At 70.3% G+C, this 55,942-nt stretch carries 53 protein-coding genes and 1 pseudogene (2 of these 54 cut by a window edge); 26 read left to right on the top strand and 28 right to left on the bottom strand.

The genetic code is table 11. From position 1 onward, the window contains the following. On the top strand, positions 1–1,895 hold the 3' portion of the coding sequence (locus QWI33_RS18565) for an ATP-binding cassette domain-containing protein (RefSeq protein WP_289958640.1). It extends 340 nt beyond the left edge of the window; only the last 1,895 of its 2,235 coding nucleotides appear in the window; its start codon lies off the left edge, out of view; the stop codon is at positions 1,893–1,895. Positions 1,896–1,943: 48 nt separating this feature from the next. Here the strand turns inward: QWI33_RS18565 and QWI33_RS18560 are convergent, their stop codons facing one another. Further along, the gene (locus tag QWI33_RS18560) at positions 1,944–2,945 is read right to left on the bottom strand and encodes an MsnO8 family LLM class oxidoreductase (protein WP_289958639.1); all 1,002 of its coding nucleotides are present in this window, start codon (positions 2,943–2,945) and stop codon (positions 1,944–1,946) included. Positions 2,946–3,113: 168 nt separating this feature from the next. On the opposite strand from QWI33_RS18560, the gene QWI33_RS18555 reads away from it, so the two are divergent. Then, positions 3,114–3,734 carry a hypothetical protein gene (locus QWI33_RS18555; RefSeq protein WP_289958638.1) on the top strand — a complete coding sequence of 207 codons (621 nt, stop codon included), beginning with the start codon at positions 3,114–3,116 and terminating at the stop codon, positions 3,732–3,734. Positions 3,735–3,820: 86 nt separating this feature from the next. Here the strand turns inward: QWI33_RS18555 and QWI33_RS18550 are convergent, their stop codons facing one another. Further along, positions 3,821–5,257 (bottom strand): class II fumarate hydratase, encoded by a 1,437-nt coding sequence (locus QWI33_RS18550; protein WP_289958637.1) that lies wholly within the window; start codon positions 5,255–5,257, stop codon positions 3,821–3,823. A 155-nt stretch (positions 5,258–5,412) separates the two neighbouring features. Between QWI33_RS18550 and QWI33_RS18545 the strand changes: the two genes are divergently transcribed. Beyond that, a complete protein-coding gene (locus QWI33_RS18545) occupies positions 5,413–5,709 on the top strand; it encodes a GNAT family N-acetyltransferase (protein WP_289958636.1) in 297 nt (98 codons plus the stop codon). On the opposite strand, the gene QWI33_RS18540 is transcribed toward QWI33_RS18545, so the two are convergent. After that, positions 5,706–6,677: a pirin family protein gene (locus QWI33_RS18540; RefSeq protein WP_353895516.1), complete on the bottom strand. Its 972-nt coding sequence runs from the start codon at positions 6,675–6,677 to the stop codon at positions 5,706–5,708. The two genes, QWI33_RS18545 and QWI33_RS18540, sit on opposite strands and share 4 nt — an antisense overlap. A 135-nt stretch (positions 6,678–6,812) precedes the next feature. On the opposite strand from QWI33_RS18540, the gene QWI33_RS18535 reads away from it, so the two are divergent. Beyond that, on the top strand, positions 6,813–7,280 hold the full coding sequence (locus tag QWI33_RS18535; protein ID WP_289958634.1) for a MarR family winged helix-turn-helix transcriptional regulator: 468 nt from the start codon (positions 6,813–6,815) through the stop codon (positions 7,278–7,280). 42 nt (positions 7,281–7,322) lie between these two features. Here the strand turns inward: QWI33_RS18535 and QWI33_RS18530 are convergent, their stop codons facing one another. Continuing rightward, entirely contained in the window at positions 7,323–8,255 is a 933-nt protein-coding gene (locus tag QWI33_RS18530; protein ID WP_289958633.1) for an oxidoreductase, read from the bottom strand. A gap of 164 nt (positions 8,256–8,419) precedes the next feature. Between QWI33_RS18530 and QWI33_RS18525 the strand changes: the two genes are divergently transcribed. Next, entirely contained in the window at positions 8,420–9,004 is a 585-nt protein-coding gene (locus QWI33_RS18525) for a TetR/AcrR family transcriptional regulator (RefSeq protein WP_289958632.1), read from the top strand. A 96-nt stretch (positions 9,005–9,100) separates the two neighbouring features. Continuing rightward, positions 9,101–10,054 (top strand): pirin family protein, encoded by a 954-nt coding sequence (locus QWI33_RS18520; RefSeq protein WP_435367594.1) that lies wholly within the window; start codon positions 9,101–9,103, stop codon positions 10,052–10,054. Positions 10,055–10,199: 145 nt separating this feature from the next. On the opposite strand, the gene QWI33_RS18515 is transcribed toward QWI33_RS18520, so the two are convergent. Next, positions 10,200–11,129 carry a fructosamine kinase family protein gene (locus tag QWI33_RS18515; protein WP_289958630.1) on the bottom strand — a complete coding sequence of 310 codons (930 nt, stop codon included), beginning with the start codon at positions 11,127–11,129 and terminating at the stop codon, positions 10,200–10,202. 40 nt (positions 11,130–11,169) lie between these two features. Beyond that, positions 11,170–11,784: a LysE/ArgO family amino acid transporter gene (locus tag QWI33_RS18510; RefSeq protein WP_289958629.1), complete on the bottom strand. Its 615-nt coding sequence runs from the start codon at positions 11,782–11,784 to the stop codon at positions 11,170–11,172. 123 nt (positions 11,785–11,907) lie between these two features. Between QWI33_RS18510 and QWI33_RS18505 the strand changes: the two genes are divergently transcribed. Beyond that, positions 11,908–12,528, top strand: coding sequence for a pyridoxamine 5'-phosphate oxidase family protein (locus QWI33_RS18505; protein WP_289958628.1), 621 nt, complete (start codon positions 11,908–11,910; stop codon positions 12,526–12,528). A gap of 23 nt (positions 12,529–12,551) precedes the next feature. Here QWI33_RS18505 and QWI33_RS18500 read toward each other — a convergent pair whose 3' ends face one another. Further along, positions 12,552–13,139, bottom strand: coding sequence for a TetR/AcrR family transcriptional regulator (locus QWI33_RS18500; RefSeq protein ID WP_289958627.1), 588 nt, complete (start codon positions 13,137–13,139; stop codon positions 12,552–12,554). 113 nt (positions 13,140–13,252) lie between these two features. Here QWI33_RS18500 and QWI33_RS18495 point away from each other — a divergent pair, with 113 nt between their 5' ends. After that, positions 13,253–13,834: a hypothetical protein gene (locus tag QWI33_RS18495; RefSeq protein WP_289958626.1), complete on the top strand. Its 582-nt coding sequence runs from the start codon at positions 13,253–13,255 to the stop codon at positions 13,832–13,834. A 40-nt stretch (positions 13,835–13,874) separates the two neighbouring features. Here the strand turns inward: QWI33_RS18495 and QWI33_RS18490 are convergent, their stop codons facing one another. Beyond that, complete coding sequence (locus QWI33_RS18490; protein WP_289958625.1) at positions 13,875–14,753, bottom strand: alpha/beta fold hydrolase; 879 nt, start codon at positions 14,751–14,753, stop codon at positions 13,875–13,877. Positions 14,754–14,847: 94 nt separating this feature from the next. Between QWI33_RS18490 and QWI33_RS18485 the strand changes: the two genes are divergently transcribed. Both QWI33_RS18485 and QWI33_RS18480 read left to right on the top strand, forming a co-directional pair. After that, positions 14,848–16,779, top strand: coding sequence for an AfsR/SARP family transcriptional regulator (locus QWI33_RS18485; protein ID WP_353895504.1), 1,932 nt, complete (start codon positions 14,848–14,850; stop codon positions 16,777–16,779). Between the two features lie 164 nt (positions 16,780–16,943). Then, a complete protein-coding gene (locus tag QWI33_RS18480; RefSeq protein ID WP_289958623.1) occupies positions 16,944–17,849 on the top strand; it encodes an alpha/beta fold hydrolase in 906 nt (301 codons plus the stop codon). Between the two features lie 14 nt (positions 17,850–17,863). On the opposite strand, the gene QWI33_RS18475 is transcribed toward QWI33_RS18480, so the two are convergent. From QWI33_RS18475 to QWI33_RS29595, 3 genes and pseudogenes are all read right to left on the bottom strand, one after another. Next, a complete protein-coding gene (locus tag QWI33_RS18475; RefSeq protein ID WP_289958622.1) occupies positions 17,864–18,655 on the bottom strand; it encodes a TIGR02569 family protein in 792 nt (263 codons plus the stop codon). Between the two features lie 167 nt (positions 18,656–18,822). After that, complete coding sequence (locus QWI33_RS18470) at positions 18,823–19,875, bottom strand: NADP-dependent oxidoreductase (RefSeq protein WP_289958621.1); 1,053 nt, start codon at positions 19,873–19,875, stop codon at positions 18,823–18,825. A gap of 212 nt (positions 19,876–20,087) precedes the next feature. Beyond that, a pseudogene (locus QWI33_RS29595) lies at positions 20,088–20,636 on the bottom strand (TetR/AcrR family transcriptional regulator); the annotation flags it as partial. Positions 20,637–20,824: 188 nt separating this feature from the next. Here QWI33_RS29595 and QWI33_RS18460 point away from each other — a divergent pair. Both QWI33_RS18460 and QWI33_RS18455 read left to right on the top strand, forming a co-directional pair. Continuing rightward, positions 20,825–21,430 carry a DUF2238 domain-containing protein gene (locus QWI33_RS18460; RefSeq protein WP_289958619.1) on the top strand — a complete coding sequence of 202 codons (606 nt, stop codon included), beginning with the start codon at positions 20,825–20,827 and terminating at the stop codon, positions 21,428–21,430. Between the two features lie 96 nt (positions 21,431–21,526). Beyond that, positions 21,527–21,943, top strand: coding sequence for a PRC-barrel domain-containing protein (locus tag QWI33_RS18455; protein ID WP_289958618.1), 417 nt, complete (start codon positions 21,527–21,529; stop codon positions 21,941–21,943). 280 nt (positions 21,944–22,223) lie between these two features. Here the strand turns inward: QWI33_RS18455 and QWI33_RS18450 are convergent, their stop codons facing one another. Beyond that, positions 22,224–22,517: a hypothetical protein gene (locus QWI33_RS18450; protein ID WP_289958617.1), complete on the bottom strand. Its 294-nt coding sequence runs from the start codon at positions 22,515–22,517 to the stop codon at positions 22,224–22,226. Between the two features lie 359 nt (positions 22,518–22,876). On the opposite strand from QWI33_RS18450, the gene QWI33_RS18445 reads away from it, so the two are divergent. The 3 genes from QWI33_RS18445 (at position 22,877) to QWI33_RS18435 (ending at position 25,373) form a co-directional block, all read left to right on the top strand. Then, the gene (locus tag QWI33_RS18445; protein WP_289958616.1) at positions 22,877–23,713 is read left to right on the top strand and encodes a Scr1 family TA system antitoxin-like transcriptional regulator; all 837 of its coding nucleotides are present in this window, start codon (positions 22,877–22,879) and stop codon (positions 23,711–23,713) included. Beyond that, positions 23,685–23,939 carry a DUF397 domain-containing protein gene (locus tag QWI33_RS18440; RefSeq protein ID WP_289958615.1) on the top strand — a complete coding sequence of 85 codons (255 nt, stop codon included), beginning with the start codon at positions 23,685–23,687 and terminating at the stop codon, positions 23,937–23,939. The genes QWI33_RS18445 and QWI33_RS18440 overlap by 29 nt, the downstream gene beginning before the upstream one ends. A gap of 231 nt (positions 23,940–24,170) precedes the next feature. Then, the gene (locus QWI33_RS18435) at positions 24,171–25,373 is read left to right on the top strand and encodes a sulfotransferase family protein (protein ID WP_289958614.1); all 1,203 of its coding nucleotides are present in this window, start codon (positions 24,171–24,173) and stop codon (positions 25,371–25,373) included. 125 nt (positions 25,374–25,498) lie between these two features. On the opposite strand, the gene QWI33_RS18430 is transcribed toward QWI33_RS18435, so the two are convergent. After that, positions 25,499–26,710: a chymotrypsin family serine protease gene (locus tag QWI33_RS18430; protein WP_289958613.1), complete on the bottom strand. Its 1,212-nt coding sequence runs from the start codon at positions 26,708–26,710 to the stop codon at positions 25,499–25,501. 473 nt (positions 26,711–27,183) lie between these two features. Here QWI33_RS18430 and QWI33_RS18425 point away from each other — a divergent pair, with 473 nt between their 5' ends. Further along, a complete protein-coding gene (locus QWI33_RS18425) occupies positions 27,184–27,939 on the top strand; it encodes a glycoside hydrolase family 12 protein (protein WP_289958612.1) in 756 nt (251 codons plus the stop codon). Positions 27,940–28,251: 312 nt separating this feature from the next. Here the strand turns inward: QWI33_RS18425 and QWI33_RS18420 are convergent, their stop codons facing one another. From QWI33_RS18420 to QWI33_RS18375, 10 genes are all read right to left on the bottom strand, one after another. Continuing rightward, the gene (locus QWI33_RS18420; RefSeq protein ID WP_289958611.1) at positions 28,252–28,839 is read right to left on the bottom strand and encodes a TIGR03086 family metal-binding protein; all 588 of its coding nucleotides are present in this window, start codon (positions 28,837–28,839) and stop codon (positions 28,252–28,254) included. 3 nt (positions 28,840–28,842) lie between these two features. Then, entirely contained in the window at positions 28,843–29,334 is a 492-nt protein-coding gene (locus QWI33_RS18415) for an SRPBCC family protein (RefSeq protein WP_289958610.1), read from the bottom strand. After that, entirely contained in the window at positions 29,331–29,699 is a 369-nt protein-coding gene (locus QWI33_RS18410; RefSeq protein ID WP_289958609.1) for an ArsR/SmtB family transcription factor, read from the bottom strand. The genes QWI33_RS18415 and QWI33_RS18410 overlap by 4 nt, the downstream gene beginning before the upstream one ends. A gap of 144 nt (positions 29,700–29,843) precedes the next feature. After that, complete coding sequence (locus QWI33_RS18405; protein ID WP_289958608.1) at positions 29,844–30,026, bottom strand: hypothetical protein; 183 nt, start codon at positions 30,024–30,026, stop codon at positions 29,844–29,846. Continuing rightward, positions 30,020–30,580, bottom strand: coding sequence for a BUD32 family EKC/KEOPS complex subunit (locus tag QWI33_RS18400; RefSeq protein WP_289958607.1), 561 nt, complete (start codon positions 30,578–30,580; stop codon positions 30,020–30,022). Before QWI33_RS18400 ends, QWI33_RS18405 begins: the two co-directional genes overlap by 7 nt. 2 nt (positions 30,581–30,582) lie before the next feature. Next, positions 30,583–31,596, bottom strand: a complete 1,014-nt coding sequence (locus QWI33_RS18395) for a LacI family DNA-binding transcriptional regulator (RefSeq protein WP_289958606.1) — start codon at positions 31,594–31,596, stop codon at positions 30,583–30,585. A 31-nt stretch (positions 31,597–31,627) separates the two neighbouring features. Continuing rightward, positions 31,628–32,419, bottom strand: coding sequence for a carbohydrate ABC transporter permease (locus tag QWI33_RS18390; RefSeq protein ID WP_353895515.1), 792 nt, complete (start codon positions 32,417–32,419; stop codon positions 31,628–31,630). A gap of 74 nt (positions 32,420–32,493) precedes the next feature. Then, positions 32,494–33,384, bottom strand: coding sequence for a carbohydrate ABC transporter permease (locus QWI33_RS18385; RefSeq protein ID WP_289958710.1), 891 nt, complete (start codon positions 33,382–33,384; stop codon positions 32,494–32,496). 105 nt (positions 33,385–33,489) lie between these two features. Next, positions 33,490–34,803: an ABC transporter substrate-binding protein gene (locus QWI33_RS18380; RefSeq protein ID WP_289958604.1), complete on the bottom strand. Its 1,314-nt coding sequence runs from the start codon at positions 34,801–34,803 to the stop codon at positions 33,490–33,492. Positions 34,804–34,827: 24 nt separating this feature from the next. Continuing rightward, a complete protein-coding gene (locus tag QWI33_RS18375; protein ID WP_289958603.1) occupies positions 34,828–36,918 on the bottom strand; it encodes a glycoside hydrolase family 36 protein in 2,091 nt (696 codons plus the stop codon). A 219-nt stretch (positions 36,919–37,137) separates the two neighbouring features. Here QWI33_RS18375 and QWI33_RS18370 point away from each other — a divergent pair, with 219 nt between their 5' ends. Further along, positions 37,138–39,816 carry a carbohydrate-binding protein gene (locus tag QWI33_RS18370; RefSeq protein WP_289958602.1) on the top strand — a complete coding sequence of 893 codons (2,679 nt, stop codon included), beginning with the start codon at positions 37,138–37,140 and terminating at the stop codon, positions 39,814–39,816. Between the two features lie 123 nt (positions 39,817–39,939). Here QWI33_RS18370 and QWI33_RS18365 read toward each other — a convergent pair whose 3' ends face one another. Continuing rightward, positions 39,940–40,197 carry a GlsB/YeaQ/YmgE family stress response membrane protein gene (locus QWI33_RS18365; protein WP_289958601.1) on the bottom strand — a complete coding sequence of 86 codons (258 nt, stop codon included), beginning with the start codon at positions 40,195–40,197 and terminating at the stop codon, positions 39,940–39,942. A gap of 67 nt (positions 40,198–40,264) precedes the next feature. Next, complete coding sequence (locus tag QWI33_RS18360) at positions 40,265–41,170, bottom strand: ribokinase (RefSeq protein ID WP_289958600.1); 906 nt, start codon at positions 41,168–41,170, stop codon at positions 40,265–40,267. A 222-nt stretch (positions 41,171–41,392) separates the two neighbouring features. Here QWI33_RS18360 and QWI33_RS18355 point away from each other — a divergent pair, with 222 nt between their 5' ends. The 3 genes from QWI33_RS18355 (at position 41,393) to QWI33_RS18345 (ending at position 45,542) form a co-directional block, all read left to right on the top strand. After that, entirely contained in the window at positions 41,393–42,388 is a 996-nt protein-coding gene (locus QWI33_RS18355; protein ID WP_289958599.1) for a phosphotransferase enzyme family protein, read from the top strand. 155 nt (positions 42,389–42,543) lie between these two features. After that, positions 42,544–43,245 (top strand): alpha/beta fold hydrolase, encoded by a 702-nt coding sequence (locus QWI33_RS18350; protein ID WP_289958598.1) that lies wholly within the window; start codon positions 42,544–42,546, stop codon positions 43,243–43,245. A gap of 287 nt (positions 43,246–43,532) precedes the next feature. Then, the gene (locus QWI33_RS18345) at positions 43,533–45,542 is read left to right on the top strand and encodes a glycosyl hydrolase (protein WP_289958597.1); all 2,010 of its coding nucleotides are present in this window, start codon (positions 43,533–43,535) and stop codon (positions 45,540–45,542) included. A 50-nt stretch (positions 45,543–45,592) separates the two neighbouring features. Here QWI33_RS18345 and QWI33_RS18340 read toward each other — a convergent pair whose 3' ends face one another. Then, complete coding sequence (locus QWI33_RS18340) at positions 45,593–46,081, bottom strand: VOC family protein (protein WP_289958596.1); 489 nt, start codon at positions 46,079–46,081, stop codon at positions 45,593–45,595. 43 nt (positions 46,082–46,124) lie between these two features. Next, complete coding sequence (locus QWI33_RS18335) at positions 46,125–47,357, bottom strand: ROK family protein (protein ID WP_289958595.1); 1,233 nt, start codon at positions 47,355–47,357, stop codon at positions 46,125–46,127. Positions 47,358–47,458: 101 nt separating this feature from the next. Here QWI33_RS18335 and QWI33_RS18330 point away from each other — a divergent pair, with 101 nt between their 5' ends. From QWI33_RS18330 to QWI33_RS18315, 4 genes are all read left to right on the top strand, one after another. Then, positions 47,459–49,132, top strand: a complete 1,674-nt coding sequence (locus tag QWI33_RS18330) for a glycoside hydrolase family 13 protein (protein WP_289958594.1) — start codon at positions 47,459–47,461, stop codon at positions 49,130–49,132. Between the two features lie 189 nt (positions 49,133–49,321). Beyond that, positions 49,322–50,554 carry an alpha-hydroxy acid oxidase gene (locus QWI33_RS18325; RefSeq protein ID WP_289958593.1) on the top strand — a complete coding sequence of 411 codons (1,233 nt, stop codon included), beginning with the start codon at positions 49,322–49,324 and terminating at the stop codon, positions 50,552–50,554. A gap of 75 nt (positions 50,555–50,629) precedes the next feature. Further along, positions 50,630–51,424, top strand: coding sequence for an SDR family NAD(P)-dependent oxidoreductase (locus tag QWI33_RS18320; RefSeq protein ID WP_353895514.1), 795 nt, complete (start codon positions 50,630–50,632; stop codon positions 51,422–51,424). A 244-nt stretch (positions 51,425–51,668) separates the two neighbouring features. Next, entirely contained in the window at positions 51,669–52,694 is a 1,026-nt protein-coding gene (locus QWI33_RS18315) for a LacI family DNA-binding transcriptional regulator (RefSeq protein WP_289958591.1), read from the top strand. Positions 52,695–52,701: 7 nt separating this feature from the next. On the opposite strand, the gene QWI33_RS18310 is transcribed toward QWI33_RS18315, so the two are convergent. After that, positions 52,702–53,595, bottom strand: a complete 894-nt coding sequence (locus tag QWI33_RS18310) for a LysR family transcriptional regulator (RefSeq protein WP_289958590.1) — start codon at positions 53,593–53,595, stop codon at positions 52,702–52,704. Between the two features lie 100 nt (positions 53,596–53,695). Between QWI33_RS18310 and kdgD the strand changes: the two genes are divergently transcribed. Continuing rightward, complete coding sequence (gene kdgD / locus QWI33_RS18305; protein WP_289958589.1) at positions 53,696–54,613, top strand: 5-dehydro-4-deoxyglucarate dehydratase; 918 nt, start codon at positions 53,696–53,698, stop codon at positions 54,611–54,613. Then, a protein-coding gene (locus tag QWI33_RS18300; RefSeq protein ID WP_289958588.1) for an enolase C-terminal domain-like protein crosses the window boundary here: on the top strand, positions 54,610–55,942 show its 5' portion. It continues 29 nt past the right edge of the window; 1,333 of the gene's 1,362 nt are visible here — the first part of the coding sequence; its start codon is at positions 54,610–54,612; its stop codon lies beyond the right edge, outside the window. The genes kdgD and QWI33_RS18300 overlap by 4 nt, the downstream gene beginning before the upstream one ends.

Here is a 55,942-nt window from a genome sequence, read left to right as displayed (position 1 = left end):
ACTCGCGGATCGGCGAACCGCATCTCGACGGCGAGTCGAACCGCTTCTCCTTCAACGACCCCGCGGGCATGTGCCCGACGTGCTCGGGCCTCGGCGAGGCCGTCGAGATCGACACCGCGTCCTTCCTGGACCTCGGCAGAACGCTGAAAGAGGGCGCGATCCTCCTGCCCGGCTTCGTGGACGGCGGCTACTGGCATTCCAAATTCACCGACATCGGATCGTTCCCGGTCGACGCGCCGCTGCGGGACTGGACCGAAGGCGAGCGCCTCGCGCTGCTGTACGGCGGCGAGCACGCCGCCCGGCTCGACCCGAAGCCGCCGGCCGACTTCGAGGGCCTGGTGGCGTGGTTCGAGCGGATCTACCTGCGCACCTCCGACCACCTGTCCGACCGCAAGCAGGAGGCCATCGACCGGTTCACGCGCTCCGGCACCTGCCCGGAGTGCGGCGGCGACCGGTTGAACGCCGAGGCCAGGGCCGTCACCGTGCTCGGACGCACTATCGGCGAGATGGCGCTCATGGAGGTCGCCGAACTGGCGGACCTCGTTGCGGGCGTGAAGGAAACGGCCGTGGCGCCGGTGGTGTCGGCGCTGGTGGAACGGCTGCGCGCGATGGACGCGATCGGCCTCGGCTACCTGCACCTGGGGCGGGCCACGACGAGCCTGTCCGGTGGCGAGTCGCAGCGGGTGAAGACCGTGAAGCACTTGGGCAGCAGCCTGATCGAGATGCTGTACATCTTCGACGAGCCGACCGTGGGCCTGCACCCGCACGATGTCGATGCCATGACCGAGTTGCTGAAGCGGCTGCGGGACAAGGGGAACACCGTACTCGTCGTCGAGCACGACCCGGCCGTGATGGCGGTAGCGGACCAGATCGTCGAGATCGGCCCCGACGCGGGCGCCGACGGCGGGAGCGTGGTGTTCCAGGGGACGTTCGACGAGCTGCGCAGTGCCGGCACGCCGACGGCGCTCGCCCTCGCGAATCGGGCCCCGGCCGGCGCGGCGCCGCGCGAGGCCGCCGCATCGATCACGATCGAGCAAGCCGGGCGGAACAACCTCCAGGACGTCACCGTCGACGTCCCTGTCGGGGTCTTGACCGTGCTCACCGGCGTCGCCGGGTCCGGAAAGTCGAGCCTGGCGGCCGAGCTCGTCGAGCAGCACGGCGCGATCGTCGTCGACCAGCGCCCCGTCGGCGCGAACCGCCGGTCCACGCCGATCACCTATACCGGGATCGCCGCACCTGTCCGGCGGCTGTTCGCGAAGGCGAGCGGCCTGCCGGCCAAGTACTTCAGCGCGAACTCCGAGGGGGGCTGCCCCGACTGCAAGGGCCTCGGCATCGTCTACACCGACCTGGCGTTCATGGACGGGCAGGAGGCCGTGTGCGAGACGTGCGGCGGACGCCGGTTCACCGGGGAGGCGCTGCGGCACCGCGTCGACGGGCTCACCATCGCGGAGGTGGACGACCTGACCATTTCGGATGCGCTGCACCGGCTCGCGGACCCGGCGATCCGGAAGGCGCTGCGCGAGCTCGACCGGGTCGGCCTCGGCTACCTGCGCCTCGGGCAGCCGCTCAACACGCTGTCGGGCGGGGAGTGCCAGCGCGTCAAGATCGCGAGGGAGCTGCGGGACGCCGCCGAGCCGTCGCTGTACGTGCTCGACGAGCCGACGACCGGGCTGCACCTGCGCGACATCGGCACGCTCATGGAGGTGCTGTCGCAGCTCGTCGAGGGCGGGCACACCGTGGTGGTCATCGAACACAACCTCGACGTGATCCGCCGCGCCGACTGGATCGTGGACCTCGGTCCGGGCGCGGGCCGCCACGGCGGGCGGGTCTTGTACGAGGGACCGGTGGCGGACATGCGCGGCACGGCGACCGCGGAGGCGCTCGGTCAGGGTTAGCGCAGGCGAGGCCGTTCCGTCCTCGCGGGAGCGAGGGCGGAACGCCGGCTAGGCGCCGGCGAGTCCGGCGAGGCGGCGGTGGGAGTCGAAGAGGGCCTTGCGGTCGTAGGACGAGGTGCCGATGAGGAGTTCGTCCGCGCCGGTGGCCTCGGCGAGGTCGGTCAGGCGCGGGGCCACCTCGTCCGCGGTGCCGTGGATCGCGCCCGTCAGGGCCTGTTCGAGGTACTTGGATTCGCGGCTGGTCTTGTCGACCGCCCGGATCTCGGCGGCGGGCCGCAGCGGCGGGAACTCGCCTCTGGTGCGGGACAACGCGGTCGACCAGTGCTCGGGGAGCAGCAGGTCCTCGGCGGCCTCGCGGGTCTCGGCCACGGCGACGGTCTGCGCGACGACGACGTACGGCTCGGACCGCCACGCTGAGGGCTGGAAGCTGCGGCGGTACTCGTCGATCTTGGCGCGCGTCGCCGCGAGGCCTTTGGACGGGGCGATGACCAGGCCTACGCCGTGCCTGGCGGCGTACTCGCCGCCGGAGCCGACCGCCAGGACGAAGGGCTCGGGGCGCAGCCCTTCGCCGGGCCGCGCGTGCACGCCCGGATGGGTTCGCTGCTCGCCGGTGAAGTAGCCGAGGAGTTCGGTCAGGAGCTCGTCGAAGTGGTCGGCCTCGTCCAGGTCGTGGCCGAGCGCGGCCCGGACGGCCGGGACGAACCCGAGGGTGCGCCCCAAGCCCATGTCGATGCGGCCTTCGAACAGCGACTCCAGGACCCCGAACTGCTCGGCGACCACGAGCGGCCGGTGGTTGGGCAGCATGACGCCGCCGGTGCCGACCCGGATCCGCGAAGTCGCCGCCGCGACGGCCGCCGCCAGCACGGTGGGCGCCGAACCGGCGATTCCGGGCACGCTGTGGTGCTCGGCCACCCAGTAGCGGTGGAAGCCCAGGTCCTCGGCCTGCCTGGCGTTGCCGACGACGTCGCGCAGAGTCTCGGCGGGCGTCTCGCCCTCGGCGATGACGGCGCGGTCGAGCAGCGAGAGCCGGAGGGGCTGCGGAGTCTTCATATGCCGCGCAACGCCCGCGCGGGCGCGAATGTTTCACGGCCCGCGCTGAGCGTGCCCGAGTTCACCGGCCTCGGGGTCTCCACGGGTCGGGCGGCTTCGAGACGGCGATCGCGGTGTGCGCAGACATCTCGGGACCGGTCCCATGCGGTTCCCGCTAACTTGGCCGCTATGGGGTTCTTCAAGAGGCGTTCGGGCAGGGCGCGCGGTGGTGTCGCAGCCGACTGCGACTTCTGCGGCAGGTCGCGGCCAGAGGCGACGGTTCGGGTGCTCCGGGGGGCCGGCTACGGCAAGCCGCCGGAGCACGCGTGCACCGCCTGCGAGGCCGAGTACGACCGTCTCGCGTCCCGGTTCGCTCGTGCCGTTCCACCCCATGGCCTCTGGCTCATGCCGGACACTGGAACCGAGCGGGTTATGGCACCGGTCCCTGATGCCTTCGAGTCCGTGCACTCGCGGGTGCGAGAGCTGATGCGGACCGCCGATGACGTCTCGCCGGCCGCGGCGAGGATCACCGTGCTGAGGAACAGCGTGTTCGGGGCACCCGACCCCTCGCAGCACAGCACCTATGACGAAGCGGTCGAGGCGATCAGTCGGGGGATCGCACGCGGCCTCGAACAAGGCTTTGAGCTGAACCGGGAGTTTCTGGGCCTCAGCAGGTTCAGCCTGGCACTCCATGGAGGCGGTGTGCTCTCGTTCCAGGAGGTCCTCCGCGGCGGGCACCTGCAATCACAGCACTGCCACCTGATCGACACGAGAACCACGCTGCATACGTACCACTCCTATCACCGGTGACCAATGCCGGTCGCAGCCCGACGGCGATCCGTGGTCGGTTGCGCTGCAACGAAGAGGGCGTCGGACACGCTTGCGCGGAGGGGCTTCTAGGCGAGGCCGAGGTCCCTGCGCGGGTCGCCGACCATGGTCGCCGGGTCGACGATGCGGTCGAAGTCCTCGGCGCTCACGCCCAGCGCGAGCGCGGCCTCCCGCAGCGTCGTGCGCTCCTCGTCGGCCTTGTGGGCGATCTCGGTGGCCTTGTCGTAGCCGATGTGCGGGCTCAGTGCGGTCACGAGCATCAGCGAGCGGTCGACGTGCTCGGCGATCTTCTCCCGGTCGAGTTGCGTCCCTTCGACACTGAACTCCTTCAGCTTCTCGGCGGCGTCGCCGAGGATGCGGGCGGAGTGGAGCACGTTCGCGATCACGACCGGCCGCATCGTGTTGAGTTCGAAGTGCCCCTGCGCGCCGGCGGCGGCGACGATCGAGTCCTCGCCGATCACCTGCAGGCACACCATCAGCGTGGCCTCCTGCTGCGTGGGGTTCACCTTGCCCGGCATGATCGAGGAGCCCGGCTCGTTCGCCGGGAGCCGCAGCTCGGCGAACCCGGCGCGCGGCCCCGAGGCGAGCCAGCGCATGTCGTTGGCCACCTTCATGAGTGCGACCGCGACCCCGCGCAGGCCCGCGCTGACCGCCACCATGCCGTCGAGGGACGCCTGCGCCGCGAACTTGTTCGGGGCGGTCACCAGCGGGAGCCCGGTCAGCTCGGCGAGTTTCGCGGCGATGGCCTCGCCGAAGCCCTCGGGGGCGTTGATGCCCGTGCCGACCGCGGTGCCCCCGGCGGCGAGGCCGCAGATGCTGGTGAGCGAGTCCTCAAGGCGCACACGGGCATCGCGCAGCTGCGCGGCCCACCCGGACCACTCCTGGCCCACCGTCAGGGGGGTCGCGTCCTGGAGGTGGGTGCGGCCGATCTTGACGACGTCGACCCACTCCTCGGCCTTGAACCGGATCGCCTCGGTGAGCGCGTCGAGCTGCGGCAGGGTGCGGTCGCGCAGCGCGAGGAGGGTCGCGAGGTGCATGGCCGTGGGGAAGCTGTCGTTCGAGGACTGGCTCAGGTTGACGTGGTCGTTGGGGTGGACGGGGGTCTTGGTGCCGAGTTCGCCGCCGAGGAGCTGGTTGGCGCGGTTGGCGATGACCTCGTTGACGTTCATGTTCGTCTGCGTGCCGGAGCCGGTCTGCCACACCGAGAGCGGGAACTCCGCGTCGAGGTCTCCGGCGACGACTTCGCCGGCCGCGACGACGACGGCCTCGGCCAGCTGGGGGTCGAGCAGGCCTTCGGCGGCGTTCACGAGCGCCGCGGCCTGCTTGACGCGGCCGAAGGCGCGGTAGACCGCGGTGGGCATCCGGTCCTCGCCGATGGCGAAGTGGTGGAGGGAGCGCTGGGTCTGGGCGCCCCAGTAGTGCTCGGCGGGGACCTCGACGGGCCCCATCGAATCGGTCTCGGTCCGGGTTCCGGTCGCGCCGGTGCCCACGGGAAGGGCGCGCATCCGGTACTCCTCGTTCACCATCGTGGGGTCTCCGCTCTCGATGCCGTTTCGCCCCAGGATTCCACGATTCGGCCGCGATCGCTAAGACTCCGGGTTCGGTGGACGCTGCGGCCCGGGGGGACCATGCTTGGCGGGAGGCCGAAGGAGGCAGGAACGTGGACGTGACCGATGCGCCGGACCGGAGCCGCTACGAGGTGCACCAGGACGGGGAGCTGCTGGGCTACGCCGAGTACGTGCGCCGCGAAGGGATCGTCACGTTCACCCACACCGTGGTGTTCCCCGAGGCCCAGGGCAAGGGCGCGGCGTCGGAGATGGTGCGGGTCTCGCTGGACGAGGTGCGCGCGAAGGGCGAGCGGGTGCGCCCGCTCTGCCCCTACTACGCGAGCTGGATCGAGCGGCACCCCGACTACCGGGACCTGGTCGTCGAGGGCCGCTCGCTCAAGCACCCCTAATCGGTGTGCGGGAGGCGCTTCGCGGGGATCACGCCGAGGCGTCCGGCCTGGTAGTCCTCGAAGGCCTGCACCAGTTCGGCGCGCGTGTTCATGACGAACGGCCCGTAGTGCGCCACCGGTTCGCGGATCGGCTGCCCGCCGAGCACGTAGAGGTCGAGCTGGGGCGTGCGCGAGTCCTGGTGCGGCGAGGCCGCCACGCGGATCGCGTCGCCGGGGCCGAACACGGCCGTCTGCCCCATCTGGAACGGGCGCCGGTCGGTGCCGACGGTGCCCGCGCCGGCGAGGGCGTAGACGATCGCGTTGTACTCCGGGTGCCACGGCAGGTCAACTTGCGCGCCGGGCTCGACGGTGATGTGCGCCAAGGTGATCGGCGTGTACGTGGAGCCGGGTCCGGCGTGTCCGGCGATGTCCCCCGCGATGATGCGGATCAGGGAGCCGCCGTCGGGCGTGGTGACGAGCGCGGATTCGCGGCCCCGGATGTCCTGGTAGCGCGGGGCGACGAACTTCTGGGCGCGCGGCAGGTTGACCCACAGCTGGGTGGCGTGCACGACGCCGCCGCTCATGACGAAGCTCTCGGGCGGCATCTCGTTGTGGAGGATGCCGGCCCCGGCGGTCATCCACTGGGTGTCGCCGTCGCTGATCCGGCCGCCGCCGCCGTTGGAGTCCTCGTGCTCGATGACGCCGTCCATGACGTAGCTGACGGTCTCGAAGCCGCGGTGCGGGTGCCAGGGCGCGCCGGTGGGCTCGCCCGGGGCGAGGTCGACTTCGCCCATGTGGTCGAAGTGGACGAACGGGTCGAGTTCGTGCATCGGGATGCCCGCGAAGCCGCGGCGGACCTGGAATCCTTCGCCTTCCATGCCGAGCGGCGCGGTGACCAGGCGCTTGACCTCGCGGAAGCGGGTCTGAGCGGGGTCGGGGAGCGGCAGGCGGGGCAGGACGAGGACGTCTTCGACGGTGACGGCGGGCATGGCGATGCCTCTGCTTTCCTTCATGCCGCACCCGGCGCGGTGGTCCCGCCGCCGTACATGATGCGTCATGTTCTTCATGGCGAACTGTAGCTCGTGATAGATGATGTGTCAAGAACCGGGTAGGATAAGGGCATCATGAACGACGACACCCAGTGGCTGAGCCCGCGCGAGCAGCACGCCTGGCGCGCCTTCATCCGGTTGAACCAGAAGCTCACCGCCCGCCTCGGCAGCGAGCTCCAGACGCAGTCGAAGCTCTCCGGCCCCGACTTCGCGATCCTCGTGGCCCTCACCGACGACTCGGCCGGGCGCCTGCGGTTCCAAGAGCTCGCCAAGGCCATCGACTTCGAGCAGAGCCGCCTCTCGCACCAGATCGCCCGCATGATCAAGCGCGGCCTCGTCGCCCGCGAGGAGTGCGCCGAGGACGGCCGCGGCGCCTTCGTCACCATCACCGACCAGGGCCGGGAGGCGATCGAAGCCGCCGCGCCCAAGCATGTGGCCGCCGTCCGCCGCCTCGTGCTCGACGCCATCGCCCCCGAGGACCTCGACGCCCTCGGAGCGATCTCCGCGCGCATCATCAAGCACCTGGACGAGACCGCGCCCTAGGTGCCGTACCCCGGCGAGGCGGGCGCCTCGGCCGGGCCGCCCTCAGGCGGCGGCCAACGCGAACCGCACGCCCGTGAGCGCTTCCGAGATCGTCCACAGTCGAGCGGCCGTCTCCGGGTCCTTCGCCTCGGCAGTGGTGTCGACCAGGACCGGCGGCCCCTTGCGCTCGCTCTTGCCCTGAGGGCCGTAGTACTGCCCGCCCTGCGCCGCCGGATCGGTGGCCGCGCGCAGCTGCGGCAGCGCCCCGGCCGCCTGCGACTGGGTCACGAACGGCATGAGGAGGCCGATGAACAGCCGCGCCGGCGCGTTCATCAGGCCGTTGGAGACGAGCCGGGTCGCGGAGAACCCCGGGTGCGCCAGCAGGCTGCGGACCGGACTCCCGGCCGCCCGCAGGCGCCGGTCCAGTTCGAGGCCGAACAGGGCGTTGGCCAGCTTCGACTGCCCGTAGAAGTCGACCGGACTGTAGCGCTGCGCGCCGGTGAGGTCGTCGAAGTGCATCGTCCCGTGTCGATGCGCCAGCGAGGAGACGGTGACCACCCGCGGGTCCCGGCCCGCTTCGAGCAGGCCCAGGAGCCGCCCGGTGAGCGCGAAGTGGCCCAGGTGGTTCGTGGCGAACTGCCGCTCGTGGCCCTGCGGGCTCAGGCTTCGCGGCACCGCCATCACGCCGGCGTTGTTGACGAGGAGGTCGAGGCGGCTCCGGTCGGCGATGAGGCCTTTCGCGAACGCCGCTACCGAGTCCAGGTCCTCGAGGTCGAGCGTGCGCACCTCCAGGTTCGCGCGCGGGTGGTCGGCGCGGATCTCCTCGGCCGCCTTGCGGCCCTTCGCCTCGGAACGCGCGGTCATGATCACGTGCGCACCCCGCCCGGCCAGCGCGCGGGCGGTCTCGATGCCGAGGCCGCTGTTGGCGCCGGTGACGACGACGGTGCGGCCGGTCTGGTCGGGGATGTCGGCGACGGTCCACTGCCTGCTGCTCATCGGTGTCTCCTGTCGGTTTCGCGGCGGGCCCGGAGCCTACCGCGAGATAAGATGAACTTCGATTCATCTTCATCATGAACCATGATTCAGGTTATTGCAAGCTTCGCGTCGCGCGCCTCATGACGCGATGCCATACGATGCGGGTCCGACCGAGAGGAGACGGGATGACCACGGGACGCCCGCTTCGCGCCGACGCCGCGCGCAACCGCTCCAAGATCCTGGAGGCCGCCGACCGGCAGATCGTCGCCCACGGACCCGAGGTCCGCATGGAGGCCATCGCCGAGGAGGCGGGGGTCGCGGTCGGCACCCTCTACCGCCACTTCCCCACCAAGGACGCGCTGGTCGCGGCCGTCGTCGAAGACCACGTCGACCGGATCATGAACGAGGTCGAGGCCACCGCCGACCGCATCGAGGCCGGGGCCGACGTCCTCGCCGAGTTCCGCCAGTTCCTCTTGAGCGTCGTGGAACTCGCCGCCAGCGACAAGGCCGCCAAAGCGGCGGCGCAAGCGCTCGGCGCGCAGTTCGAGATCGCCCGACCCATCGAACGCGGCATCGCCGCCATCGAACGGATCATCAACGCGGGCAAGCAGTCCGGGCGGCTGCGGGCCGACCTGGCGGTGGACGACTTCTACCTGCTGTTCGCCGCCGTCCCGGTCGACCAGCCGCCGAAGGCCCGCGAGCGCTGGATGGAGCTGGTGCTGCACGGCGTCGCCGCGGTTCCGACCGTGGAGCGGAGCAACGCCGGCTGACTGAGGCAAAATGCCTCGATGTCGATATATATTCTTTCAACACTCGCGATGGTGCGGATCAGGTCCGATGCCGTGCACCCGCGCTAAAGTGACCGCGTGAGCAATCTCGAGGTTCGCCCCGTGGAAGAACCCTGCCGGCCCTCCGGCCACGCCGGGCCCGAGTCGGTCCTGCTGGAAGCCCGGGACGTGCCGCTCGGCGGCGTGCGCGCCATGCACGTCAGCCGCACCCTGCCGCAGCGGGAGGTCCCCACCGTGGGAGCTTGGTGCTTCCTCGACCGGTTCGGGCCCGAGCGCACGGACATGGCGGTGCTTCCCCACCCGCACTCCGGGCTCCAGACGGTGACCTGGCCCCTGGCGGGCGAGATCCGGCACCGCGACAGCCTCGGCTCGGACGTGGTGCTGCGCCCCGGGCAGCTGAACCTCATGACCAGCGGCCCCGGCATCGCGCACTCGGAGTTCTCGCTGGGCGAGGCCCCGCTCATCGAGGGCCTGCAGCTGTGGGTCGCGCTGCCCGACGGCGGCCACGGGATCGCCCCGGCCTTCGAGCGGCACACCACTCTTCCAAGGTTCGAACTCGAAGGCGCGCAAGGCATCGTGGCCCTCGGCGAACTCGCCGGAGCGGCCTCGCCCGCGACCGTGTTCACACCGATCGTGGGCGCGCAGGTCACGATCGAGCCCGGCGCGTCGCCCGTGGTGCCGCTGCGGCCGGAGTTCGAGCACGCGGTCCTCGTCGTCTCCGGTGCGCTGCAAGTGGACGGCACACCCCTCGAACGCGGACCGCTGCTCTACCTCGGCACCGGCCGCGACGCGCTGCCGCTCGCCTCGGACGAGGGCGCCACGGTGTTCCTGCTCGGCGGCGAGCCGTTCGAGGAGGAGCTGGTCATGTGGTGGAACTTCGTCGCACGGTCCCATGAGGACATCGTCGCCGCCCGGACCGCCTGGGAGGACCCGGATCAGACCCGGTTCGGCCACGTGGACGGGCATGGGGGCCAGCGCATCCCCGCTCCCCCGCTCCCGGGCGGGCGGCTGCGCCCCCGAGGCCGCCGGTAGACAGGGGCCACCGGAACCCGTTCGCACCGCCGCGATGCCGGCTTGCACCGCGCGTACGCAACGAGAGCGCCGCGCTCATTCGCGGCGTTGCGTGCGCGCTGCGCGGGCCTCGCCCGGCATCGAGACGGTCCTTCGAACCGCTCGGTCACTCCGGTGTCCCACCCGCCGCCTCGGTCGCTCCACTCGTCCCGCTTCGCCGCAGGAACGGCTTGATCACTGCTCGGACGCCATGCGCCGCGCCCCCGTCCTGGTCGTCGTCGTGGGCGATGACGCTGAGGAGTTCCCGCAGGTGCAGGATCGCCATCCGCTCCTCCCAGCCGTCGTCGAGCCCGGCGATCTCGCGGTACACGGCGAAGAACCGCTCCGAGACCGGCGGGCGGGTCGCGCACCACAGCATGCTGAGCTCGGACTCGGGCCAGCCGTAGTGCACGGCCGGGTCGATGAGCACCGGCTCGCCCTCGCTGGTGGCGAGGATGTTCTCCTGCCACAGGTCGCCGTGGTTCAGGCACGGCGGCTGCGCCGGGATCAGCTCCGGCAGGGCGGCGCACAGCCGCTCCAGGGCCCGGCGCTCCTGGCGGTCGAACTCCGCGTCGACCAGCGGTTCGGCGAGCCAGCGCAGGAGGCGCCGCTCGGCGAAGAAGACGTGCCCGTCCTGCTCCCAGGTGTTGTCCTGGCGCAGTCGGCCGAGCCAGCCGTCGCGGTGCCAGCCGAACCGGTCGGCGGTGGTGGTGTGCAGCGCGGCGACCGTGTGGGCGAGCCGCTCCCAGAACGCCTCGTCGTCGGTGCGCGGCTCCATCTTCTCGAGCACGAGCAGCCGCTGCGTGGCGAGCAGTACGTCGGGGGTGTGCACGCCGGCGAGTTCGCGGAGCGCGGCGAGGCCGGCGGATTCGACCTCGAACACGTCGAGGTCGTGGTCGTGGGCGTGGTCGAGGAGGGTCTTGGCGAAGAGCTGGGACCCGTCTTCGAGCGTGACGAGTCCGGCGACGGCGATCACTCCGCCGACGGCCCGCTCCACGTGCTGCGCGACGTACCCGGCCTCGCGGAGCCGGTCCGTCAGGACGTTTTCGTGTGACACGTTCACCTTCAAACATGCCCCCGGTGGAGGCGGTCGGCCCTCAGGCGAGGGTGTGGACGAATTCGACCGCGAGCCAGCCCGCGAAGACGAGCAGGATCAGGCCGGAGATGCGGTCGAACCAGATGCGGCGCTCCTTGGTCATGAAGCGGCGCAAGGCGTGTGCGGCGGTGGCGAGGACGAGGAACCAGGTCCAGGAGGCGAACACCGCGCCTGCCGCGAAGGGCAGGCGCGTGGCCGCGGCCTGGGCGGTGATGGCGGCGCCGAGCACGCCCACGGTGTCGAGGATGGCGTGCGGGTTGAGCAGCGAGACGGCCGCGGTCCGGCGCAGCACTTGGCCCCTCGACCAGACGCCGGTCTCGTCATCGAGTTCGGTCGGCTTGGTGCGCAGGGATTTCACGCCGAGGTAGGTGAGGAACAGCGCGCCCGCTACGAGCATCGCGGGGCGCAGGCCGGGCACCGAGTTGAGCAGGGCGGAGGTGCCGGCCGCGCCGAGCACGATCAGGATCGTGTCGCATACGGCGGCGGCGACGACCGCCAGCAGCGCCCGCGGCATGCCCAGCAAGACGCCTTGGCCGAAGACGAACACGTTCTGGGCCCCGATGGGCACGATCAAGGCCAGTCCGAGGGCGAGCCCGGTGAAGAACGCGGCGGTCACCGCGCCATGGTATCCGGGGGCCTCCTATATGCTCGCCAGGCTAGTATTTTCGTTCGACCAAGCGCCGCAGGTCAAGCGCCACCTGGTCGTCGAGCACCCGGGGACCCGGACTTGGAGGAGACCGTGGACTACATCGGTTCGCACGAGGAACTGCGCGCGATCTACAAGACGCCGGGCGCGGCGGACGTCGCGGTCCGCAAGGAGCTGGGGCGGCTCGACGGACACTGCCGGTCCTTCATCGCGCGGAGCCCGTTCGTGCTGATCGGCTCGTCCGACCTCGAGGGCAACGCGGACGTGACGCCGAAGGGCGACCGGCCGGGCTTCGCCGAGGTGCTGGACGACCGCACCATCGCCATTCCCGACCGCCCCGGCAACAACCGGCTCGACACCCTCGAGAACGTCGTGCTCAACCCGGCGGTCGGCCTGCTGTTCGTCATCCCGGGCATGAACGAGACGCTGCGCGTGAGCGGTCACGCGCGGGTCACCGTCGACACTGGACTGCGCGAGCGCATGGCCGTGGAGGGGAAGCCGGCGATCAGCGTCCTCGTCGTCTCCGTGAAGACCGCGTACATGCACTGCGCCAAGGCCTTCATGCGCTCCAAGCTGTGGAAGGCCGATGCCTGGCCCGACCGCGCCTCGCTGCCGACGCTTGGTCAGATCTTCCGGGACCAGCTCGCCGTGGACGGCACCGCGGAGCAGACCGACCAGCGACTCGACAAGGCGTACAAGGAAACCCTCTGGTAGGCGCCCCGGCTCGATACGACGACTTATGCGGGGCCTTTGAGGGCCGCTGCGGTGTCGAAGCGGTCGGGCTGGCCTGCGAGGCGCTGCACGGTGTCGAGCCAGACCGCGGCGTGGACGCGGAGCCACCAGGCCAGCGCCGCGTCCTTCGAGGCCTTGCCCTGGGGGCCTTCGCCTTTCGCGGTGCCGGACTTCGCGGCTTCGGGGACGCTACCGTCGGACGCGCCGCCTGAAGAGTCGAGACGGGCCGCTGCGAGGTCGAGGACTGACGCGATGAGGTCGAGCCGCAGGGACTGGTCGAGGCCGAAGCCGTCGAGGTCCGCGGCGAAGAGGTACTGGAAGTGCCGGGGTTCGCTGCGCGCGTAGGCGGCGTAGTCGCGTTCGAGGCCGTTCGCCGTGCGCGCGTTGGCGAGTGCGGCGAGGAGGTCGTCACCGCAGGAGCGGTAGACCTCGGCGAGGAGCCGCTTGCGGTTGCCGAAGTGGCTGTAGACGCACATCGTGGAGCGGCCCGCGGCTTCGACGAGGCGGCGCACGGAGAGGTCGCCCGTGCCTTCGCGGCCGATCAGCGCGCGTCCACCGAGGACCAGCTGCTCGGCGACCGTTGGTGAGGACATCGGCGGCTCCACTTTCGATAGCGGTTCGGCACGGTCGGGAACCGTGCTTGACAGAACGCCTCCCTCAGCATAACAATCGTTATTGATATAACAAGCGTTATTTGGAGGCTTCCATGCCAGTACCCCTCGCCCGCCTCGAACTGCGGCTCGCCGCCCTCGCGGGGTGGCTCAGCGCCGCGATCATCCTCGTCAACACCGCCAAACGGGCCGAGATCCTGCCGACCACCGCGGTCACGCAGCTCCTCGCCCCGCTGGCGCAGATCTTCGCGATCGGTTTCATGCTCGGGCTCTACATCTCCTGCCGCGGCAGGCGAAGCGGCCTGCTCACCGCGGGGCTGATCGCCAGCCTCGCCTCGGTCTCGGCGCTCGTGGGCGTCGAGTTCGTGATCAACCTGGTGTTCGCGTACCTCGAACCCTCCCAAGTGGAGGCACTGCGAGCCGGGCCGCTCGGCACCGCGCTCACGGTCGCCTCGATCCTGTTCATCCTCGCCGCGGTCGTGTACGCGGCCGGGCTCTGGCGCAGCGGCGCGCCGCGCGTCCCGCTCGCGCTCTACGCCGCGGCGACGTTCCCGATCGGCCTGCGGGCACTCGTCCCCGAGATGGCGCTCCAGCTCGCGCTCGTGGTCCTCGCCGCGGCGGTCGTCTGGCTCTCGGTGACCCTGTGGCAGCGGGCGGTCGAACCCGCGACCGCCTGAGAACGGGAAGGCGTGCCCCTGGTCGGGGGCACGCCTTTCACTAGCGCGCCAGCAGCTCCCGCAGCATCCGGGCGACCATCGCCGGGTCCTCCTCGGCCATGAAGTGGCCCGCATCCGTGAGCCGGTGGTCGAGGTCGGGCGCCCAGGCCCGCCACACGGCCGCGGCGTCGTAGCCGAGGGCCGCGCCCCAGTCCTGCTGGACCACGGTCACCGGCATCCGCAGCAGGTCGCCGTCGGCGCGGGACGCCCGGTCGTGCTCGATGTCGACGCCCGCCGAAGCGCGGTAGTCGGCCACGATGGAGTCGACGGCCTCGCGGGAGGCCCGCAGGTACTCCGCCCGCACCGGGCCCGGAATCGCCGCCGGGTCCTTCGTCCAGGCGTCGAGGAAGAAGCCGAAGAACTCGTCGGCGCTCGCGGCGATCATCCGCTCGGGCAGACCGGGCGGCTGGGCCATCAGGTAGAGGTGGAACGCGACCGCCGCGTCCGCTCCGTGCAGGACCTCCCACATGTCCAGCGTCGGGAGCACGTCGAGGATCGCCAGGTGCGAGACCGCCTCAGGGTGGTCCAAGCCCGCCCGGACCGCGACGAGCGCGCCCCGGTCGTGCCCGGCCAGCGCGAACCGCCGGTGGCCGAGCCGTTCGGCGAGGTTCACGATGTCGGCGGCCATGGTGCGCTTCGCGTACGTGTCGGGGCCGTCCTCGGCGGGCTTGTCGCTCGCGCCGTACCCGCGCAGGTCCGGGACGATCACGGTGTGGTCGGCGGCGAGGTCGGCGGCGACGTGCCGCCACATGAGGCGGGTCTGCGGGAAGCCGTGGAGCAGCACGATCGGGCTGCCCTCGCCGCCCACGGCCGCAGTGAGGGAGACGCCCTCGTCGACGGCGATCCGGTGGTGGGCGAAGCCCGGTATCGAAAGGCTCATGGTCGCTCCTTCTGGTTCGGTGGGTCTCTCGAGTCTGCGAGTCGCCGATGAGCGTTCGATGAGCGCGATAGTTTGACGGCGGACGGAGGTGCCCTTGCGCGTGCGAATCGGTGTGCTCGGCCCGGTCCTGGCCTGGGACGGGGCCGGTCGGGAGCTGGATCTCAGGGGTCCCCGGCACCGCGCGGTGCTGGCGCGGCTGGTGGCCGCGCACGGCAGGGTCGTGCCGGTGGACCGGATCGTGGACGACCTCTGGGTCGAGCCGCCCGCGGGCGCGGTGGGGGCGGTGCGGACGTTCGTGGCGGCGCTCAGGCGCGCACTGGAACCGGAACGGCCTCCGCGCACGCCCGCGCGACTGCTGGTGACCGAGGGGCCGGGATACGCGCTGCGGGCGGAGCCGGCGGCCGTGGACGCCTGGCGGTTCGAGGCGGCCGTCGCCGAGGCGGCCGGTGCGCCGCCGCACCGGGCACTCGAGCTTCTCGATGGGGCCCTTGGCGATTGGCGGGGAGCGCCGTACGCGGACTTCGACGAGGCCTGGGCCGGGACCGAACGCGCCCGGCTCGAGCAGCTGCGGTCGGCGGCGGTCGAGCGGCGGTCCGGGGCGCTCCTGGAGCTGGGGCGGCCGGGCGAGGCGGTGCCGGAACTGGACGCGCTGGTGGCCGAGCACCCGTGGCGTGAGGAGGCCTGGCGGCTGCTGGCGCTCGCGCTGTACCGGGCCGGGCGGCAGGCGGATGCGCTCGCGGTCCTGCGGCGGGCCCGGTCACTGCTCGACGAGCGGCACGGGGTGGAGCCGAACGTGCGCCTGCGGCGGCTCGAGACCGACCTGCTGCGCCAAGCCGATCCCGGTGCCGAAGGCGCCGAACAGGTCTGGGCCGCCACAGCGGCGGCGTACGACCAGACGGTCGACCCGCAGTCGCCGGCGCGGCTGGAGTCCACGGTCGGCCTGCTCCGGAGTCTCGCCCTCACGGGCGGCGCGGGGCTGGGGACGGCGCAGGAGCAGCGGGCCGCCACGGTGGCCGCCGCCGAGCGGCTGGCCGACCCGGAGCTCGCGGCGCGGGTGATCGGCGGGTACGACGTGCCCGCGATCTGGACGCGCGCGGACGATCCCGCGCGCTCCGCCCGGATCGTTGCCGCCGCCGAACATGCCTTGGCGCGCTTGGGCGCTGACGCGCATGAGGTCGACCGGGCCCGCCTGCTCGCCGTCGTCGCGGTCGAGTCCCGCGGCGTGCCGGGACCGCGCCCAGCCGAAGCCGCCGCCGAAGCCGAGCGGCTGGCCCGCGGACTGGGCGATCCCGCGCTGCTGGCGTTCGCGCTCAACGGCGTGTTCATGCAGGCCTTCCACCGCACGGGGCTGGCTCCGGAACGAGACCGTATCGGGGCTGAGCTCATCGCACTCGGGGCCCGGCACCGCCTGCCCGCGTACGCGATCCTCGGACATCTGATCCGGCTCCAGGCGCGGAGCGCCCTGGCGGACTTCACCGGCGCGGACGAGCACGCCGAGGCGGCCGATCGACTCGCCGAACGGCATGAGCGGCCGCTCACCGGGGTCTTCACCGACTGGTACCGGGCGATGCGGCTGGCGGCCGATGACGCCCCCTTCGAGGCGGCCGAGGCCGCCTACCGGGCGGCTGCGGCGCGGCTCGACGGCGCGGGCATGCCCGGAGTGCAGCGGGGCCTGCTGCCGCTCGCACTGCTGTGCCTGCGGTTGCAGCGCGGAAGGCCGTTGGCGTTCGAGGACGGCACCGATTGGGGCCCTTACGAACCCTGGGCGCGGCCTCTGCTCCTGCTGGAGGCCGGCCAGCGCGACGCGGCGGCGGCGGGCTTGCGGGGCACGCCGGTGCCGCCGGGCGACTTGATGACCGAGGCGATGTGGGCCCTCACCGCTCGGGCGGCGATCGAATTGGGAGACGAGACGGTGCAGTCGAGTGCGGCGGCGGCGCTCGCTCCGGCGGCGGGCGAACTGGCCGGGGCAGGCAGCGGGATGGTGACGGTCGGACCGGTGTCCGCACTGATCGAGGCGCTTCGCTGAACGCGACCGGGCGCGCGGGCCGCACTGCGGCGCGGCTCCTCGCACTGGGCGAGGGAACCCGTCTTCTCGAGTCGCGGCACGCCGCGGCGTTTAGGCCCGCGCAGGGCGGAAAGCCACCAACCGCGCCCTTATCGGCGAACCGGACGATCACGAAGGAGACGGACATGGACACCGGACGAACCACTCAGACCGGCCCCGCGACGCCGGACCGTACCGTCCGGCACCACCGCTTCGAACTGGACGGCACCGAGATCTTCTACCGGGAGGCCGGACCGGCGTTCGCGCCGGTGGTCCTCCTGCCGCACGGCTACCCGTGCTCCTCGTACCAGTTCCGGAACCTCATGCCCGCCTTGGCCGACAAGTGGCGCACGATCGCACCCGACTTCCCCGGCTTCGGCCACAGCGGCACGCCCGCGCCCGACCAATGCACCTTCGACGGCTACGCCGAGTTCCTGCGGCGGTTCACCGACCGCCTCGGCCTCGACCGGTACGCGCTCTACCTGCACGACTACGGGTCCCAGATCGGGCTGCGCCACGCGATCGCCGAACCGCGCCGGATCGCCGCGCTCATCATCCAGAACGGCGACATCTACGAAGACGAGTTCGGGCCCAAATACCAAGGGCTGCAGGAATACTGGGAGCACCCCACCCCGGAGGGCCGCGCCGCGCTCGAAGCGGCGGTGAGCAAGGCCGGTTTCCGGGAGGAGTTCCTGAACGACGTGCGGAAGGACCTCGCGAGCCTGATCCCCCCGGACCTGTGGACCCTGGCCTGGGCGCAACTGCGGACGCCCGAGCGCCGCGAGATCATGACCGGCCTCATGGAGGGGCTGCGCGACAACCTCGAATGGTTCCCGCGCTACCAGGCCTACCTGCGCGAGCACCAGCCGCCGACCCTGATCGCGTGGGGGCCGCAGGACGGCTACATGCCCGAGGCCTCCGCCCGGGCGTACCTGCGCGATCTCCCGAAAGCGGAACTGCACCTCCTCGACGGCGGGCACTGGGCGCTGGAGACCAACCTGGACGAGATCGCGGCACTGGCCCGCGACTTCCTCGCCCGCGTGTACGTCTAGGAGCGCTTACTCGCTCAGAGGGTGCCGAGGACGAGCGTCACGACCGGCCCGTAGGCCGGATGCGGCTGCCACTCCCCGCCGTGTCCCTCGGAGGCCTCCAAGTCGGTGATCATGCGGAACAGCAAGGCCCGCAACAGCATCTGCGGCCAGTTCGCGAGATGGCCCCAGCGTTCGACCAGGTCGGGACCGGCACCGTTCCAGCACAGTGCGTCGACCACCGCCACCGCCGCGGACCAAGCGGTCGGACGCCAGTAGGGCGCCCAGTCGATGATCGCCGGGGGCAGACCCGGTTCATAGAGGACGTTGCCGAGCAGGTCGCCTTGCACCGGCTGCTGCTCAATGGACACCGGCTCCCGAGCCTCCATCAGTCGCCTCAGGAGCGGATCGTCCGCGACCGCCGACAGGTCCCAAGAGACCCGGTCGGCCCGGCTCCACCAGTTGTCCCGCTCGTCGAGGAAGTCCGGGCGCGGCACGGCGGCGAGCAGTTCGTGGAACGCCGCACCGGCCTCGATCGCGGCGTCCCAGCGCTTCTGGTCGGTGCGCCCGGCTACGTGGTAGGCGGCCTCCCAGCCCTCGTGCAGCCAGTCGCCGGAGACCGCGCGCACGGGACGGGCGATCCGCACCCGGTCGGTGTCGGGTAGCGCATCGAGAACCGAAGCCCGCCACCGGGACTCCGCTGCCAGGCCCGCCGGTTTCAGCACCACGGCACCGACCTGCCAGGTCTCGCCCTGCCCGCCTTCGAGCAAGCGCGGCGCTCCGGTGACGGCGAAGGCTTCGAGGACGCTCTGAGGCGGGACCGTTCGCATCGGCCGAACCTTGCCACGGCCCCGCCGGGTCGTCAATCGCATTCCCGCGCTTCCTGCCAGGCCCGGTCGGCACCGGTCGGTCAGCTGCCGAGGGCTCGCATGAAGCGCCGCAGCGCAGCCGGGCGCTCGCGTCCTCCCGCAGGTACGGCCGGTTGCGTGGCTCGAAATCAGCGGCTCGCCGTGAGGGTCTCGGGATCGGCGATGCGGATGAGCTGCTTGCCGAGGTTGCGCCCTTCGAAGAGGCCGCGGAGCACCGCGGGTGCCTGCTCGAGGCCTTCGCTGATGTCCTCGGCGTAGACGAGTTCACCACCGCCGAGCCATTGCGCGAGCCGGCCGAACGCCTCGGGGAACCGCTCGAGGTAGTCGAGGAAGATGAAGCCTTCCATGCGGGCGCGCTTGATGCCGAGCTGCAGGTAGTTCCGCGGCCCCGGCGGCGGCTCGCCCGGCCCGTAGCCCGAGGAGATCCCGCCGACCACGACCACGCGGGCGCGTTCGGCCAGGTTCGCCAGCGCGGCGTCCAGCACCGTCCCGCCCACGCCGTCGAACACGACGTCGAGACCGTCAGGCGCGAGCTCGCGCAGGCGCGATTCGAGGTCTTCGGAGCGGTAGTCGATGCACGCGTCGAACCCGGCCGTCTCGGTGACCCACTCGCACTTCTCCGGCCCGCCCGCCGAGCCGATCACGCGGCATCCCAGGAGCCGGGCGATCTGGCCCGCGATCGATCCGGTCGCCCCGGCGGCACCCGAGACGAAGACGGTCTCACCCTCCTTGGCCTGCCCGATGTCGACCATGCCGAAGTACGCGGTCAGCCCGGTCGAGCCGAAGATGCCGAGCATGGCCTTGGGGTCGATGCCGTCCGGGACGCGGTTGAGGCCGAACAGGCCGCCCGCCTCCGCGATCACGTAGTCCTGCCAGCCGACGAGCCCGGCGACCCAGTCGCCTACGGCCAGTTGGGCATGGTTCGACGCGACGACCTGACCGACCCCGCCCGAGCGCATGACCTCGCCCAGGCCGACGGGGTTCATGTAGTTGGGTCCGTCGTTGAGCCAGCCGCGCTGGGTCGGTTCGGCGGCGAGCCACACGACGCGGACGAGCGCTTCGCCCGGCCCGGGTTCGGGCACGGGCGAGGTGCGCAGTTCGAAGCAGGTCTCGTCGACCAGGCCCTCGGGCCGGGAGGTCAAGATCCACTGCCGGTTGACCTGCGGATCGGGGTCGGTCATGACTTCTCCGTCTTCTTCGCGGTGGCGGTCCAGGAGTCGATGAGCAGTTCGAAGGCGTCGACCACGACTTCATCGCCGATGCGTTCGGAGGCTCGGATTTTGGAGGCGAGGACTTCGGGGGCGGTGCCTTCAGCGGCAGGGCCTTCGGAGGCGATGTCCTGGAAGGCGATGCCTTGGGGGGCACCGTCTTCGGGGGCAATGTCTTGTAGGGCAACGCCTTCGGGAGCGATGAGGCGTTGGATGAGCAGGCCGTCTTCGAGGGCGTGGACGATCAGGCCGAGGAAGTCCGGATCGGCCGGCGGCGCGACCCCGTACCGGGAGAGGATCTCGGCGATGCCTCCGGCCATGGCGCGCCGCGCCATGTATTCGCGCCGGGCCAGCAGGGGACGCACCTCGGGGTTGCGCAGGGCGTAGAGAAGCAGTTCGATGCGCAGCGCGAACCACTGCTCAAGGTGCTCGGCGCGGCGCCGGTTGAACTCTCGCAGCCGCTCGATGACCTCGGCGAACGACGCGGCGTTCTCGCCGAGCGCCGCGACCTCGCGGAGTTCGCGCTCGGTCCGGCGCTCCAGGAGCGCGAGCACCAGTTCGTGCCTGCCCTCGAAGTTGCTGTAGAACGCGCCCCGGCTGAAGCCCGCAAGTTCGGCGATCTGCTCCACGGAGGTGCCGTTCACGCCGCGCGAGACGAACAGCTCTTCGGCCGCATCGAGCAGACGCTCCTTGGTCTGCGCGCGGCTTTCCTCGCGACTCAACCGCCTCGCCACCGGGCCTCCTTGCGTTGAGATACAGTTTTGAATCTGGATGCAGAACTGTATCACGGTCTTCCCGGCCGCCGCCGTCGTCGCATAACCGGTGCTCGTCGCCCCGGGCAGTGACCTTTGTCTACACCGCCGCGCGCGCCGTGCGATCACGTATTCGATTGCGATTGGCGCTCTCCGGGTAAACGATCTCCGTGAATACGAACTCCAGCATCGCCCTCAGAATCGCGGGCCTCCTCGCAGACCTCGCTCGCCTGATCGTTCTCATCGGCACGATCGCCGCCGCGGTCACGGGCAACGTCGCCGCCGCCGGGCTCTTCGCGTTGGTGTTCGCCCTGCTGCTGCTTCCCAAGCTCTCCCCCATTCCGAGCCCCTTCGACCTGGCCGTCTGCGTGCTCCTGCCGCTCGCAACCCTCTTCACGACCACCTACTGGTATCAGCGGTTCGCCTGGACCGACTGGGTGATGCACTGCCTGGCGACCGGAGCCGTAGCAGCCGCGACATGCCTGATGATCGCCGCCGACACCAAGCTCCTGCCCGCACTGCGCAACGATCGCCGCGCCACGACAGTGCTGCTCACCGTGATGGTCGGCCTCACCCTCGGTGTGGTGTGGGAGTTCATCGAATGGTTCTTCCTGGTCATCCTGTCCGTCAAGGTAGGCGTCGGCTACGGCGACACGATCGCCGACCTGGCAATGGACATCCTCGGCTCCCTCATCGCCGGCACCGCGCTCGTGGCGTGGACCGCCCAAGCGGCCACCGATCAGACCCCGGAACCGGCACCGGCTCCGGCCTCGTGAGAGCGGGCCGGAATACCACCCCCCACCAGCGCCCGGATTCGGCCTAGCCGCAACGGGTAACCCGAACCCATCAGTGGAAGAGAGGAATGAGCCACCATGGACGACAAGACGACCACCCTCATCCGCCTCGGCGACAGCGAACTCACCGTCGCCAACGAAGCAGAAGACGTGCGCGGCCGCAAAGTGATCGACAAGGACGGCGACGAGACCGGATCGGTCGACGGCCTGCTCATCGACGAGCACGAACGCAAGGTCCGGTTCCTCGAAGTCGGCTCCGGCGGCTTCCTCGGCATCGGGAAGAAGCAGGTGCTCGTTCCGGTCGACGCGGTCACGCGCATCGACGACGACCACGTGTACATAGACCGCGGCCGCGAAGAGGTCGCCTCGGGCCCCGGCTACGACCCCGAACTCACCCCCGAGCCGGACCGCCCGTACGAAGACGTGTACGTCCACTACGGCTACCTGCCCTACTGGGGAGCGGTGAACGGGAACCGGGGCACCCCGCACCGCTGAGGGTTAGCGACAAGCAATAGCCGAGGGGGCTCGGACGCCGCAATGGCGTCCGAGCCCCCTCGTTTCATGCCCGCATCGAGACGGGCCGGCCGATCCCCCACCAGGATCGACCGGCCCTTCGGGCGTCCTCGGCTGCGACCCTGGGGGCTACCGCGCCAAGAGCACCGGGATGAAGTTCAAAGGCAGGAAAGAAGGCCAGAAATAGGCCAGTGGAGAGCCAGAGGAACGTCAGACGGAGGTCGACGGACAGTTCAGGGCTGACCCAGTGCCGCCTCAGCCTTCACAGACCCTCCAGGATTCTGGGGGCCACCGCGACCGGCTGGCGCTGGCTGTAGAACGCGCGGAAGGCCGACTCCTCCACCCAGATCTTCCAGTTGGGCTTGAAGGAACGCCAGAACGGACCCCAAGTTCCTTTCAGCTCACCGGAATTGAGGCCAGACACGATGAGCACGATGTCATCGCCCTCCCCCGTCAGGACTTGGAACGAGTCGGGTGCATCGGCGCTCGACACGCGAACCCGATAGGTCCGGTAGTCATCGCTGAACGAACCTCGTTCAAGCCCTTCGGCATTCATAGGACCATCTGGCCTCGGCGAATTCATCATCCCTTGTCCCCCTTTTGGGTATCGGATTTCCGACACTGGAGCGCCCGGAACCGCCAGCAGCGGGAGGAGCAAAGCGGCCCCGGACATCCCCACCTTGCCGCGAACCGATCAGACCGGTTCCCGACCTCCATGAATCTAGGCGACAAAACCGCAGGTCACAAGATGAGACTCACTGCGGCACAACGGGACCGTGACGATCGGACCGTATGCATTCGACCGCGTATTTTTCACGGTTGTCCACTCACACAGCGATTCTCACAGCATCGGATTTGATGTGGACTGTGCGATAGTGAGGGTTCGCATGCAGGACCGAACGCCTGGGGGCAGGTATGGCGCAGACGGAACTCGGCTCGTGGTTCACACGAATGATGCTCCGAAAAGGTCGTCTCGCACTCGACAAGACTCAACGAGAAATCGCGGAGGAGGTCTGCTACTCCACGGACACCTACCGCGCCTATGAAGCGGGCCGCGCTACCCCGCCCGCCAAGACGATCAAGGGGCTCGCAGGAGCCTGCGGGCTGAGCGCGGAGACGGCCCAGTACATGGTGCAGGTCGCGCTCAGCCGCAAGGCAGGTGAAGCCCTGGAGGCCGACATGCGTTTCAATGCGTTGTTCATCGCACTGGCAGAGGAGTACTACGGCGACATCTTCAAGTTCGACGCCACCCTCATCCCAGGTCCGCTGCAACTCCAGGAGTACCACTACATCGTGGTCCGCCAGACCGAGCCGCTCGCAACCGAACAGTGGATCGACGGAGGTTGGGAGTTCAAGGAGCAGCGGCAGCGGGCCATCGAAGCCCGCATCGACCGCCCTGCGATTCGGTTCCTCATCGGGGAGGCCGCTCTGATCCAACTTCGGCAGACTTCAGAAGACCTCTATCAGGAGCAGATGCGAAACCTTCGCCGCTGGGGCCGAAAGTCCGGTGTCTCCATACGAGTCCTGCGAGAGCTGGTACCCGCTCGCATGTGCGGGTTTGACATCTACCAGGAGGGCGAGAGTGAGCTGGCCGGGCCTTCTGTCGTCTACACCGAGATCACTGACTCAAGCTGGCTCATCGATGATCCCTCCCGCATCGCAAGTTACGATGAGATTCACAAGAAGCTGTGGAAAAAGGCGATCCGGATCGAGGTCTATCAGGATGACGACTGGCGTTACCGCTTGGCGTAAAGGCACCCGCAGCGGCGGCGGCAACAACACCAACTGCGTCGAGGTTCGCCGCGCCTGGCGCAAGGGCACCCGCAGCGGCGGCGGCAACAACACTGACTGCGTCGAGGTCGCCTTCTGCACTGACGACGCTGGGTTCCACCTGCGGGACTCGAAGCTCGACACGGACTCCCCGGTGTTCGACCTGTCCCCCAAGGACTTCGGCGCCCTGATGAGCGCCACGGGCTGAAAACAAGACTGACGAGGGAGGGGTGCCGCTGCGCGGCACCCCTCCCTTGCTTGACCGGCAATTGGGGTCGGCGGCGCTGGCACCTCTCGCACGGGCGAAAACGACAAGCGGCACAAGGCGTCCGGAGCCAGGCTCGGTACCGGGTTCGACTCTCCGCCCGAAGCCGTGTCCTAACACAACTGTGAGAGACTGGCTCGCATTCGTTCCACCGCCCGAGGAGAGGACGTCCCCATGCGCCGCGTCGCCGGTTGGGTCAAGCCCCTGAACACCGCCATGGCCCCCGCCCTCGCACGAGCCGTTCGGGACCCGGACGCGACCTTCGAGAAGGCGCTGGGGAAGGCCGAGGTCGGTGCGGGCGCCGGCGCCGACATCGATCGCGACTTCATCGAGGACTACCGGGCGCTGCTGCACCGGTTCGCGGACGTGCGCGACCTTTCCTATCTGGGATGGGCCGGGACGGTCTCGGAGCTCCAGATGCGCATGGAGAACCGGCTGCGCATCAGGCGGCTCCATGCCGAGAACCCCGCGATCAAATCCGAGCCTATCGATCGGCCGATCGTGGTGGTGGGCCTCCCTCGCACCGCGACCACACTGGCGCACAAGGTCATTGCCGCGCCAGAGGGAAACCGCGCGCCCATGATGTGGGAGTTCCACCACGCCGACCGGTTCGACATCGACCCGAAGGTTCGCGGGAAGCGTCTCGCCAAGGCCCGGCGGATCTCCGCCGCGGTCAACGCCATCACTCCGATCTGGGAGACCATTCACCCGAGCACCGCGGAGACTCCCGAAGAGTGCGTCCTCGCACTCCCGCACGGCCTCCACTGGGGTACCCGCTTCAAGCTCCCCGGCTACCGCGAGTGGCTGGAGCAGCGCGATTTCGTGCCGGACTACCAGTACCTCAAGGAGTTCCTCCAAGTCCTCCAACACGGCGACCGGCCGCGGCGCTGGGTGTTGAAGTCCCCGTTCCACCTGTACAACCTGGACCCGCTCCTCAAGGTCTTCCCCGACGCGCAGATCCTGTGGACGCACCGCGACCCGCAGACCGTCATGGGCTCATGGTGCTCGCTCGTCGAGACCGGGACGGCCCTGTGCAACCGCCGCTACGACACCCGCCAGATCGGCCGCGAGTGGCTCGATTCGCTGTCGTGGATGGTCGAGCAGGGCCGCCGGGCGCGTCTCGGGATTCCGCCCGAGCGCATGGTCGACGTGTCATACCACCAGCTCACGGCCGACCCGTACGGCCAACTCCCCCGCATCTTCAAGCGGCTCGGCCTCGACTGGAGCTTCCGCGAGGAGGGCAACCTCGAAGCCGTGCTCGCGCGGCCCGGCATGCGCCGCAACCACGAGTACACGCTCGGCCGCTACGGCCTCGACTCCGACATGGTCGACGAGGCGTTCGGCGACTACACGAAACTCGTCAACGCGATCCGCTAGAGCCGACGCCCTCGCCGACACCGGCGCCCTGCTCGGCATCGGCCAACGGCGAGCCCTCGGGAAGTGAGCGGGCCGGCGCAAGGCCGCGGCCCTGCGGGGTCGCAGGGCCGCGGCTCGGTTCGAAGCTACTGCGTGAGGACGCTCACGCCGATCGCCTCGTTCATATCGTCCACTCTGGAGAAGACGTTCTGCCAGCTGCAGTCGCCCACGTGCGAACCGTAGGCGCGGTTGTTCCAGGACCAGCCGCCGCCGGAGTCGCCGCCGATGGTGACATCGCCGTCCATGCGGACCAGGCTCTCCGTCAGGAAGCCGTCGAGCGTGCAGGACCACCAGGGGTTCTGGACGTCGAGGCCGCACTGGCGGCTGTTGGTCGAGCGCCCGTACATGCAGATCGACTCGCCCACGGTGAAGCCCCACCAGGGCTCGACCGACAGGGTGTCGCGCCGCGTGTTCGGGTAGGCGTAGAACTCGGCCACGTCGACATGCCCGGGGGTGGTGTGCCATTCCATGTCGCCCCAGTAGCCGCGGTGCTGCTGCTGGAAGCTCAGGGAAATGAACCCGTGGCCGGGCTGCCAGGCCTGGTTGATGCCGGTGCAGTGGCCTGCGGTGCTCACGCCGGTGGTGCCGTTGGGGCTGACCACGGTCCAACCGGTGGTGCAGTTGAAGGTGCCGCCGACGTAAGCGCCCATGCCGCCGTAGCCGTGCTCGGCACTGTTGCCCAGCTTCTCGGAGACGGTGAGCCGGACGCCCTTCTGGAACTCCTCGGGGAGCTTCTTGAGGATCTCCTCGGGGTCGGAGGGCAGGTCGCGACCGGCGCCCACTTCGACGGTGATCGTGCCTTCGGCGGTGATGTCGAAGCCGCTGGAGAGGTTGCGGAAGCCGATCTCGGTGAGGGCCGCGTTGAGCCGCGTGTTGCGTTCCTGGAGTTCGAGGAAGGAGTACGGCTGCCGGTCCGCGATGTTCACGTCGAGGCCGCTCTCCTTGATCACCTCGTGCACGAAGGAGTCGGCTTCGCCCTTGATGTAGAGCGTCGGCGCGCCGCCGGGCTTCTCGGAGAGAGCGGTGCCGACGAACACGTCCAGGCGCTCGGGGGCGATCTTGGCGGCGATCTCGCCGATGGTCTCGGCGACGCGGTACTGGGCCTCGGCTTCCTCGAAGGTCCAGTCGTGGGTCCGGGCGGTGTTGGTGAGGTCGTCCTTGAGGCTTTCCTCGGGGTTCTGGTAGCCGTCCTTGGGGTCGGGGTCGTTCTCTTGGGCGGTGGCGGCGGCCGGCGGGGCCAGCAGCACGAGGGGCGCCACGAGCGCGATGAGCACGCGCTTCGCGATGGGGTTCTTCATGGGGAAAATCCGATCTGCACTTCATCGAGAAGATGGGGATTGGGAGAGTCGGGCCCGATGCCAGGCGTGGTGACCTGACAAGAAGTCACGCTACCAACACGCACAGGTCCGGTGGGTCCCTTGTAGGCGAGCACGGGGCGATCAGACCCCCGACTGGTGGACGTTTTCCGAGGTGGCGGGTACGTTTACGGTTCAATCTGTGTCGACAATGGTCGGTTAAGCGACACAAGGCGTTCTGGTTCCGCGGCGGGTCCGCGCCCCGGGACCGATCGATCGAGTCCCCTCATTCGCGCGAGCGGACTTTCCCATGCCTCGCAGGCGTATTCATCAGATCTTTATTTGTTTATTTGCCTGTTCAAACATTGACATCCATGTATGCGACGTAGCAGGATGTCCATATATAGGGCCAGATACCACTCCTGGCCCGTTCCGACACGATCTGCACACCGGCAGTACAGGAGAGGAAACATCAGATGACCCTCGTCAAACGCAGGTCGGCCGCTCTCGGCCGGCTCGTCCTGGCGGCACTCGTGATCGCCGGGTTCGTCAGCTTCGCGTCTCCGGCTCAGGCCCAGGCCTTCTACTCGTGCGACCGCTGGGGGGAGCATCACCAGAACGACTGGACCGTCTACAACAACATCTGGGGCGACAACCACGGCACCCAGTGCCTGACCGTCAACAGCGCCAACTCGTGGTACGTCGACGCGACGCACACCGGCGGCGGCATCAAGTCCTACCCGAACACCTCGGTCAGCCCCCAGACCCCCTTGTCGCAGATGGCGAACGCAGGGTTCACGTACAACACGTCGTCGGCCCCCGCCGCCAGCGGGGACTGGTGGAACTGGACGGCGGACCTCTGGTCCACCGGCAACGCGGACGAGATCATGATCTTCACCAGCTGGCACCCGCAGGGTCCGGCGGGCGGCTGGGGCAGGCAGATCGCGTCCAACGTGACGGTCGGCGGCATCCTCTACGCGTCGGTCTGGCAGGCCGACCCGGGCTGGAACGTCCTGCAGTTCATCCCCGCCCAGCAGAGCAATGAAGGCTATGTGGACGCCCTCGCGACCTGGAAGTGGGCCGCGGACCAGGGCCTCCTGCGCAACACCGATTTCAACACGATGCAGTTCGGCCTTGAGATCACCTCGACCAGCAACGAGTCGAAGCGGTACTCGCTGAACGAGTACCACGCCTGGTGGACCAACACCTCCGGCGGCGGCTCAGGCATCTGACCGCAAGTCGCGCAATACGAGCGAGCTCCGAAGTCCGCCGCGAGCGGACGCGGAACGCGCGAGGCAGGGCGCGCAAGGAGGCGGCGAGGGCCGGGACCACTGTGGTCCCGGCCCTCGCCGTCGCATTCGAACACCTCGCCGCCTTCTGGCAGCGGGTGGGATTTCGGGCCGCCGGGCCGGGCCGGGCCGCCGCCGCCTCGCAGCGGTCAGCTTCCTGGCCCGCCGGGCCAGGTCGCCGCCGACTCACGACGGTCACCTCTCGGGCCGCCGGGCCGAGTTCCGGCCGACCCCTTCGCCGTCGCCTCGCAGCGGTCAGCGCTCGGGCCGCCAGGCCGGGTCTCGGCCGACGAAGGCCGCCAGCTTGTCCTGCGGGGACGCGTCGTCGGCCACGGGCACGGCGGGACCGAACTGGCCGCTGTCGCGCAGCATCTGGTCGATCGGCTGCATGCCCGCCAGCGCGGTGCGGCAGCGCTCCTCCCCCAGTTCGGGTTCGCGGCCGAGTGCCTTGGCGAGGTCCCAGGAGTGCATCCAGATGTCTGCCGTATAGAACTGGTCGATCGCCTCTTCGACCGGCTTGTCGCCGGTGTTCGGGTTGCTGAGGACCCGCCCGGCGGGCTCGTCGACGATGGCCTGCACCTGTGCGACGTGGCGCTTCCAGGCGGCGACCGGGTCGGCGTCGATGTCCAAGGGCCCCAGCTCGATCCCCGCTCCCTTGAGGAAGTCGCGCGGCCATTCGATCAGGTGCTTCACGACGTCCAGGGCCGTCCATTCCGGGACGGGGCTGGGGCGCGACCAGTCGTCGGCGCTCGCCGACTCGACGAGGGCGGTGAAGTACGCGGCGTCGTGCGCGAGCCGCCCGGAGGGGTCGGCGGGCGGCTCGTGCGTTCCGTTCTGCGCCATGGGCTACGCCTCTTCCTTCGACTGAGCCTCGAGCATTTCGTCGAGCTTCTCGTAGCCCTCGTTGACCCCGATGTCCATGCCGCTGGCGAGCATGCCGTCGCGGGTCTCGAAGTCCTGGGTCACGCTCAGCACCCGCAGCCGCGTACGGCCGCCTTCGAGCCGTTCGAAGGTCAGCGTCTCGAGGAAGACCCCGTCGGGATCGCCCTCGTAGGTGAAGGTCCAGACGATCCGCTCGTTCGGGCGGACCTCGTGAAAGCTGCCGAAGAACGAGTACGTCTCGCCCCCGCCTTCACCGCTGAACGCCCACTCGCCGCCCGTGCGGACGTCCCAGCGGGTGATCTTGGTGTTCGACGCGCGGGGCCCGGTCCACTGGGCGTAGAGCTCGGGGTCGACGTGGGCGTTGAACACGCGTTCGGGCGTCGCGTCGAATTCCCTGGTGATCTCGATCGTCGGGACCTTGGGGTCCGCGGTGATCTCGGTTTCGTGCTTGGTCATGATGCTTCCTCCTTGTCGGGTCGCCGGTCCTCGTCGTCCTGGGCCGTGCGGGCCAGTAGGGCGTCGAGGCGGCGGTAGCGTTCCTCCGCTTCGCGGCGATAGCGCTCGATCCACTGCGACATCAGGTCGAATGCCTCCGTGTTCAGGTGGACGGGCCGTCGCTGGGCGTCCTTGCTGCGGGTCACCAGGCCGGCCTCTTCGAGCACCTTCACGTGCTTGGAGATGGCCTGGAAGCTCACGTCGTACGGCTCGGCCAGCTCGCCGACCGTGGCGTCGGAGACGGAGAGCCGGGCGACCAGGTCGCGCCGGGTCGGGTCGGCCAGTGCCGCGAAGGCCCGGTCGAGCAGCTGCGTTCTGTCACCCACGATTCGTCCTCAACTGATTGGTTGAATACAACGCTAGACCATGGCCCGGTCGTTGTCAACTAATTGGTTGAATAAGTGCTCACCTGGAGCGATGCCGGGCGAGACGCAGGCCAGGGCCGGTCGAAGACCTCGCAGCGTGAGCACTCAGGTCAACGCGCGGTCGAAGACCTCGCGGTGCGTGGCGACGAAGGCGTGCTCGCGGCGGCTCCACTCGATCCGGTCGGCCAGCTGCTCCGGTGTGGCCGGGACCGTGGCCGCCTCGGCCCGGAACTCGGCCCAGAAGCGCGCATTGCGGGCCTGGCGTTCGAGGATGCAGTCGATCAGCACATGCCGCCGAGCGGCTTCCAGGCCGTACGCGTCGGCGATGAGCCGCACCTGATCGGCTTGGCGTGCAACGGGAAGGGTCTGCTTCGAGGCGATGGACCAGGTCCACGCCAGGTAGGCCACGTCCTCGAGCGGGCTGCCCGGGGCGGCTCGGCGAAGTCGATGAAAGCGACCGGCAGGCCGCCTTGGAAGACGGCGTTGTTCGGGCCGGGGTCGTGATGGCACACCACGTCGCACCGGCCCGCGAGGTCGCTGCCGCGGGTCGCGTCGTGCATCCGGCGCAGCAGCGCCGCCGCGGCCCGAACCTGCTCGTCAGACCAGACCCCGAAGCGGGCCGGGACCTCGCCGGGGAGGAACGAGAGGACGTCCGCCTCGTCGGACCTGCCCAGGTGCCTCGGGGCGCCGTCGAAGCCCTGCCGCTCCAGCAGCCCGAGCAGCGCGGCCATGAAATCAGAGGAGCCCGAGCGCGGGCGGTGCACTGTGTCGCCGATGCGGACGACCCCGGCGGCCATGCGTCCGCCCTCCAGCGGCACGGCGTCCGGTGCGGATTCGGGCAAGGTCAGGCGCCGTGCTTCGGGGCGGCGGTGCTGCCGCGCAGGACCAGGGCCGGGCGCTCGCTGGAGTAGCGGCGGACGGTCGTACCGTCGATGGCCTGCTTCAGCAGCTGGAAGCCACGCGTGCCCAGGCCCGCGAAATCCTGGTCCACTGTGGTCAGCGGCGGGCTCCAGAGTTCGGCGAGCGGGTGGTCGTCGAAGCCGGCCACCGAGATGTCCTCGGGGACGCGGCGGCCCGCCTCGGTGATGCCGCGCATGACGCCCATGGCGATCTCGTCGTTGCCGCAGAAGACCGCCGTCACCTCGGGGTCGGCGGCTAGTTCACGGCCGACCGCTATGCCGCTCTTGGGATCCCAGGTCGCGTCGCGCACCGCGGGGACCGCGGCGCCCGCCTTCGTCAGCGCCCGCTTCCAACCGCTCGTGCGGCCGTCCACCCGGCGCGACGGCGGGACCCGGACATGGTGCACGGTGCGGTGCCCCAGGCCCAGCAAATACTCCGTGAGCTCCTCCGCCGCGGCGGCCTCGTCCAGGACCGCTTGCGGCACACCGGCTTCCCGTGTGCCGGAGAGCGCCACGACCGGCAGGTCCCCGCCCAGCTGGTGCAGCGCGGCGACACCGGGCGGGTCGAACTTGAGGACCACGACCCCGGCCAAGGTCTGCATCTGGACCGCCGCCACCGCGCGGTCCACCTCTTCGGCGTCCGCGCTCTCCACGACGGTGATCATCACCGTGTAGCCCTCCGCGCGGGCCGCGATCTCGATGCCGCGGATCGTCTCCGCGTAGCCGTAGCGGGAGGTGTTGCCGGCGATGACGGCGATGGTCTGCGATTTGCGGGAGACGAGCACGCGGGCGGCGGCGCTGGGCCGGAAGTTGAGCTCCGCGATGGCGGCCTCGACCAGCTCGCGCTTGGCGGGGCTCACCTTCGCGGCCCCGGTGAGCACGCGGGAGACCGTCGGGACCGAGACGCCCGCCAGTTCGGCGACGTCCGAGATCGTCGGGTTCCTGCCCGTCCTCGCCACAGCTCTCCTCACTTCACTGCACCGGTGGCGCTCATTTCACCGCACCACTGGTGATGCCGGAGATGATCCTGCGCTGGGCGACCACGAACGTGATCAGGAGCGGCAGGCTCATCAGGATGATATAGGCGAAGATGAGGTGCCAGTTCTGCAGATACAGACCCGCGCTCGCCACCTGGTAGAGGTTCAGGGGCAGCGTGTCGAGCCGGCCGCCGACCACGAACAGGGCGTAGAACACGTCGTTCCAGATGTACAGGCAGATCAGGATGGTCGCGGTGGCCAGCACCGGCCGCAGCAGCGGCAGGATCACCCGGATGAAGGTGCGCACCGGCCCGGCCCCGTCCACGCGGGCGGCCTCCTCCAGCTCGTGCGGGATCGTGCGCACGAAGCCGGTGACGAAGAAGATCACTGTGGACAGGTACATGCCCATGTACACGCCGATCATGCCGAGCGGGGTCCCAGCCAGGCCCAGCTGGCGCAGCAGGAGCACGATCGTCACCACCGCAGGCGGCAGCACGATCCCCGAGATGCCCAGCGCGTAGATCGCCGCCGTCAGCCGCCCGCCGCGGCGGCCGAGGATCCAGGCGGCCATCGAGCCGAGGATGAGCACGCCGACCACGGCCGGGACCATCACGAGGAGGCTCCCGAGGAAGCCCGCGACCATACGGCCGTCCTCGAACACGGTGGCGAAGTTGTCGAACAGCTGCCACTCGCTCGGCGGCGACAGATCCGGGTTCAGCGCCCCCGCCTGGTCCTTCGCGGCGGTCGCGATGACGAGCCAGAACGGGACGCCGAGCACGAGGGCCGCGACGAGGATCGCAGCGATCGGCTGGACGGGGAAGCGGCGCTTCTGCCTGCGGCGCGCGGGTGCGGTCGTGCGCGGCCTTTCAGCGGTCAGTGTCACAGCACGTCCTCTCGCTTGCGCAGGAACCGGATCACGGGGAACGCGAGGATCGCGACCAGCAGGAACAGCACCAGGCTCATGGTCGTGGCCTGGGCGAACAGGCCCTGCCCGAAGGTCCGGAAGATGTAGATGTTCAGCAGCTCGGTGGTCCCGCCGGGGCCGCCCTCGGTGGTGGCCTGGACGATGTCGAAGCCGTTCATGGAGCCGAGCAGCGCGGTCGCCACGTTGAAGGTGACGGCGGGGGCGAGCAGCGGGAACCGGATGGAGCGGAACATGGTCCAGCGCCCGGCCCCGTCGAGGCGGCCCGCTTCGAGCACGTCCTCGCTGATGGTCTTGAGGCCGGCCAGGTAGATGAGCATGGAGAGGCCCATCCACTTCCAGGCGTGGACGACCGCGACGACCACGATGGTCCACGTCGTGCTCCCCAGCCACGGGATCGCGACCTCCGCGCCGGTGAACCAGCCGATGATGCCGTTCAGCGCCCCGTCGGGCTTCAGCAGCGCCTGGAAGATGTAGCCGACCGCCAGCGCGGACATGATGACCGGCACGAAGAACGCGACGCGCACGGCGCGGTTGACCCGCGTGTCCTTCTCGAGCAGGAGCGCGAGGCCGAGGCCGAAGGCGTTCTGGAACACCGCCACGAGCACGGCGTAGACGAGGGTGACCTTGAGGGAGTTGAGGAGGGTGCCGTTGGTGAACAGGGAGGCGAAGTTGTCCAGGCCGGTGAAGTTGATGGCGCTCTTGAAGCTCGACCAGTCGGTGAAGGCGTAGACGAAGTTGAAGACGGTGGGGACGAGGAAGAACACGACCAGGACCGCGAGCGCCGGAATGAGGAACCACAGTGGATGGTCTTGGCGGCGGGGTCCTGCCTTGCCCTTGGCGAGCATGGTGGTCACGGAGTTCGGCCTTCCTGGTAGCGGCGTTGCTTCGGAGGTGAGGGGCGCCGGGGTCTCGACCCATGCCCGGCGCCCCTCGGTGGAGCGGCTGATTTGTTAGAAGCCTTCGGCGCCTTGGGCTTTGGCGAGTTCTTCGAACTGGGCCTGGGTGGCCTCCGCGACCTCGGCGGGCGTCTTGGTGCCCTGGATCATGTCCGCGAGGTAGATGTACAGGTCCGGGTTCGCGATGGCCTGGGCCTGCATCGAGCCGACCGAGGTGCCGACCGAGTCGCTGACGGCGAGCAGGGCCTCGGGGACGTCGGCGGGGGTCTCGACGCCGGTCTGGAGCGAGACGGTCGACTGGGCGTTCACGAAGTCCTCGTAGCCGTCGCCCATCCAGTAGGAGAGGAGCTGGCGGGCGGCGGCCTCGCGCTTTTCGTCCCCGGTCTTGAAGGCCACCAGGGCGTTCGACTGGTCGGGGATGAAGGTGCCGGTGTTGCCGGACGGCGAGATCGGGAAGAAGCCGATCTTCTGGTTCAGCTCCTCGGTGTCGGCGAGCGACTGGAGCTGGCCGAAGTAGGAGTTGACCTGCATGACCATCGCGGCGTCGCCCGCGAGGAGGGCGGCGCCCTGGTCCTCGAAGGTGGCGGTCTTGATGTCCTCGTTGAACAGGCCTTCGTCGATGAGCCCCTGGTAAGTGTCGATGGCGCCCTGGATGGTCGGGTCGGTGAACTTCTCCTCGTTCGCGTTCACGCGGTCCCAGAGGCCGTCCGCGGCGGCGTCGGCGAGCAGCACCTGCACCCACCACTGGGTGCCCCACTTGTCCGCGGCCATCTCATGGAAGGGGGTGACGCCGGCGCCCTTGAGGTCGCGGGCGGTCTGCAGGAAGGAGTCCCAGTCGGTGGGGGTCGCGGTGATGCCGTTGGCCGCGAACACCTCCTTGTTGTAGTAGACGCCTTCGACGGCGGGGGTGGTGATGAGCGCGGCGTAGCGGGTGTCGTCGAGGATGCCGGTGATGTCGCGCAGCTCGGGCTTGTACGCGTCGAGCCACGGGGCGTCGTCGAGCGGCTGGAGGTTCTGCGAGGCGTTGATCGCCGTCAGCTGCGAGGCCGTGGGCTGCCAGAACGCGAGGTCGGGCTTGTCGCCGGTGGCGACCTTGGTCTGGACGCCCTGCTCGTACGGGTCGGGGATCGTGACGACCTCGACCTCGGCGCCGGTGAGCTCCTCGAAGCCCGCGATCACGCTGTCGGGCACGGTGTTCGAGTTCTGGGCGGCCCAGATGGTCAGGGTGGTGCCGGAGAGGTCGGCGTCCTGCGCGGGCCAGGAGACCGGGCCGTCCGACCCGGTGTCGGCGCCGGGGTCGGAGCACCCGGCGAGCGTGATCGCGCCTGCGGCGGCGAGCGCCAGCGCGTTGCGGAACCTGTTCTTCATTGAATCGCTCCTTACAGTGAGGGACTAGTAGTGCAGGCGCAGGGTGCGGGCGGCGATGTCGGCGTCCCCTCCCTGCACGGTCAAGGTGCCGGTGTCGCGGTCCCAGTCGGTCTTCCACTCGGGAAGGTCGAGGGGGAACACGGTGGCGACCCGGAGGTCGCGGTCGGCGAGGTGCGGCAGGTGCAGTCTGGTCGCGGCGTCGCCGCCCCGGCGCCAGACGGAGACGAGGTCTTCGCCGTCGCCGCGCAGGCCGAGGGCGACCCACGGTTCGGTCCAGTCCGGGAGTCCGGCGGGCCAGTACGCGTGGCCCGCGGCGATGGACTCGCGCAGCCGCTTCGCGGTCGCGACGGCGGCGGCGACGGTGGCGCGCTGGGCTTCGGTCATCTCGTTGAGGTGGCCGGAGACGTAGAAGCGGCCGAGGAGGCCGGTGACGAGGCAGAACGCGACTTCCTCGTCGTTCATCTCGGGTTGGGGGTAGGCCCAGCTGGCGGCCTGCTCGGGCAGGAGCGAGATCGGGGCCGCGGCGGCGATCGGCGGGTACTTCGCGAAGTCCTGCTGGTCCGAAGTGGACTGCATGGCGAGGCGGGAGAGGACCGCGAAGTCCTGGCGCATCGCGCCGGAGGAGCAGTTCTCGATGACCAGGCCGGGGTGGCGGTCGAGGACGCCGTCGAGCCAGGCGAGGTGGGCCCGGTTGTGGCCGAGGAGGCCGTCGCCGACGCTGTCGGCGTCGAGGTCGGTGCCGGGGCCGGGGTTGATGTTGTAGTCGAACTTGAAGAAGCCGATGCCGAAGTCGTTCACGAGGCGGTCCACGACGCCGTCGAGGTGCGCGACGGCCGCCGGGTGGCGCAGGTCCAGGTGGTAGCGGTGGTGCTCGGTGATGCGCTGGCCGTGGCGCTGGAGGAACGCCGCGTCGGGGAGCTTGCGGGCCATGGGGCTGCGGACGCCGATGACCTCGGGTTCGAGCCAGAGGCCGGGGACCATGCCGGCGTCGCGGATCGCGTCGATGACCTCGCCGAGGCCGCCGGGGAAGCGGGTGGTGGAGGGCTGCCACTCCCCCACGCTGGGCCACCAGTCGCCGCCGTCGTCGTACCAGCCGGCGTCGATGCAGAAGATCTCGGCGCCGACTTCGGCGGCGGCCGTGATGAGCGGGAGGAGCTTCTCGGTGGTGGGGTCGCCGAGGAGGGTGTTCATGTAGTCGTTGAAGACCACGGGCATGGCGGCGTTGTCGGGGTGGGGGCGGCGGGCGGCGCGGCGGAAGTCCGTCAGGGCCGCAACGGCTTCGGTGAAGTCCTCTCCCACGGTGACCGTGGCCGGGACGGTGGTGAAGGCCTCGCCGGGGCGCACGACGCGGGTCCAGGCCGAGTCGGCGTCGGTGGGGCCGGAGAGGGTGAAGTAGCCGCCTTGGAGGTCTTCGCCGAGCTCCCAGCGCCAGGCGCCGTTGTGCTCGATCTGCCAGGCGAAGGCGAGGCCGGCGGTCTCGAGGCCCGCGACCGGGAGGTGGCGGCCGGTGGACCAGGTGCCGTCGGAGGTGACGGAGTGGTGGCCGCGCGGGTCGTGGGCGCTGTGGGCGAAGTGGGTGGAGAGGCGCGGGAAGTCGTTGCCGCGCAGCGGGGTGCGGCTCCAGCGGCCTTCGCCGAACCAGTCGCTCATCCCTTGGACGCGGTGCCAGCCGGCGAGGTTGTCGTCGTCTGTGCCGCCGGGCCGGGTGAAGCCGGAGGACCAGGAGGCGACGGAGCGGAGCACGAGGGTGTCGTCTCCTGCGGCGCGGATTTCGACGCGGGAGCGGACGGCCGCCTCGGCGGTGTCGAAGCGCTCGAGCGTGACGACGGCCAGGACGCCGGGCGCGGTCTGGCGGATGACCAGCCTTCGGACGCCGCCGTCCCGCTCCTCGCTGTGGGAGGCGTAGCGCAGGGCCAGGCCGAGCTCGGTGTGGGAGATCCGGTCGGCGGCGGGGGTGTTGCCGGTCCGGGCGGTGGTGACCTCGACGAGGGGCACGGCGTGCAGCGGGATCGCGGCGCCGTCGCGGGTGAGGCCCGCCAGATGCACCGGCGAGTCGTCGCCCCAGGCGAATCCGAACTCGAGACGTCCACTGCCCCAAGAGAACTGATCGGTCACGATACCCCTTTGTCCGTACGTCGGGACCGCGGACGGGAGACCGCCGCGATGCGTTGACAGCCCGAACCATAACCCGGTATGAAATCGATTTCAAGTCGTGTCTTGAAATCGTTATCAAAGATCGGTACGGTCTACCTGCGATCCAACGGTCGCGATCCCCGGTTTTTCAACACGTCCCGGCTCAATGAAGAGAGGACCACCCTGATGTTGAGGAGACTCATGAGCACCGGTGCAGCCGCGGCAGTCGCCGCGACCGCCCTGACCGGTCTCGCCTCCCCGGCCACCGCCGCCGAGCCCGAAGTGCTCGCGGTGGACTTCGCCGAACGCACCGGCGACTTCCGCGGCGGCGCGACCGGCACGCTCTACGGCTTCGGCGACGAAGGCGCCCCCACCCAGGCGCTGATCAACGGCGCCCACATCACCAACACCTCGCAGAAGGCGCCCTACGGCACCCAGCACCCCTCCGGCGACGCCGTCAAGGTCGAGGACGGGTTCTTCGCCAAGAACGGCGAGGACATGTACATCTACATGCAGGACTACTACCCCGAGTGGCCGTACAACGGCGGGAGGCGCCCCGGAGACGACCGCACCTACAACCTCGAAGACGGCACCTACACCGAGGGCGGCAACGGCGTCTGGGACTTCCTCGAGGTCATCGAGTTCGTGACCGAGGCCGTCGCCACCGACTCCGCACGGCCGCAGGACTACGTCTTCCTCCCCTTCAACGAGCCCGACGGCGGCAACTGGTACCCGAACTGGGCCGGGCAGAAGGACCGGTTCCTCGGCGACTGGCAGGCCGTCTACGAGAAGATCCAGGAGGTCTGGGCGCGCCACGACCTCGGCCACGCCCGCATCGCCGGCCCCGGCGACACCCGCTGGCAGCCCGAGCGCAGCCGCGACATCCTCGAGTTCGCCAAGGCCAACGACTCGCTGCCGGACATCTTCGTCTGGCACGAGCTGGGCATCGACAACCTCGGCACCTACCGGCAGCACTTCGCCGACTACCGCGCGCTGGAAGCGTCACTCGGCCTCGAACCGATCCCGGTCAACATCACCGAGTACGGGATGCTCCGCGACATGAGCGTCCCCGGGCAGCTCGTCCAGTGGTTCTCGATGTTCGAGGACACCAAGGTGGACGCCCAGACCGCGTACTGGAACTACGCGGGCAACCTCTCCGACAACACCGCCCGGCCGGGCGGCGCCAACGCCGGCTGGTGGATGTTCAAGTGGTACGGCGACCTCGACGGCAGCGAGACGGTGAAGGTCACGCCCCCGACGCCGGACGGCGTGGACACCCTCCAGGGCATCGGCGCGGTCCACGAGGCCAACCGGCGCGCCACCGTCCTCTGGGGAGGCACCGACAGCGATGTGGCCCTTGACCTCTCAGGGCTCGACAAGTCGATCTTCGGCGGCAAGGTCGACGTGGAGATCCGCGAGAACGCCCTCACCGGCGCCGAAGGCCTCGCCGGCGACCCGCCGGTGATCGCCGCCTACGACGGCCTTCAGGTGGTCGACGGCGAACTGCGGCTCGACGTGCCCACTTACGACCGGTACGCGGGCTACCAGCTCATCATCACCCCGAGCCAGACGCGCGACGTGGAAGCCGACGCCGCCGCGCAGCCGTGGCGCGACGCGATCGAGGCCGAGGACATGGCGATCACCGCCGCCACCGTGTACACGCAGGACCCGAAGGCGAACGGCGGCTGGCAGTTCCTGGCCTCCGGCGGCAAGGACGTGGGCTCCTTCAACCAGGTCGGCTCCCGCGCCGAATGGACCGTGGACGTCCCGAGCGACGGGACCTACCGGCTCCAGGTGATCGGCGGCGCCCCGGGCGTCCCCGGTCGGCACGCGCTGTTCGTGGACGACGAGTCGTCGGGCACGATCCAGTACGCGGCCGACCTGGCGCTCAACGCCAACAGCAGGTGGAAGTACCGCGGCAGCGCCGAACTGCTCGTTGACCTGACCGCCGGCAGCCACACCCTGTCGATCCGCTCCAGCGCGGACGGGACCACGAAGCTCCCGAACTCGGACATCACGCTCGACAAGGTCTCGTTGACCAATGTGGAGAACGGGGAGCCGACCCTGTATCCGGCTTCGGGCTTCCGCCTGGAGAACGGCGCGGCCCTGAAGTGGACCGGCAACTGCAAGGGCGGCGCGGCCCTGAGCGGCGACGACCGGGCGGACCTGTACGCCACCGCTATCGAGACCGGGTACTACGACGTGCAGATCGACTGGGCCTCCACCAAGGCCTCCTCGGTCGAGGTCGCGGTGAACGGCGCACCGGTCGCCGAGGTCACCGCGAGCAAGGCCGGGAAGTGGCGCTCCACCGCCACCCTCCACCTCAACGAGGGCATCAACGAGATCGAGCTCCGCTCCCCCGACGGCGCGGTCGTCCAGTCCCTCACCACGATCCGCGACCGCACCGCCGACAGCGCCGCCGTCACGGTCGAGGCCGAGGACATGACCCTGCACGGCCAGGCGGCGGTCACGCAGCTCCCGGACAGCACCGGCACCAACGCCTCCGGAAGCGCCTTCGTCGGCTGGATCGGCAACGGCGCGGGCAACGCGGTCGAGATCGCCCGCGACGGCTTCGCCGCCCCCGGGGACTACGACCTCACCGTGTTCTACGCCAACGCCGAGACCTCCGGCCAGCACGACTACAACCCGCAGGTCGTGGACCGGCTGCTGGAGGTCCAGGAGGGCACCGAGCAGGTGGGACACGCGTACTTCCGCTACACGTACTCGTGGAACAGCTTCTCGCAGCGCACCATCCCGGTGACACTGTCCACTGCGGATGAGGCCCTGCGGCTGGGCAACGCGAACGCCTGGGCGCCGGACATCGACCGGGTCGTCATCGCCCCGCGCCTGATCGGCGCCCCGACGACGGCAGCGCGCTAGCGGCAAGAGACCGGAGGCCCTGTGCGCGAACCGCACAGGGCCTTCGCCGTTGCCCCAGCCCCGCCCGAATCCGGGCGTCCGTAGGGCCCCGCACGCGGTCGCGTGCGGGGCCCTACGGGAAGGTCAAGCGGACTTCTTGCGGCCCACGAGGCTCTCGGCGACGCCGATGAGGAGGACCGAGACGATCACCGCCGCGATGAACCCGATGATGTTCAACTCGAAGATGTCGCCCGTGCCGAGCAGGTTCGCGATCGTCCCGCCGATGACCGAGCCGACCAGGCCCAGCAGCAGCGTGGCGAAGATGCCGAGGTTCTGCTTGCCCGGCTTGATCAGGCGCGCCAGCGCGCCGATGATGAGCCCTGCGACGATGAATCCGATCATAATTGAGCCTCCGATGCCCGTTCGGTCCCTCCATCATGGCCGAAAGCGGCGTCCCGCGGCCCCGAAATCAGGAGTCCAGCAGGCTCCGCACCTCGTCCAGGGTCGGAATCGAGGGTCCCGCGCCTTTGCGCTGCACCGCGATGGCCGAGGCGGCGGTCGCGAACTCGGTGGCCGCCACGAGCGAGCGCTCGTCGGCGGTGCGGTCCAGGGAGGCGGCGAAGGCGCCCACGAACACGTCCCCCGCGCCCGTGGTGTCCTTGACCTCGACCGGGAACGCCGCGACCTTCACCGGATCGGCGCCGCGCCCGCCGACGAAGGCGCCGTCGGCGCCGAGGGTGATGACGACGTCGCAGCCGTGCGCGGTGAGCACGGACATGAGCGACCGCTCGCCCGTCCCCGCCGGCTCGCCCGCGAGTTCGGCGGCCTCGTGCTCGTTCACGATGAGGATGTCGACCTCGGCCAGCAGCGCTTCGGGAAAGGCCCCGCTCGGGGCGGCGTTGAGGACCACGACGGTGTCGGCGGCCCGCGCGGCGCGGATCGCGGCGGTCACGGTGTCCAGCGGCGTCTCCAGCTGCACGACCATGACGTCGGCGGCGGCGATCTCGGCCAGTTCGGCCTCGGTGAGGTCCACGAGGGCGGCGTTCGCGCCCGAGTTGACGACGATCGAGTTCTCGCCCTTGCGGTCCACGAAGATGACGGCGGTGCCGGTCGGGGCGTCCACGCGGCGGTCGAGCAGGGTGATGCCCGCTGCCCGGGCTTGCGCGGCGAGCTCGTCGGCCGCCGCGTCCCGGCCCAGCGCGGCGATGAAGCGCGTCTCGGCCCCGGCGCGGGCGGCGGCGATGGCCTGGTTGTTGCCCTTGCCGCCGGGGAAGGAGGCGAGGCCGCGCGAGAGCACCGTCTCGCCCGGCGCGGGGATACGCTCGACCTCGTAGACGAGGTCGAGGTTCGCGCTTCCGATGACGACCACGCTCATGTTGCCTGCCTCCACAGTCCGGATCACCGAGGCGGTGGTATCCGCCCATGCGAAGCCTGACACAGCGTCCGCGGGCCGGTCCGCGAGTCGGCCGATCCAGTGATCCGAGACCGACCGTCTCAACAGCTGGGCGCCCTCGCAGTCCCGATGGCGTCGCCGAGGAGGGTCGGCGGCTGGGAATCCGTTTGCCTCCGGGCCGCCGGGACGCGAGACTGGCTCGCGATGATGCCATTGACTGAGATCGACCGTCTGAAGCAGACCGTCACCGAAGCCTGGACCAGTCCGATCGCCGACGAGGTCGCCGCCGCATGGGGGTACGAGCCCGGGACCGCGCGCTGGTGGCGCTCCAGCGCCTCCCACGTGTTCGTGCTGCCCGACCCGCGCGGGAAGCGGTACCTGCGGTTCGCACCCGAGCAGGACGCCGGGGCCGAGGCCGTGGCGGCGCTCATGGAGCGCCTCGCCGAGAACGGCACGCCGGTCGTGCGGCCGGTCCGGGCCGACTCCGGACGGCTCACGGTCACCGTGCCGACCGCGCACGGGCCGATGCGCGCCATGGTGGTGGAGGCCGCGGCCGGCGAGGAGGCGGACGCCGATGAGCTCACCGCCGACCGCGCCCGCGCGTGGGGCCGCGCGCTCGCGATCGTGCACCGCGATGCCGCGGACGTCGATGCCGTGCTGCCGCAGGCGTTCGGCGAACTCGCCGAGGCGGCCGAGCGGTTCCCGGGGGACGCCGAGCTGGCCGAGGCCGTGGCGCGCCTCGGCGAGCGGGTCGCCGCGCTGCCCCGCGACAATGCCCGGTTCGGGGTCGTGCACGGCGACTTCGAGCTGGACAACCTCGCGTGGGAGGGCGATCGGGCGACGGCCTTCGACTTCGACGAGGCCGCGCACTCCTGGTACGCCGCCGATGTCGCCTTCGCCCTGCGGGACCTCACCGGCCCCGATGGCGCCGTCGCCGAGGAGCGGCGCGCGCTGGTCGAGGCGTTCATCGCCGGGTACCGGGGCGTTCGCGGGTTCACGGAGGCCGAGGTCGCGAGCCTGCGCCTGTTCACGGGCGTGCACGCCGTCTGCTCGCTGGTCCGCATCACGCGGGCCCTCGGCACGCCGGACGCCGGCGAACCCGAATGGCTGGCCGGGCTGCGGTCCGACCTCGAGGCCATGGCCCGGGAGCAGCGCGCCCTCGCGCTCGCTGTCGCGGGCCGGGCCGTGCTCGGCAATTGAGGAATTCTCCGATCGCATCTGTTGTGCTGCAACAAGGTTTACCCGGAGGTCAGCGGCCGTCAGGCGGCACATGCTCCATGGGTCCGGCAAGGGCTCCGCGGCTTCCGGGCCGCGGATTCCTTGCGTTTCCCGGTTCGGGGCAGAACAATCGAAACATGGACGATCCACTTCTGGTACTGGTGCACAGCCCGCTCACCGGCGCGCAAGCCTGGGGCCCCACCGCCGAAGCGCTGCGATCGCTGGGGCACGTGGTCGCGGCCCCCGACCTCGGCCCGGCCTTCGCCGGCGACGGCCCCTACCTCCCGGCCGCGGCCGCTCTCGCCGCCGCGGGCCTGCGCGAGTACGCGATGCACGAGTCGGTCGTCCTCATCGCCCACAGCGGCGCCGGGACCCTGATCCCGGCCATCGCCGAGGCGGTGCCCCGCACCGCGGCCGCCGTCTTCGTCGACGCCCTGCTCCCCCACCCCGGGCAGTCCTGGTTCGACACGGCCCCGAAGGAACTGGGCGACCACCTGCGCCAGGTCGCCGCGGACGGGCGGCTGCCGAAATGGAGCGACTGGTTCCCGCCCGAGGCCATCGAGGACCTCCTGCCCGACGCCGGCCTGCGCGAGGCGTTCACCGCGGCCCTGCCGCGGATCCCCCTGGCGTACTTCGAGGAGACGGCCCCGTACGCCCCGGCGTGGCCGCCCGGTCCGTGCGCCTACCTGCGCCTGAGCGAGGCCTACCGCGCCCAGGCCGCCGAGGCCGTCGCGAAGGGCTGGTCCGTCACCGAACTCCCCACCGACCACCTCGCGATCTACACGCAGCCGGAGCAGACCGCCCGCATCCTGAGCGCCCTGCTGGGCGAGCTCGTCTGAGGGGCGGACCGGCACGCGAATTCGCGCATGGCGGTCTCGGGGTGCCCACGAAGGCGCATCAAGCGCCGCCTTCGAGGATCTCGAGGCCCCGAGCGGGGCGTAGACCATGGCCGGTCGCGGTCGGGCCGGGCGGCGGCGCGGTCGCGGGCCCGCAGCCGTTGACATCGATGAATCGCTATGGATATCCTGTGGACGGCTTAACCGATTCAGTATCCGAAACCCCAGGTCATGGCCACCCACCGGATCCAACCCCTCCCGCGAGGGCCTTACGTTCAAAGGAGACGCAAGTGCCTATCTCCGCATTCCGCGCGCCCCGGCGCGCCGTGATCACCCTCGGCGCCGCCACCGCGGCGGCCGCCGCCGCGGCCGTCGGCATGCCGCTGCCCGCCAGCGCCGAGACGAACCGGCGGCAGCGCGTCAGCATCGTCGACGACTGCGCGACCCCGCAGACGCGCGCGCTCTTCCAGTACATGCTCGACCAGCAGGGCCAGGGCATCCTGTTCGGCCACGAGCACACCCTCACCGACGGGTTCACCTTCGACACCTTCACCGAGACCACCTCCGATGTGGAGGCCACCACCGGTGACTACCCGGCCGTGTTCGGCTGGGACACGCTGATCCTCAACGGGTTCCAGAAGCCGGGCGTGTACGGCGGCACCGTCGAGGAGAACATCGAGGCCATGAGCTGGGCCTTCGAGAAGTCGGACGCGCTCGGCGGGATCAACGTGCTCAGCGCGCACATGTACAACTTCGTCACGGGCGGGGACTTCTGGGACACGACCGGCCGCGTCGTGAGCCAGATCCTCCCGGGCGGGCCGAAGCACGCGGACTTCAACGAGTTCCTCGACCGGATCGCCGCTTCCGTGAAGGGCGCCAAGCGGCCCGACGGCACGCTGATCCCGGTCGTCTTCCGGCCGTTCCACGAGAACACGGGCGGCTGGTTCTGGTGGGGCGCGGGGCACTGCACCTCAGCGGAGTTCATCGAGATCTTCCGGTACACGGTGGAGTACCTGCGGGACACCAAGAAGGTGCACAACCTCCTGTACTCGTACTCCCCGAACTCGAGCTTCGGCGGGGATCCGGCGAACTACATGAAGACCTACCCGGGCGACGAGTTCGTGGACATCCTCGGCTACGACGCGTACGACAACTCGGCGGGCTCACCGGAGTGGCTGGCGGGCACCATGAAGGACCTCGCGATGGTCGTGGGCCTCGCCGAGGAGCGCGGCAAGGTGCCGGCGTTCACCGAGTTCGGGGAGTCCGGCGAGGAGGGGCGGAACCTCGACTGGTTCACCGACCTGCTCGGGGCGCTGAAGGCGGACCCGGCCGCGAGCCGGGTGTCGCACATGCTGACCTGGGCGAACTTCGGCGGGACCAACCGCGCGTACGTGCCGTTCCCGGGGCACGCGCTGGAGCCGGACTTCGTGGAGTTCTACGAGGACCCGTACTCGCTCTTCGCCTCCGACCTCGACGGGGTCTACGACGCGCGCACCTCCGCGGTGCCGAGCGCGCCGTTCCTGCACCTGGTGACGCCCACCGACCGCCAGCGCGTGACGACCGCCGAGACCACGATCCGGATGCGCCTGACCTCCGCGACCTCGCGGAAGGCGACGTACTCGATCAACGGGGGCGCTCCGGTGGCGCTGACGCGGGACTCGGCGGGGTTCTACTCGGGCAAGTGGTCGATCGATCCGTCCTGGCTGGACAACCGGACGGTCACGGTCAAGGTGAGCGCCAAGGTGAACGGGCGCACGATGACGGACGAGGCGCTGGTGTTCCTCGGCGAGGTGGAGCCGCTGCCGGTGGGGTGGATCGACGACTTCGAGGGGTACGCCGGGGACGACCTGACCCTGAGCGAGGCGTACAGCCACGTCAACGCCAACACGACGACCCTCTCGGCGGAGCACAAGGCTTCGGGCGCTTACGGTCTGGCGTACTCGTACGACTTCGCGAACGCGGGGTACACGGGGATCGGGCGGTCGGTGGGCCAGGACTGGACGGCGTTCGGCGCGTTGAAGCTGTGGCTCAAGGGCGACGGCTCGACGAACGGCGCGACGATCCAGGTGGTGTCGAAGGGCGCGTACTTCGAGTACAACACGGGCCTGTCGGACACGGCGGGTGCGGAGGTGAACGCGCCGTTCGCCGACTTCCGGCCCGCGCCTTGGGACACGGGGCACGCGGACGCGCGGCTGGACGCGGAGCACTTGGCGGAGGTCTCGGCGTTCAACCTGTACCTCGGGTACGGCGGGACGACGGCGGCCGGAACGGTCTATGTAGACGACATTCGTGCGGAGTGAGCGAGGGCCCCGGAGCCTGAGGTCGTCCTCAGGCTCCGGGGCCTGCGCTGTCAGATGAGGCCCGGCGCGTCCATGACCTGGGTCTGCTCCATGGCCTTGACGTACTTCGGCTCCTCCATGCGGCGCATGGCCTCCTCGGGCTCGGGCGCCTCGACGCGCTCCTGGAGCCACCACAGGTTGCCGAGCGGGTCGCGCAGGCGGGCGACGCGGTCGCCCCAGGCCTGGACGTCGGTCAGGGGGGTCACGAGCGTCGCGCCGGCGTCGACGGCGCGTTTCAAGGTGGCTTCGGCGTCTTCGACGTAGAGGCGCAGCATCGCCGGAGTGTCCACTGAGAACGGCGTGTCGAAGAGCATCACGATCGAGGTCCCGATGCGGACTTCGGCGTGGCCGATCCTGCCCGGCGGCATCTCGACGCGGCCGAGTTCCTCGCCGTCGAAGGCGTCTTTGATGAAGTCGATGACGCGGGCGGTGTCGCTCGTGACGATCCACGGCGTGACGGTGCCGTAGCCCTCGGGAACGGTTGCAGGTTTGGAACTCATGGCGACTCGCTTTCGCTCGCGGAACGGGTGCCGGTCCAGTATATCAGAACGGAATAGTTTGTTCCCGCATTGGAGCGGACGGCTCAAGGGCGATCGCGTTCGTGCGCACGATCTCGAGCGCGCGGGCGAGTGCGCCGAGGCTGACCACGCCGCCGCCGAGCGGTGAGGCGATGAGGTCCGGCGCGGGCGGGTGGGTCAGCTCGTCGAGGCGGGCCGCCGCGCGGGGCAGCAGCAGGCCGAGGGAGTCGGCCACCGCACCGGAGAAGACGATGCGCTCCACGTCGAGCAGGCCGCCGAGGACCGCGCAGATGCGGGCGAGGCGCTCGGCCATGCGGTCGAGGAGCGCCAGCGCGGCCGGATCGCCCGCCTCGGCCGCGCGGAACACGACCTCGGCGCCGAGCTTCGCCTTGGGCGTCTGCATGATCAGGCTGTGTTCCTCCACTGTGCCCGATGCCTGGAGTTCGAGGGCCCACGTGCGAAGCAGGGCCGCGATGCCGTGGGTGGAGCCCACGCCTTCGACGAGCGAGAGGAGCCGCAGCTCCCCCGCCGCGCCGCGCTTGCCGCGCACGAGGTGGCCGTCGACCACGTAGCCCGCGCCGAACCGCTCCCCCGACATCAGCGCGATGTACGAGGAGGCGCCCACGCCCGCGCCGAGGGCGCCTTCGGCGAGCGCCGCGAGGTTCGCGTCGTTCTCGACCTCGGTGAGCCAGCCGCGCTCGCGGAAGTGCGCGGCGAACCCGGGGTTCATGCGGGACCAGAACTCGAGCTCGCCTTCGGGTGAGGCGCCGTCGAGGTCGGTGGGGGCGGGCACGCCGACGGCGACGCACAGGACCGACCGCTCATGCACGCCCGCGGCGTCGAGCGCCGCGGCGATGGTCCGGTCGGCCACGGCCACGCGCTGCTCGGCGCTGTCGGGGTCGATCTCGGTGTGGGCGCGCGCGAGTTCGCGCCCGCGCAGGTCGGCGACCGCGGCCGTCACGCAGTGCTGGCCGGCGTCGACGCCGACGACCGCTCCGGCGTCCGCGCGGAGTTCGTACCGGCGGGCGGGGCGGCCCTTGCGGTACTCCCCGCCTGCGGCGCGGGCGTTCGGGAGCTCCGCGATCCAGCCTTTTTCAACGAGGGCGTCGCAGAGCGCGATCACCGTGGAGCGGGTCAGGCCCGTGGCCGCGATGGCGTCGCTGGCGGTGAAGGCCGTCGTGCCCCAGGCGTACTCGAGCACTGCGGCGGCGTTCGCTCGGCGCAGCGAGAACGCGTACTTCTCATCTTCTCGGGGCAATGCTCTTGACACCTCGGCTTTCCGTGGCCCAGTATGGCAGGAGCCATTTGATTTTCAAACTAGATTTAATCAGGATATCAACAGTTGAAAGGCTCACGTCAATGACCGAGCTGCTCACGAGCACCAGCACCGCCGCACCCGAGCGCCTCGACGCCGACTGGTGGCGCCAGGCCACCGTCTACCAGATCTACCCGCGCAGCTTCGCCGACGCGAACGGCGACGGCCTCGGCGACCTCCCCGGCATCACCTCCCGCGTCGACTACCTCGCGCGGCTCGGGGTCGACGCCGTGTGGCTCAGCCCGTTCTACCCCTCCGAGCTGGCCGACGGCGGCTACGACGTCGCCGACTACCGGGACGTCGACCCGCGCCTGGGCACCCTCGCCGACTTCGACGCCATGGTCGCGGCACTGCACGCCGCCGGCATCAAGCTCATCGTCGACATCGTGCCCAACCACTCCTCCGATCAGCACGAGTGGTTCCAGCAGGCGCTGGCCGCGCCGAAGGGCTCGCCCGAACGCGACCGGTACGTCTTCCGCGACGGCCTCGGGCCGAACGGCGAACTGCCGCCCGCCGACTGGACCTGCATGTTCGGCGGCCCGGCCTGGGAGGCCGTGGGCGACGGGCAGTGGTACCTCCACCTCTTCGCCCCCGAGCAGCCGGACTTCAACTGGCGCAACGGGGAAGTGCGCGAGGACTTCCTGAAGACCCTGCGGTTCTGGTCCGACCGGGGCGTGGACGGCTTCCGCGTCGACGTCGCGCACGCCCTCGCCAAGCACCTCCCCGAGGACCTGCCCTCCGAGGCCGAACTCGCAGCGATGGACCGTGCCACCGGCACCCACCTGCTCTGGGACCGCGACGAAGTGCACGACATCTACGCCGGCTGGCGCGAGGTCTTCAACGAGTACGACCCGCCGCGCATCGCCGTCGCCGAGGCCTGGGTCGACCCGCCCGCGCGCCGCGCCCGCTACGCCAGCGCCGAGGGCCTGGGCCAGGCGTTCAACTTCGACCTGCTCGAAGCCGACTTCGACGCAGGGCAGTTCCGCCGCATCATCGTCGACAACCTCGAGCAGGCCGCCGCGTCCGGCTCCTCCACGACCTGGGTGTTCTCCAACCACGACGTGGTGCGCCACGCGACCCGGTACGGCCTGCCGCCGAACGGCGACCGGCCGCGCCACTACAACCGCAAGTGGCTGCTCTCGCGCGGGGCCGACCCGGTGCTGGACGAGGCCGCCGGGCTGCGCCGCGCGCGGGCCGCGACGCTGCTCATGCTCGCACTGCCGGGCAGCGCGTACCTGTACCAGGGCGAGGAGCTGGGACTGGGCGAGGTCGCCGCGATCCCGGACGAGGAGCGGCAGGACCCGACGTTCTTCCGCAGCCCCGGCGTGGACGTGGGCCGCGACGGCTGCCGGGTGCCGATCCCGTGGACCGAGCAGGGCGGGTCGTTCGGGTTCGGCAGCGCCGAAGCCCATCTGCCGCAACCGGAGTGGTTCGGCGCGGTCTCGGTCGAGGCGCAGTCGGACGATCCGGGTTCGACCCTCAACCTGTACCGCGACGCCCTGGCGCTGCGCCGCCGGCTCCAGACCGACGAGTCGCTGACTTGGGTGGACTCGGGGCCGCAGGTGCTGCACCTGCGCCGGTCCAACGGCTGGGAGGCCGTGGCGAACTTCGGCGCGACCGCCGTGCCGCTGCCCGCCGGCGCGGTGCTGATCGCCAGCGGCCCGGTCGAGGGCGAGCTGCCGCCCGAGACGACGGTCTGGCTGCGCAGCGGCGAGTGAGGCCGCGGCCCCGCCTCCGATGCGCGACGGGCGCATCGGAGGCAGGGCCTGGTGCGGGAGCGCCGAGTGGGATAAGCTCGGTATTTGAAACGATTCAAACCGTAGGGCGGGACGCAGCGGCCAGGGGAACCGGCCGCCGTGCCCGGACCGCGGCATGCCCCACCCGTCACCGTTCCGATAGGCCCGCACATGACGCAGCGACAACTCCCCCGGCCCAAGGACCTCCTGCCCTTGGTGAAGTTCAAGAAGCCGGACTTCAACGCGAAGCGGCGGCGCCTGCGCGCCGCGCTCACCATCGAGGACCTGCGCCGGATCGCCAAGCGCCGCACCCCGCGCGCCGCGTTCGACTACACCGAGGGCGCGGCCGAGGCTGAGCTCTCGCTGGCCCGGGCGCGGCAGGCGTTCAAGGACATCGAGTTCCACCCCGCGATCCTGCGGGACGTCTCGCAGCTCGACACCGGCTGGGACGTGCTCGGCCGCCGCTCGGAGCTGCCGTTCGGCATCGCCCCCACCGGGTTCACCCGCATGATGCACACCGAGGGCGAGCGCGCCGGCGCCGGAGCGGCGGCCGCGGCGGGCATCCCGTTCGCGCTGTCCACGATGGGCACCACCCCGATCGAGGACGTGGCCGAGGCCGGAGGTGCCAGCGGCCGCAACTGGTTCCAGCTCTACATGTGGAAGGACCGCGACCGCTCGATGGCGCTCGTCGACCGCGCCGCGGCGGCCGGATTCGACACGCTGCTGGTCACTGTGGACGTGCCCGTGGCCGGGGCCCGCTTGCGCGACAAGCGCAACGGCTTCGCCATTCCGCCGGAGCTGACCGTGAAGACGGTCTTCGACATGGCGAAGCACCCTAACTGGTGGTTCGACATGCTCACCACCGAGCCGCTCTCGTTCGCCTCGCTCAGCCGCTGGTCGGGCACCGTGGCCGACCTGCTCAACACCATGTTCGACCCCACGGTCGACTACGAGGACCTGGCCTGGATCAAGGAGCAGTGGCCCGGCAAGCTGGTGGTCAAGGGCGTCCAGACCGTGGCCGACGCGAAGCGCTTGGCGGACATGGGGGTCGACGGCATCACCCTCTCCAACCACGGCGGTCGCCAGCTCGACCGCGCCCCGGTCCCGTTCCACCTGCTCCCCGCGGTCGTGCGCGAGGTCGGCCGGGACACCGAGGTGCACGTGGACACCGGCATCATGTCCGGCGCCGACATCGTGGCCTCGATCGCGCTGGGCGCCAGGTTCACCATGATCGGCCGGGCGTACCTGTACGGGCTCATGGCGGGCGGGCGCGACGGCGTGGACCGCACGATCGCGATCCTCAAGGAGGAGATCGAGCGCACCATGAAGCTCCTCGGCGTGGCGAGCCTGGAGGAGCTGGAACCGGGCCACGTGACCCAGCTCCAGCGGCTCATCCCCCGCTAGGCGGGCCGTCAGGGGCGCCCTGGCGTCCGCGAACCGGCGCTGCCCCGCCGCGTGCGGCGCTAGGGTGGCCCCATGATCTCGATCGACCTCGAAGGCAGGACCGCGCTCGTCACCGGCTCCACCCAGGGCATCGGCGAGGCCGTCGCCGCGAAGCTCGCCCTCGGCGGGGCGCGCGTGGGCATCAACGGCCGCACCCCTGCGACCGTGGACGCCGCCGTGGCCCGCGTCAACGAGGCCACCTTCACCGACCGGTGCTTCGCCGCCCCAGGCGACCTCGCCACCGAGGACGGCGCCGCCGCGCTCGCCGCCGAACTGCCCTCGGTCGACATCCTCGTCAACAACCTCGGGATCTTCGGCGCCGAGCCCGCGCTGGAGATCGCCGACGAGGAATGGCGGCGGTACTTCGAGGTCAACGTGCTCTCCGCGGTGCGCCTCATCCGCACGTACCTGCCCGGCATGACCGCGCAGGGCTGGGGCCGGGTCCTCAACATCGCCAGCGACTCCGCGATCGTGATCCCCGAGGAGATGATCCACTACGGCACCACCAAGACCGCGCTGCTGGCGGTCTCCCGCGGCTTCGCCAAGGCCGCGGCGGGCACCGGGGTCACCGTGAACTCGGTGATCGCCGGACCCACGCACACCGGCGGCGTGGAGGAGTTCGTCTACCAGCTCGTGGACAAGGCGCTGCCGTGGGAGGAGGCGCAGCGCGAGTTCATGCGCGTGCACCGCCCGCAGTCGCTGCTGCGCCGCCTCATCGAGCCCGAGGAGATCGCGAACCTGGTGGCGTACTTGAGTTCTCCGCTCGCGTCGGCGACCACCGGCGCGGCCGTGCGGGTCGACGGCGGGTACGTCGACTCGATCCTCCCGTGACCGCCCGCGCCCCTGCCGCGCCCGCCCGGTTCCGCAAGGACCCCGGGAAGCAGCCCCAGCAGCGGCAACGCGGCGTTGACGGCCGTTCGTCAATCGATTGCCACCGCTGAAATCGCGGAACCCTCGCCTCCGCAAAGGCGGCGGGCCTCCGGTATGCTCGGTAGGCCCTGCCGCGGAACGCGGCTGCTTGGCACCAAACGATTGCCGGATGACAACCCCCGGCAACAAGCGCGAAAGGGGAGGCATGGAGCAGTCCGACGCCGCCACCCGTCCCCGCAACGGCGATCGCAAGGCGCCCCCGACGATCTACGACATCGCGCGGCTCACCGGGGTGAGCCCCTCCACCGTGTCCCGCGCGCTCAACAAGCCCGGACGCCTCAACGCGCAGACCGAGCGCCGCATCCGCGACGCCGCCGCCGAGCTCGGCTACCGGATCAACCCCATGGCGCGGGCACTGCCGACCGGGAAGACCGGCACGCTCGGCCTGCTCGTCTCCGACATCACCAACCCGGCGTACTTCGACCTCGTGCGCGCCGCCGAACGGGTGGCCTCCGAGACCGGCATGACCATCGTCTTCGCCGACTCGCAGGAGTCCCCCGAACTCGAGCGGTCCACGGCCGAGCGACTCCAGACCTCAGTGGACGGACTGCTGCTCGTGGGCACGCGCCTGGAGGACCACCAGATCCAGGAACTCTCCTCGGTGAAGCCGCTCGTGGTAGTGAACCGCCTCGTCGAAGGCATTCCGGCCGTCATTCCCGATGTGCGGCCGGGGATCACGACCGCGCTGGAGCGGCTGCGCGAGGCCGGGCACCGCCGCATCGCCTACCTCGCCGGGCCCGAGGCCTCGTGGATGAACGGGCAGCGCTGGCAGCACGCGTTCGAGATCGCGGTCGAATGGGACATGTCCATCGTGGAGATCAAGTCGAACGCGCCGACCCGCGAAGGCGGCGCGGAGGCGTTCGGCCGGGTGAAGGCCGCCGACGTGAGCGCGGTGCTCGCCTACAACGACCTGGTCGCGCTCGGCCTGCTGCGGGAGTGCCGGGACCACGGCCTCGACGTCCCGGGCCGGCTGAGCATCGTCGGCTTCGACGACATCTTCGGAGCCGACCTGCCGACGCCGGCGCTGACCACGATCCGGATGCCGCTGGCCCTGCTCGGCGAGCGCGGGATCAGGCGGCTGCTGATCGAGATCGACGGCGGCGCTTCGGAGAACGAGGCCGCGCTGCCGACGGAGTTCGTCGACCGCGAGTCCATCGGTCCGGCGGTCTAGGGCCGGCTCAGACGCTGCGCAGCAGGGCGTCGAGCGCGGGGTTGCCGTGGCGCCGGCGCCACACGGCGTGGAGCTCCACGGTGTCCGGCGGCAGGTCCGCGATATCGAGGAAGACCAGGTTCGAGAGGTTGAACGCGCTGGCCGAGGAGGGCACGAGCGCGACCCCGAGCCCCGCGTTGACCACTGACAGGACCGTGTGGACCTGGCTGATGTGCTGCACGTACCGGGGTTTCAAGTGGGCCTGCTGGAACGCGGCGACGACGAGCTCGTAGAAGTACCAGGCCTCCGAGGGCGAGTAGGTCACCACGTCGTGCTCGGCGATGTCCTCCATTGTGGGCGTTCGCCCGAGGCCGGTGAGGGCGTGGTCGCGCGGGGCGGCGAGGATGAGCGAGTCCCTGGCCACCAGCCGGGAGTCGAGCAGGTCCGAGCGCGGGACCTGGCGCACGAGCCCGACTTCGATCTCACCGGCGAGGAGGGCGTCGAGCTGCGCGTGGGTGACCATCTCATTGAGCACGAGGTCGACGCCGGGCAGTTCGGCGGCGGCCGCGCTGATCCACCGCCCGAGCACGGTGAGGGCCGAGACGGCGGTGAAGCCGATGCGGATGGTGCCCGCCGTGCCAGCGGCGACGCGGCGGGCGCGCAGCGGCGCGGTGTCCGCCGAGGACAGGAGCCGGCGGGCCTCGTCGAGGAAGATCCGTCCGGCCGGAGTGAGCTCGACGCCGCGCTGGGTGCGCAGGAAGAGCGCGAAGCCGACGGCGCGCTCGAGGCGCTGCACCTGGCGGCTCAGCGGCGGCTGCGTCATGCGCAGTCGCTCTGCGGCCCTTCCGAAGTGGGACTCTTCTGCGACGGCCACGAATCCCCGGAGTTGGTCGAGTGTGTACCCGACGTCGCCTGTAGCCATACCGTGAAGGTATCAGCCGATATCGAATGAGTGTTGGACCGGTATGAGCGGCGGAGGTTACGGTACGGGCCTCAACCCCCGGAACAGGAGACTGCCGCATATGTCGCGATACAGCCCCGCAGAGATCCAGCGTGCGCTGGGCGAAGGGCTCTTGTCCTTCCCCGTGACCCACTTCCAGAAGGACCTCTCCTTCGACGAGGACGGGTACCGGAAGCACCTGGGGCACCTGGCGTCCTTCCCTGCGGCGGGCCTGTTCGCAGCGGGCGGCACGGGCGAGTTCTTCTCGCTCACCCCCGAAGAGGTCGGCCGGGTCGTGCGCGTCGCCGCCGACGAGGCCGCCGGCGCCGTCCCGATCATCGCCCCGGCCGGGCAGGGCACCGCCCAGGCGGTCGCGTTCGCCCGCGACGCCGAGGCCGCCGGGGCCGACGCGGTGCTGCTGTTCCCCCCGTACCTCACCGAGGCCGGGCAGGACGGCCTGGTCGCCCACGTGCGCGCCGTCTGCGAGGCGACCTCGCTGGGCGTCATCGTCTACCACCGGTCGAACGCCGAGTACAGCGTCGCCGCGGTCGAGCGGCTCGCCGACGAATGCCCGAACTTCGTGGGGTTCAAGGACGGGGTGGGCGACATCGAGTTCATGACCCGCCTGTACGCGACCCTCGGCGAGCGGCTGCTGTACATCGGCGGCCTGCCCACGGCCGAGACCTTCGCGCTCCCCTACCTCCAGCTCGGCGTGACCACCTACTCCTCGGCGATCTTCAACTTCGTGCCGGAGTTCGCGCTCGCGTTCTACGACGCGGTGCGCGCCGGGGACCGCCCCGAGGTGTACCGGCGGCTGCGCGAGTTCGTCCTGCCCTATCTGGACATCCGCAACGCCGGCAAGGGCTACGCGGTGTCGATCGTCAAGGCGGGCATGACGGCCGTGGGCCGCCCCGCCGGGCCCGTGCGCCCGCCGCTCACCGACCTGAACGAGGCCGAACTGGCCGCACTGGCAGCGCTGATCGAGCAGTCCGCCTCATGACGCGACTCGAACCGGCCGCTGGCCCAGCGGAAGAGGCGACCACCCCCACCGTGACCGCGATGCGCGTCGTGCCCGTGGCCGGCCAGGACTCCATGCTCCTCAACCTCTCCGGAGCGCACGCGCCGTACTTCACGCGCAACCTCGTGATCCTCACCGACGAGTCCGGGAACACCGGTGTGGGCGAAGTGCCCGGCGGCGAGGCCATCGCGCAGACCCTCCGCGACGCCGCCGACCTGGTGATCGGTTCCGGCATCGGCGCGTACCGGTCGGTCCTGGAAGCCGTGCGCCGCCGCTTCGCGGACCGGGACGCGGCCGGGCGCGGCAGCCAGACCTTCGACCAGCGCGTCACCGTGCACGTGCGGACCGCGCTCGAAGCCGCACTGCTCGACCTGCTCGGCAAGCACCTCGGCGTGCCGGTCGCCGAACTGCTCGGGGACGGCCCGCAGCGCACCAGTGTGCCGGTCCTGGGATACCTGTTCTTCATCGGCGACCGGGGCCGCACGGACCTGCCGTACCGGGACGGGTCAGGGGCGGACGACGCGTGGCTGCGGCTGCGCGACGAAGAGGCCCTCACCCCTGAAGCCGTGGTGGCCCTGGCCGAGGCGGCCGAGGCGCGGTACGGGTTCCGCGACTTCAAGCTCAAGGGCGGCGTGCTGCCGGGGCCCGAGGAGGCCAAGGCCGTCACGGCATTGGCCGAGCGGTTCCCGGATGCACGGATCACTTTGGACCCCAATGGGGCCTGGTCGCTCAAAGAGGCGGTCGAACTGTGCCGGGGACTGGACGGCGTATTGGCGTATGCCGAGGACCCTTGTGGAGCGGAGAACGGCTACTCGGGTCGTGAAGTACTCGCGGAATTCAAGCGCGCCACCGGAATGCGCACGGCGACGAACATGATCGCCTGCGATTGGCGGGAATTCGCGCACGCGGTCCGCTCCGGCGCCGTCGACATCCCTTTGGCCGACCCGCACTTCTGGACCATGGCCGGCTCGGTGCGCGTGGCGCAGGCCTGCGAGGCCTTCGGTCTGACCTGGGGCTCCCACTCCAACAACCACTTCGACGTGTCGCTGGCGATGTTCACCCACGTCGCCGCCGCCGCGCCCGGCGAGATCACCGCCATCGACACGCACTGGATCTGGCAGGACGGCCAGCGCCTCACGGTCGACCCGCCGCGCATCGTCGACGGCGCGATCGCAGTGCCCACCGCGCCCGGTCTCGGCATCGAACTCGATGCGGCGCAAGTAGAGGCAGCTCACGAGCGGTATACGAGAAATGCTCTGGGCGCGCGCGATGACGCGGCCGCTATGAAATACCTTGTCCCCGGATGGATGT

It is taken from the genome of Glycomyces tritici (genome assembly GCF_030403505.1).
Note: the sequence above shows the minus strand (reverse complement) of the source record. Positions and strands in the feature narration are given on the sequence as shown.

Excerpts from the sequence above, each read along its gene's own strand:
- QWI33_RS18365 (WP_289958601.1), bottom strand. The coding sequence starts at position 40,197 with ATGATCGGATTCATCGTCGCAGGGCTCATCATCGGCGCGCTGGCGCGC.
- QWI33_RS18530 (WP_289958633.1), bottom strand. The coding sequence starts at position 8,255 with ATGAGCAGCAGGCAGTGGACCGTCGCCGACATCCCCGACCAGACCGGC.
- QWI33_RS18380 (WP_289958604.1), bottom strand. The coding sequence starts at position 34,803 with ATGAAGAACAGGTTCCGCAACGCGCTGGCGCTCGCCGCCGCAGGCGCG.
- QWI33_RS18495 (WP_289958626.1), top strand. The coding sequence starts at position 13,253 with ATGCCAGTACCCCTCGCCCGCCTCGAACTGCGGCTCGCCGCCCTCGCG.
- QWI33_RS18360 (WP_289958600.1), bottom strand. The coding sequence starts at position 41,170 with ATGAGCGTGGTCGTCATCGGAAGCGCGAACCTCGACCTCGTCTACGAG.
- QWI33_RS18325 (WP_289958593.1), top strand. The coding sequence starts at position 49,322 with ATGACGCAGCGACAACTCCCCCGGCCCAAGGACCTCCTGCCCTTGGTG.
- kdgD (WP_289958589.1), top strand. The coding sequence starts at position 53,696 with ATGTCGCGATACAGCCCCGCAGAGATCCAGCGTGCGCTGGGCGAAGGG.
- QWI33_RS18490 (WP_289958625.1), bottom strand. The coding sequence starts at position 14,753 with ATGAGCCTTTCGATACCGGGCTTCGCCCACCACCGGATCGCCGTCGAC.
- QWI33_RS18550 (WP_289958637.1), bottom strand. The coding sequence starts at position 5,257 with ATGCGCGCCCTTCCCGTGGGCACCGGCGCGACCGGAACCCGGACCGAG.
- QWI33_RS18475 (WP_289958622.1), bottom strand. The coding sequence starts at position 18,655 with ATGCGAACGGTCCCGCCTCAGAGCGTCCTCGAAGCCTTCGCCGTCACC.
- QWI33_RS18500 (WP_289958627.1), bottom strand. The coding sequence starts at position 13,139 with ATGTCCTCACCAACGGTCGCCGAGCAGCTGGTCCTCGGTGGACGCGCG.
- QWI33_RS18370 (WP_289958602.1), top strand. The coding sequence starts at position 37,138 with ATGAGCACCGGTGCAGCCGCGGCAGTCGCCGCGACCGCCCTGACCGGT.
- QWI33_RS18330 (WP_289958594.1), top strand. The coding sequence starts at position 47,459 with ATGACCGAGCTGCTCACGAGCACCAGCACCGCCGCACCCGAGCGCCTC.
- QWI33_RS18430 (WP_289958613.1), bottom strand. The coding sequence starts at position 26,710 with ATGAAGAACCCCATCGCGAAGCGCGTGCTCATCGCGCTCGTGGCGCCC.
- QWI33_RS18310 (WP_289958590.1), bottom strand. The coding sequence starts at position 53,595 with ATGGCTACAGGCGACGTCGGGTACACACTCGACCAACTCCGGGGATTC.
- QWI33_RS18555 (WP_289958638.1), top strand. The coding sequence starts at position 3,114 with ATGGGGTTCTTCAAGAGGCGTTCGGGCAGGGCGCGCGGTGGTGTCGCA.
- QWI33_RS18445 (WP_289958616.1), top strand. The coding sequence starts at position 22,877 with ATGGCGCAGACGGAACTCGGCTCGTGGTTCACACGAATGATGCTCCGA.
- QWI33_RS18340 (WP_289958596.1), bottom strand. The coding sequence starts at position 46,081 with ATGAGTTCCAAACCTGCAACCGTTCCCGAGGGCTACGGCACCGTCACG.
- QWI33_RS18355 (WP_289958599.1), top strand. The coding sequence starts at position 41,393 with ATGATGCCATTGACTGAGATCGACCGTCTGAAGCAGACCGTCACCGAA.
- QWI33_RS18455 (WP_289958618.1), top strand. The coding sequence starts at position 21,527 with ATGGACGACAAGACGACCACCCTCATCCGCCTCGGCGACAGCGAACTC.
- QWI33_RS18440 (WP_289958615.1), top strand. The coding sequence starts at position 23,685 with ATGACGACTGGCGTTACCGCTTGGCGTAAAGGCACCCGCAGCGGCGGC.
- QWI33_RS18350 (WP_289958598.1), top strand. The coding sequence starts at position 42,544 with ATGGACGATCCACTTCTGGTACTGGTGCACAGCCCGCTCACCGGCGCG.
- QWI33_RS18425 (WP_289958612.1), top strand. The coding sequence starts at position 27,184 with ATGACCCTCGTCAAACGCAGGTCGGCCGCTCTCGGCCGGCTCGTCCTG.
- QWI33_RS18415 (WP_289958610.1), bottom strand. The coding sequence starts at position 29,334 with ATGACCAAGCACGAAACCGAGATCACCGCGGACCCCAAGGTCCCGACG.
- QWI33_RS18420 (WP_289958611.1), bottom strand. The coding sequence starts at position 28,839 with ATGGCGCAGAACGGAACGCACGAGCCGCCCGCCGACCCCTCCGGGCGG.
- QWI33_RS18525 (WP_289958632.1), top strand. The coding sequence starts at position 8,420 with ATGACCACGGGACGCCCGCTTCGCGCCGACGCCGCGCGCAACCGCTCC.
- QWI33_RS18450 (WP_289958617.1), bottom strand. The coding sequence starts at position 22,517 with ATGAATGCCGAAGGGCTTGAACGAGGTTCGTTCAGCGATGACTACCGG.
- QWI33_RS18470 (WP_289958621.1), bottom strand. The coding sequence starts at position 19,875 with ATGACCGACCCCGATCCGCAGGTCAACCGGCAGTGGATCTTGACCTCC.
- QWI33_RS18535 (WP_289958634.1), top strand. The coding sequence starts at position 6,813 with ATGAACGACGACACCCAGTGGCTGAGCCCGCGCGAGCAGCACGCCTGG.
- QWI33_RS18540 (WP_353895516.1), bottom strand. The coding sequence starts at position 6,677 with ATGCCCGCCGTCACCGTCGAAGACGTCCTCGTCCTGCCCCGCCTGCCG.
- QWI33_RS18435 (WP_289958614.1), top strand. The coding sequence starts at position 24,171 with ATGCGCCGCGTCGCCGGTTGGGTCAAGCCCCTGAACACCGCCATGGCC.
- QWI33_RS18385 (WP_289958710.1), bottom strand. The coding sequence starts at position 33,384 with ATGCTCGCCAAGGGCAAGGCAGGACCCCGCCGCCAAGACCATCCACTG.
- QWI33_RS18560 (WP_289958639.1), bottom strand. The coding sequence starts at position 2,945 with ATGAAGACTCCGCAGCCCCTCCGGCTCTCGCTGCTCGACCGCGCCGTC.
- QWI33_RS18315 (WP_289958591.1), top strand. The coding sequence starts at position 51,669 with ATGGAGCAGTCCGACGCCGCCACCCGTCCCCGCAACGGCGATCGCAAG.
- QWI33_RS18480 (WP_289958623.1), top strand. The coding sequence starts at position 16,944 with ATGGACACCGGACGAACCACTCAGACCGGCCCCGCGACGCCGGACCGT.